Source organism: Microbulbifer mixtoriginis (SeqCode), from assembly GCF_052467235.1.
The window spans coordinates 288,356-346,026 of record NZ_CP174305.1 but is presented as its reverse complement, the minus strand read 5'-3'; the positions used below and the strand labels follow the sequence as shown (position 1 = coordinate 346,026).

General features: G+C 45.3%; 46 protein-coding genes (2 of these 46 running past the window's edge). 26 read left to right on the top strand and 20 right to left on the bottom strand.

What is annotated here, in order from left to right; translation table 11 throughout:
• On the bottom strand, positions 1-1,883 hold the 5' portion of the coding sequence (locus tag ACJJIO_RS01390; RefSeq protein ID WP_444909917.1) for a TonB-dependent hemoglobin/transferrin/lactoferrin family receptor. The gene continues 289 nt to the left of window position 1, outside the view; only the first 1,883 of its 2,172 coding nucleotides appear in the window; its start codon is at positions 1,881-1,883; its stop codon lies beyond the left edge, outside the window.
• 225 nt (positions 1,884-2,108) lie between these two features.
• Here ACJJIO_RS01390 and ACJJIO_RS01385 point away from each other — a divergent pair, with 225 nt between their 5' ends.
• The 7 genes from ACJJIO_RS01385 (at position 2,109) to ACJJIO_RS01355 (ending at position 11,155) form a co-directional block, all read left to right on the top strand.
• Positions 2,109-2,639 (top strand): MotA/TolQ/ExbB proton channel family protein, encoded by a 531-nt coding sequence (locus ACJJIO_RS01385; RefSeq protein ID WP_444885322.1) that lies wholly within the window; start codon positions 2,109-2,111, stop codon positions 2,637-2,639.
• Positions 2,639-2,986 carry a DUF2149 domain-containing protein gene (locus ACJJIO_RS01380; RefSeq protein WP_020414951.1) on the top strand — a complete coding sequence of 116 codons (348 nt, stop codon included), beginning with the start codon at positions 2,639-2,641 and terminating at the stop codon, positions 2,984-2,986. Before ACJJIO_RS01385 ends, ACJJIO_RS01380 begins: the two co-directional genes overlap by 1 nt.
• Positions 2,987-3,006: 20 nt before the next feature.
• Complete coding sequence (gene cobN, locus ACJJIO_RS01375) at positions 3,007-6,939, top strand: cobaltochelatase subunit CobN (RefSeq protein ID WP_444909916.1); 3,933 nt, start codon at positions 3,007-3,009, stop codon at positions 6,937-6,939.
• A gap of 388 nt (positions 6,940-7,327) precedes the next feature.
• Positions 7,328-7,942, top strand: coding sequence for a protease inhibitor BamI-like protein (locus tag ACJJIO_RS01370; protein WP_444909915.1), 615 nt, complete (start codon positions 7,328-7,330; stop codon positions 7,940-7,942).
• A gap of 246 nt (positions 7,943-8,188) precedes the next feature.
• Entirely contained in the window at positions 8,189-9,010 is an 822-nt protein-coding gene (locus ACJJIO_RS01365) for a reprolysin-like metallopeptidase (RefSeq protein ID WP_252085493.1), read from the top strand.
• A 493-nt stretch (positions 9,011-9,503) separates the two neighbouring features.
• Positions 9,504-10,181: a protease inhibitor BamI-like protein gene (locus ACJJIO_RS01360; protein ID WP_444909914.1), complete on the top strand. Its 678-nt coding sequence runs from the start codon at positions 9,504-9,506 to the stop codon at positions 10,179-10,181.
• A 224-nt stretch (positions 10,182-10,405) separates the two neighbouring features.
• Positions 10,406-11,155, top strand: coding sequence for a M12 family metallo-peptidase (locus tag ACJJIO_RS01355; RefSeq protein ID WP_252085495.1), 750 nt, complete (start codon positions 10,406-10,408; stop codon positions 11,153-11,155).
• 336 nt (positions 11,156-11,491) lie between these two features.
• On the opposite strand, the gene ACJJIO_RS01350 is transcribed toward ACJJIO_RS01355, so the two are convergent.
• Together ACJJIO_RS01350 and ACJJIO_RS01345 are read right to left on the bottom strand one after the other, a co-directional pair.
• Positions 11,492-12,124, bottom strand: a complete 633-nt coding sequence (locus ACJJIO_RS01350; RefSeq protein ID WP_444909913.1) for a LysE family translocator — start codon at positions 12,122-12,124, stop codon at positions 11,492-11,494.
• A gap of 333 nt (positions 12,125-12,457) precedes the next feature.
• Positions 12,458-12,814, bottom strand: coding sequence for a hypothetical protein (locus ACJJIO_RS01345; protein WP_444885317.1), 357 nt, complete (start codon positions 12,812-12,814; stop codon positions 12,458-12,460).
• A 387-nt stretch (positions 12,815-13,201) separates the two neighbouring features.
• Here ACJJIO_RS01345 and ACJJIO_RS01340 point away from each other — a divergent pair, with 387 nt between their 5' ends.
• The 6 genes from ACJJIO_RS01340 (at position 13,202) to ACJJIO_RS01315 (ending at position 20,929) form a co-directional block, all read left to right on the top strand.
• Complete coding sequence (locus ACJJIO_RS01340; RefSeq protein ID WP_444909912.1) at positions 13,202-15,484, top strand: TonB-dependent receptor; 2,283 nt, start codon at positions 13,202-13,204, stop codon at positions 15,482-15,484.
• A gap of 426 nt (positions 15,485-15,910) precedes the next feature.
• Positions 15,911-16,783, top strand: a complete 873-nt coding sequence (locus ACJJIO_RS01335) for an alpha/beta fold hydrolase (protein WP_444909911.1) — start codon at positions 15,911-15,913, stop codon at positions 16,781-16,783.
• A gap of 456 nt (positions 16,784-17,239) precedes the next feature.
• A complete protein-coding gene (ppnN, locus tag ACJJIO_RS01330) occupies positions 17,240-18,613 on the top strand; it encodes a nucleotide 5'-monophosphate nucleosidase PpnN (RefSeq protein ID WP_444885314.1) in 1,374 nt (457 codons plus the stop codon).
• 245 nt (positions 18,614-18,858) lie between these two features.
• Entirely contained in the window at positions 18,859-19,266 is a 408-nt protein-coding gene (locus ACJJIO_RS01325) for a PaaI family thioesterase (RefSeq protein WP_444885313.1), read from the top strand.
• A 143-nt stretch (positions 19,267-19,409) separates the two neighbouring features.
• The gene (locus ACJJIO_RS01320; protein WP_444909910.1) at positions 19,410-20,408 is read left to right on the top strand and encodes a hypothetical protein; all 999 of its coding nucleotides are present in this window, start codon (positions 19,410-19,412) and stop codon (positions 20,406-20,408) included.
• A gap of 68 nt (positions 20,409-20,476) precedes the next feature.
• On the top strand, positions 20,477-20,929 hold the full coding sequence (locus ACJJIO_RS01315; RefSeq protein ID WP_444909909.1) for a cupin domain-containing protein: 453 nt from the start codon (positions 20,477-20,479) through the stop codon (positions 20,927-20,929).
• A 337-nt stretch (positions 20,930-21,266) separates the two neighbouring features.
• Here ACJJIO_RS01315 and pgmB read toward each other — a convergent pair whose 3' ends face one another.
• The gene (gene pgmB, locus ACJJIO_RS01310; RefSeq protein WP_444909908.1) at positions 21,267-21,938 is read right to left on the bottom strand and encodes a beta-phosphoglucomutase; all 672 of its coding nucleotides are present in this window, start codon (positions 21,936-21,938) and stop codon (positions 21,267-21,269) included.
• Positions 21,935-24,286, bottom strand: a complete 2,352-nt coding sequence (locus tag ACJJIO_RS01305; protein ID WP_444909907.1) for a glycoside hydrolase family 65 protein — start codon at positions 24,284-24,286, stop codon at positions 21,935-21,937. The genes pgmB and ACJJIO_RS01305 overlap by 4 nt, the downstream gene beginning before the upstream one ends.
• A 429-nt stretch (positions 24,287-24,715) precedes the next feature.
• Here ACJJIO_RS01305 and ACJJIO_RS01300 point away from each other — a divergent pair, with 429 nt between their 5' ends.
• The 6 genes from ACJJIO_RS01300 to ACJJIO_RS01275 all read left to right on the top strand — a co-directional run bounded on the left by ACJJIO_RS01300 (position 24,716) and on the right by ACJJIO_RS01275 (position 32,251).
• A complete protein-coding gene (locus tag ACJJIO_RS01300; protein WP_444909906.1) occupies positions 24,716-25,969 on the top strand; it encodes an MFS transporter in 1,254 nt (417 codons plus the stop codon).
• Positions 25,970-26,045: 76 nt separating this feature from the next.
• Positions 26,046-27,107: a LacI family DNA-binding transcriptional regulator gene (locus tag ACJJIO_RS01295; protein ID WP_444909905.1), complete on the top strand. Its 1,062-nt coding sequence runs from the start codon at positions 26,046-26,048 to the stop codon at positions 27,105-27,107.
• Between the two features lie 166 nt (positions 27,108-27,273).
• Complete coding sequence (locus ACJJIO_RS01290) at positions 27,274-28,665, top strand: MFS transporter (RefSeq protein WP_444909904.1); 1,392 nt, start codon at positions 27,274-27,276, stop codon at positions 28,663-28,665.
• Positions 28,666-29,047: 382 nt separating this feature from the next.
• Positions 29,048-30,070: a class I SAM-dependent methyltransferase gene (locus tag ACJJIO_RS01285; protein ID WP_444909903.1), complete on the top strand. Its 1,023-nt coding sequence runs from the start codon at positions 29,048-29,050 to the stop codon at positions 30,068-30,070.
• 15 nt (positions 30,071-30,085) lie between these two features.
• Positions 30,086-31,060: an NAD(P)-dependent oxidoreductase gene (locus ACJJIO_RS01280; protein ID WP_444898482.1), complete on the top strand. Its 975-nt coding sequence runs from the start codon at positions 30,086-30,088 to the stop codon at positions 31,058-31,060.
• 9 nt (positions 31,061-31,069) lie between these two features.
• A complete protein-coding gene (locus tag ACJJIO_RS01275) occupies positions 31,070-32,251 on the top strand; it encodes an FAD-dependent oxidoreductase (protein ID WP_444909902.1) in 1,182 nt (393 codons plus the stop codon).
• 106 nt (positions 32,252-32,357) lie between these two features.
• Here the strand turns inward: ACJJIO_RS01275 and ACJJIO_RS01270 are convergent, their stop codons facing one another.
• On the bottom strand, positions 32,358-33,077 hold the full coding sequence (locus ACJJIO_RS01270; protein ID WP_444909901.1) for a glycerophosphodiester phosphodiesterase: 720 nt from the start codon (positions 33,075-33,077) through the stop codon (positions 32,358-32,360).
• A gap of 373 nt (positions 33,078-33,450) precedes the next feature.
• On the opposite strand from ACJJIO_RS01270, the gene ACJJIO_RS01265 reads away from it, so the two are divergent.
• Positions 33,451-34,416 (top strand): UDP-glucuronic acid decarboxylase family protein, encoded by a 966-nt coding sequence (locus tag ACJJIO_RS01265; protein WP_444909900.1) that lies wholly within the window; start codon positions 33,451-33,453, stop codon positions 34,414-34,416.
• 66 nt (positions 34,417-34,482) lie between these two features.
• Here the strand turns inward: ACJJIO_RS01265 and ACJJIO_RS01260 are convergent, their stop codons facing one another.
• The gene (locus ACJJIO_RS01260; protein ID WP_444909899.1) at positions 34,483-35,250 is read right to left on the bottom strand and encodes an amidohydrolase family protein; all 768 of its coding nucleotides are present in this window, start codon (positions 35,248-35,250) and stop codon (positions 34,483-34,485) included.
• Positions 35,251-35,398: 148 nt separating this feature from the next.
• Here ACJJIO_RS01260 and ACJJIO_RS01255 point away from each other — a divergent pair, with 148 nt between their 5' ends.
• Positions 35,399-36,802: an MFS transporter gene (locus ACJJIO_RS01255; RefSeq protein ID WP_444885300.1), complete on the top strand. Its 1,404-nt coding sequence runs from the start codon at positions 35,399-35,401 to the stop codon at positions 36,800-36,802.
• 277 nt (positions 36,803-37,079) lie between these two features.
• Positions 37,080-37,712: an MIP/aquaporin family protein gene (locus ACJJIO_RS01250; protein ID WP_444909898.1), complete on the top strand. Its 633-nt coding sequence runs from the start codon at positions 37,080-37,082 to the stop codon at positions 37,710-37,712.
• A 22-nt stretch (positions 37,713-37,734) separates the two neighbouring features.
• Here ACJJIO_RS01250 and ACJJIO_RS01245 read toward each other — a convergent pair whose 3' ends face one another.
• The 5 genes from ACJJIO_RS01245 to ACJJIO_RS01225 form a co-directional block, all read right to left on the bottom strand.
• On the bottom strand, positions 37,735-38,214 hold the full coding sequence (locus ACJJIO_RS01245; RefSeq protein ID WP_444910963.1) for an AAA family ATPase: 480 nt from the start codon (positions 38,212-38,214) through the stop codon (positions 37,735-37,737).
• A gap of 197 nt (positions 38,215-38,411) precedes the next feature.
• Positions 38,412-39,269: a hypothetical protein gene (locus ACJJIO_RS01240; protein ID WP_444909897.1), complete on the bottom strand. Its 858-nt coding sequence runs from the start codon at positions 39,267-39,269 to the stop codon at positions 38,412-38,414.
• 635 nt (positions 39,270-39,904) lie between these two features.
• Entirely contained in the window at positions 39,905-40,966 is a 1,062-nt protein-coding gene (locus ACJJIO_RS01235; protein ID WP_444909896.1) for a HupE/UreJ family protein, read from the bottom strand.
• Positions 40,956-41,870, bottom strand: a complete 915-nt coding sequence (locus tag ACJJIO_RS01230; RefSeq protein WP_444909895.1) for a peptidylprolyl isomerase — start codon at positions 41,868-41,870, stop codon at positions 40,956-40,958. The genes ACJJIO_RS01235 and ACJJIO_RS01230 overlap by 11 nt, the downstream gene beginning before the upstream one ends.
• Before the next feature lie 104 nt (positions 41,871-41,974).
• Positions 41,975-43,891 carry a DUF3604 domain-containing protein gene (locus ACJJIO_RS01225; protein WP_444909894.1) on the bottom strand — a complete coding sequence of 639 codons (1,917 nt, stop codon included), beginning with the start codon at positions 43,889-43,891 and terminating at the stop codon, positions 41,975-41,977.
• A gap of 174 nt (positions 43,892-44,065) precedes the next feature.
• On the opposite strand from ACJJIO_RS01225, the gene ACJJIO_RS01220 reads away from it, so the two are divergent.
• Positions 44,066-45,094 (top strand): AraC family transcriptional regulator, encoded by a 1,029-nt coding sequence (locus ACJJIO_RS01220; protein WP_444909893.1) that lies wholly within the window; start codon positions 44,066-44,068, stop codon positions 45,092-45,094.
• Positions 45,095-45,899: 805 nt separating this feature from the next.
• On the opposite strand, the gene ACJJIO_RS01215 is transcribed toward ACJJIO_RS01220, so the two are convergent.
• From ACJJIO_RS01215 to putA, 8 genes are all read right to left on the bottom strand, one after another.
• The gene (locus tag ACJJIO_RS01215; RefSeq protein WP_444909892.1) at positions 45,900-46,466 is read right to left on the bottom strand and encodes a hypothetical protein; all 567 of its coding nucleotides are present in this window, start codon (positions 46,464-46,466) and stop codon (positions 45,900-45,902) included.
• Between the two features lie 215 nt (positions 46,467-46,681).
• Complete coding sequence (locus ACJJIO_RS01210; protein WP_444898470.1) at positions 46,682-47,179, bottom strand: GNAT family N-acetyltransferase; 498 nt, start codon at positions 47,177-47,179, stop codon at positions 46,682-46,684.
• Between the two features lie 939 nt (positions 47,180-48,118).
• Positions 48,119-48,457, bottom strand: coding sequence for a transposase (locus tag ACJJIO_RS01205; protein ID WP_444909891.1), 339 nt, complete (start codon positions 48,455-48,457; stop codon positions 48,119-48,121).
• 525 nt (positions 48,458-48,982) lie between these two features.
• Positions 48,983-49,261, bottom strand: a complete 279-nt coding sequence (locus ACJJIO_RS01200; RefSeq protein WP_444909890.1) for a hypothetical protein — start codon at positions 49,259-49,261, stop codon at positions 48,983-48,985.
• Positions 49,262-49,749: 488 nt separating this feature from the next.
• The gene (locus ACJJIO_RS01195) at positions 49,750-50,175 is read right to left on the bottom strand and encodes a hypothetical protein (protein WP_444909889.1); all 426 of its coding nucleotides are present in this window, start codon (positions 50,173-50,175) and stop codon (positions 49,750-49,752) included.
• Positions 50,176-50,255: 80 nt separating this feature from the next.
• Positions 50,256-50,501, bottom strand: coding sequence for a hypothetical protein (locus tag ACJJIO_RS01190; protein ID WP_444909888.1), 246 nt, complete (start codon positions 50,499-50,501; stop codon positions 50,256-50,258).
• Positions 50,502-50,978: 477 nt separating this feature from the next.
• Complete coding sequence (locus ACJJIO_RS01185) at positions 50,979-51,470, bottom strand: hypothetical protein (protein ID WP_444909887.1); 492 nt, start codon at positions 51,468-51,470, stop codon at positions 50,979-50,981.
• Between the two features lie 404 nt (positions 51,471-51,874).
• Positions 51,875-55,021, bottom strand: a complete 3,147-nt coding sequence (gene putA, locus ACJJIO_RS01180) for a bifunctional proline dehydrogenase/L-glutamate gamma-semialdehyde dehydrogenase PutA (protein ID WP_444909886.1) — start codon at positions 55,019-55,021, stop codon at positions 51,875-51,877.
• A gap of 141 nt (positions 55,022-55,162) precedes the next feature.
• Between putA and ACJJIO_RS01175 the strand changes: the two genes are divergently transcribed.
• The 3 genes from ACJJIO_RS01175 to ACJJIO_RS01165 all read left to right on the top strand — a co-directional run.
• Positions 55,163-55,672 (top strand): Lrp/AsnC ligand binding domain-containing protein, encoded by a 510-nt coding sequence (locus ACJJIO_RS01175; protein WP_252085528.1) that lies wholly within the window; start codon positions 55,163-55,165, stop codon positions 55,670-55,672.
• A 304-nt stretch (positions 55,673-55,976) separates the two neighbouring features.
• Positions 55,977-57,131 (top strand): acyl-CoA dehydrogenase family protein, encoded by a 1,155-nt coding sequence (locus ACJJIO_RS01170; RefSeq protein ID WP_252085529.1) that lies wholly within the window; start codon positions 55,977-55,979, stop codon positions 57,129-57,131.
• Positions 57,132-57,412: 281 nt separating this feature from the next.
• Positions 57,413-57,671 carry the start of an alkyl/aryl-sulfatase gene (locus ACJJIO_RS01165; protein WP_444909885.1) on the top strand. It continues 1,754 nt past the right edge of the window, so 259 of the gene's 2,013 nt are visible here — the first part of the coding sequence; it begins with the start codon at positions 57,413-57,415; its stop codon lies off the right edge, out of view.

The window sequence follows — 57,671 nt, the reverse complement described above, 5'->3', positions numbered from 1 at the left end:
CCAACGACACCGGAAAGCGGGCTGATACTGGTTAGGTATTCGCCGGTGGTATCGTTTTCACCGCGTTGATAGCTGGCATTAGCAAATAGCTCGAACGCTGGAGATAGGTACCAATTTGCGCTCAGCTCCACTCCTTTGATCGTCACTGAGTCTATGTTTTGGTATTGGTATTGCTCAAACACGTGCGAGAAACTGCCATCGTTGTTGAAGAAAGTTTCGCTGTCTATGAGTTCAGTTTGGAGGAAGTCATCGTACTCGGTAGTGAAGGCGGCAGCGCTGAAGGCAATGGGGCCCAGGTGTCCACGCAGCCCGAGTTCGAAAGAGTCGCTGGTTTCTGGAGACAGATCATCAGCCGGTAATACCTCGTAAGCATAAGTAGAAGTTGGTTGTTTATAGTGCTCGATATATGCCAGATCGTAGGCTGGTACTTTGAAACCCTGGCCGTATTGGATGAAGGCAGACAAGCGAGAGTTGATTTTGTAGAGGGCTCCCAGATTGAAGGAGAGGTTGCTCTCCTCAATCGTGGCAAAAGGAGTACCGTCAGCTTTTTCTGCACCATCGGGGTCCATTTCGTACCAATCGTAGCGTACCCCTGGGGTTACAATCAGCTGTCCATTGGCAAAAGTCATTTCATCGTTCAGGAATAATCCCGCACGGGAGACTGCATTTTCTGGGAACTTTTCTGTTGGGATATTCATTGTGGATGTACCAGCCACTTCGCGGTACTGGAGTAGGGTACGGCGGCTTTCGGTTTTTTCCAGGTCTAGGCCGTATCCCAGCGTGTGGGTCTCGCTCAGAGTCTTGCTGGCATTGGAGAGGAAGCCAATAGTATCTTGGCTATAAAGGCCAGTTTCCCACATATCACGGATTTCAAAAACTCCAAACATTGGGGCATTGACGTCCAGCTGGCCATACTGTTCATCTTGCTGTTCGGATTCGTTTTTATACAGGCTAATATTCAGCTGGTCATAGACTGCACTGGGAGTCTCGCTGTGGTAACGCAGCTGGTAAGCGCGGACCTCTTTATCGGAGATTGATTTTTCCTTGACGACGCTGTAGCCGTAATCGGCCAGCCCGCGGAAGTAGTGAAGCAGGCCGTCGGCGCTGTCGCCGGTGCTTTCCTGATTCCAGTGATCAATGCTGAAACTGACAAAGTCCTCACCACCAAGGTTGTACTTGGCCTTGTAAAGCAGGCTCTTTGACTCAATTTCGAAGGGGGCCTGGCTTTCGTCGAAATTTTGTTGCTCCTCTCCATCGCGGAAGGTGGTATGCAGTAGTTGTTCAAAGTTGCCGGTGCGCAGAGCCAGGGTAGGGGAGATGTGTGATTGAGTGGTAATACCGGTGTATCCGGTTTTGATCGCACCGCCGAATTGCTCTCCGTCCTTTAAGTAGTCGCTGGCATCTTTGGTGGTGAATACCACGATGCCGGCAAGCGCGTCAGAACCGTATAAAGAAGACGCAGCGCCCTTGGCCACCTCTACCTGTTTCAGGGTATCTATTTCAATAAAGCCGCGGCCCACGATGTCATTTTTACCATTGGCTCCATAGCCTTCGTTAACCCGCATACCGTCTTTGATAATCAGTACCCGGTCGCCACCCATGCCGCGTACCAGGATATTTTGTGCACTGCCGGCGGCGCCGGTTACTTCAACTCCGGGCTCGTATTGGAACAGCTGATTCATATCGTTCAGCTGAAGCTGTTCGATGTCCTCATTGGTGACAACAGAAACACTTCCTGCGACATCTTTCAGCGGCTTTTCCGCGCGGCCGCTGACCACAATCAGTTCCAGGTCGCTGTTGGCTTCTGAACCTGAAGTTTCGGCATGCAGGTTAGCGACGGAAGCCAGGCCCAGTATGGCCGCTGCAATTGGGCGAAGTTTCATGGTGTTGTCCTTGAGGTAATTTCTGTACTTCTGCTCTTGTTGGTCGGCAGTGGTTGGTTGCTCACCACTGGCGCCGATTGAGGGGGGATTATAGGGATGATTTTCTTAATGTAAAGCTAAATGCGAATCACTATCAATTAGATTAAATTTGACGTTGATAGGGAGTTCCGTTAGTTTCCGCGGCCATTAATACAGAACGAAAGTGCTGGGCTGAGGAGACTTGCAATGAATATTTCGATAATTGAGAACCTGATGGCCGATGTGGCTGATTTGTTTATGGCCCCAGTATTACTGGCGATTCTGGTTCTTTTTATCTACGCACTTTACGCAACGGGACGCTTTATCTCTCTATGGCTGCTGCGACGCCGCAATGCTGGCACCTACAGCTTGGCCTTAAAGCAAGGTCGGAAAGAGGAGCTGCCAGGCTTTCAGGTGCACAACTATTACGTGCGACACCCTTTGGCATGTGATGACGAGTTGGAAGTTTTTGCACTGAAAAAGTTGGAGATGCTGCGTATGGCTACACGCATTGCCCCCATGTTGGGCTTGATCGCCACCATGATCCCGATGGGGCCGGCGTTGCGAGCCTTGGCCGATGGCAATATCCAGGGGATCAGTGAAAACCTGATTATCGCTTTTGCTGCTGTGATCTGGGGCCTCGCAATTTCTACCCTGACCTTCTGGCCGGCCTCGGTAAAGAAGCGTTGGTTTGCTGCTGAGCTAATTAACATTCGCAAATTGAAGGAGGCTGTTTAATGCGCTTCCTGGATGAAGATGAAGAGCTCAACCCGATTTTGAGTGCGGTTAACTTGATTGATGTTTTTCTGGTGATTATTGCCGCACTGCTTATCGCTATCGCACAAAACCCGCTAAACGTGTTTTCCAATGAAAAGGTCACAGTCATCAAAAATGCCGGTGAGCCCAATATGGAAGTCATCGTAAAAGATGGGGAAGAAATTAAGCAGTACAAATCCACTGGTGAAATTGGTTCCGGAGAGGGCACTCGCGCTGGTGTTGCTTACCAGATGGCAGACGGCAGCCTGGTCTATGTACCGGAAGGAAAAGAAGAGTCTGCAAAAGACAAGGCTGTAGGGGGTAAATAGTCATGTTGAAGAAGGTTTGTATGCAATTGGCATGCTTCGTCGTAATAGCCTTCACTACGATGATGGTGCAGGCTAACGATAAACCCAAAGTTTTGCTGATGATGTCCAGCCATACCGCGAAAGCCAAGGGGGAGCTGTTATCTGATTTGGCTGCGGACCAGCCGTTTACCCTGGAGATATTTAACAGCAAAGGGAAGAGTGAAGAGCAAATAGAGCAGGCCTGGGGTTCCTCTAGCCTGGTGATGCTTGACGGTATCAATCCGGCACTCTCCCAATTTATGTTTGGGAAATACCAGCCGCTACTAACCCAGTTCCCCAAAGTGCCTGTGCTTTCCCTGGGAGATGCCGATAACGCCTCCATGAATCAGGGGCTGACTGTTGAACAGCACCAATCCATCGCTGCGTATTTCAATAATGCTGGGCGTCAGAACTACCGGCACTTGATGCAGTTCCTCTCCTCCAAAGTCTTTGGCCTCTCTGAGCAGCCTGTAGTCGACCCAATTATTGTGCCTAAAGTGGGTTTTTATCATCCGCGTCTGCCAATCCTGGTGACTGACAGCGAAGGGGATTTCTTTAATTGGCTGCAGGTATCCGCAGAGCAGCCGGTTATAGGTCTGGCTATCCATCGCTCAGTCGTGGATTACGAGCAGCAGCAGGTTGTAGATGCCATCTTGGCTGGCCTGGAAGAAAAAGGTGCTATGGCTTTTGCCTTTTTCTTTGAAGGTGAGGATCTGCCGCTTTCCTATCCGGATTTACTGCAAGACGAAGCGGGGCAAACGCGTGTTGATCTGATGATCAATTACCGCTCCCTCCATTATGTGAGTAAACGTCGCGCGGAGTTCGAAAAGTTGGGTGTCCCGGTGATTCATGCCCTGAACTATACCGAGGGCAGTGAAGCGGATTATCTTGCCGATAATAGTGGGGTCTCTCCTTCGTTAACTCCATTCTTCCTGGTGATGCCCGAAGACACAGGTAGTATCGATCCGGTAATTGTTGCTGCAAGTGAAGATGGCAATAAGGTTGTAATGACAGACCAGCTCGATGCGTTGGTGGAACGCGCCTGGAGTCACGCCTCTCTTGGCTACAAAAAAAACAACCAGAAAAAAGTGGCTACCTTTATCTGGAACTACCCTCCCGGTGAGAAGAATATTGGTGCGGCCTTCCTCGATGTCCCTTCTTCTATTGAGTCTATCGCCAAAGCCATGGCGGAGCGTGGCTATCAAATAGAGCAGCAGGACTCCAAGACCCTGATTGCCTGGGCGGGCCAATTGCTGCGCCCTTATTATCGCCGTGAAGACAGCGTGGCACTGATTGATAAAGGTTTGGCGGACTGGATGCCACTTTCCACCTATGTCGATTGGTTTAATCGTTTGCCGGCCTCTGTGCGTGATCCCATTGTGGAGCGGTGGGGTAAGCCGGAAGATAATGCCATGTTGGCAGATTATGATGGTGAGCGGGCGTTTGTGATCCCACGCATGACATTGGGTAACCTGATTGTCCTGCCGCAGGGGGTGCGCGCGGATAATGCCAAAGATCACGCCTCCCTCTATCACGATATGAAAACGCCGGTAAACCATGCCTACCTGGCGGTTTATCTCTACGCGCGCAAAACTTTCGGGGCTGATGCCTATATTCACTTGGGAACACATGGTTCCCAGGAATGGCTAACCGGTAAGGAGCGTGGACTCTCTGTGTACGACGCCCCAAATTTGGCTCTGGGTAATATCCCGGTATTTTATCCCTACATTATTGATAATGTAGGCGAAGCTATGCAGGCCAAGCGTCGCGGACGTGCGACGATGATCAGCCATTTAACACCGGGCTTCGCTAAAGCGGGTCTTTATGCCGAAGTGGCCGAACTCTCTGAGTTGATTGGTAATTACCTGATACTGGAAGAAGGGCAAACCCGGCTGAATACCCAGGAGCGCATTATCGCCCTGGCGGACAAGCTGAATATGCTCAAGGATCTGGAAATCAACGCTGAAACCCTGCAAGCTGATTTCGATGGCCAGCTCAGTCGTCTTCAGGACCACTTGGCCCAACTGGCTGAAATGAGCCAGCCACTGGGTATCCATCGTTTTGGTCAGCTGCCCAAGTCAGAGCATCTCACCAGCACCATGCTGCAAATGCTGGGTGAAAACTTTATCTCCGCCGCCGGCCAATATGAGAGCGACCAGGGCCTGAGTTTGCCGCAGGATCAGGTGCTGGATGAACGCAATGTAGTCGCCTTGGAAGCACAGCCGGGTTATCAGCTGTTAAATGCCTACCTGGCTGGCCGCAAGTTGCCAGAACTTTCTGAAGAGCTGCAAAATTACCTGCAGCAGGGCCGGGAGTATGCCGATAACTTTGCCGGTATCGCTGAGCTGCAAAACCTGATGCTGGCGCTCGACGGTGAGTACATTCCGGTGAGCTATGGGGGTGACCCTATTCGCAACCCGCAGGCAGTGCCTACCGGTCGCAACCTGATTGGATTCAACCCTGCCAAGGTGCCGTCCAAGGAGGCTTATGAGGCCGGCGTGCAACTGATGGAACAAACCATTGCCGACTATCGGGAAAAACACGGCCGTTTCCCGGATAAGCTGGCATTTTCCCTTTGGTCCCTGGAGACGATGCGTCACCAGGGTGCGTTGGAAGCGCAAATACTGCATGCGCTGGGTCTCAAGCCCAAATGGAATCAGCAGGGCAATGTTACTGGAACTGAGGTGATTCCCTATTCAGAGCTAAAGCGCCCTCGTATCGATGTGGTGATCTCTGCTACGGGCCTTTACCGCGATGCATTCCCTAATGTGATGCTGTGGCTGGCGGAAGCCATCGATAAAGTGGCGCAGATGAAGGAGGAGAACAACTTTGTTTATCGCCACAGCCAGGCCTTATTGAAGCAACTAAAGGAAGAAGGCAGTTCCGAAGAAGATGCGCGCTATCTTTCCTCTGTACGTATTTTCTCCAATGAAAGTGGCAATTATGGTACCGGCCTGAATGGTGCCAGCCTGGCTTCCGGCAGCTGGGAGACAGACGATAAACTAGCCGATCTGTATATGCGCCGCATGGGCTTTGCCTACGGTAAGGATGAATCCCGTTGGAGCGAAGACCAGCGCAATGTTGCACTTTATGGCAAGGTGCTTTCCGGTACCGATGGAGTGATATTCTCGCGCTCCACCAATCTCTACGCAATGATGACTAATGACGACCCTTTCCAGTATTTTGGTGGTATGGGGCTTGCGGTGCGCAATCTCGATGGTAAGACACCCGAAATGTATGTCTCCAACTTGCGTCGCAAGGACAACATTAAAGCCCAGACCCTGGGAGAATTTGTCAATCAGGAAATGCGTAGCCGTTATTTCCATCCCCGTTGGATTGAGGCGATGCAGGAATCCGGCTATGCCGGCGCAACGGCGATCCTGGATCGGGTGAACAACATGTGGGGCTGGGAGGTGATGACTCCGGAAACCATCCGCGACGACCAATGGCAGGAGATGTTTGAGGTCTACGTGGAGGATAAATACCAAATGGATATGCGTGAGTTCTTTGAGGAGCACAATGCGGAAGCCCTGGCGCAAATGCTGGAGCGCATGCTGGAGGCTGTGCGCAAAGGCTACTGGCCTGCCGATGCAGAAACGCTAAGGAAAATGGTGGAGACTTACACCGAGCTCGCCAACCAGCACGACGTAGCAACAGACAATGAGAAATTTACTGACTTTGTGAATCAGCAGGCCCTTGGATTTGGTCTTGCCCCGCTTGTGAGTGGCCAGACAGTAGATAATGTCGCTGCCAGCGCTCCCGCGTCTCAGCAAGTTAGTGGGCAGAAACTAGAACAAGTAAAAGAGCCCACAGCTCAGGACAAGCCCCGGGACTTCTTGTGGTTATTACTGTTGGTAATTGTTATCACTGGATTTATTAGCGTATTTTTTGAGCGCTTTTTTGAGGGGGGAGGGCAGCGAGTGACCCATGTCTAGGCATTGGGGGTTACCGGTGGCGATAAAAGCCAATCCTAAAGTCACTTTTTGATCAGTTAAGGCCAGCAATTCTTACCAGCGTTGCTGGCTTTTTCTTTTTTGGCAGAAAAAATTTTGAGCTAATGTTGTTGTCATTTTTCAGGAACCTGTCGATATTTTTTCGTATCCAGCAGGTAAAGTCAGAGAACACTCACAGGCTACCCGTACAGGGATGACATTTTTGTGAAATAATTCTGAAAAATTAATTGCGTGGAAATTAGCATTAAGCGTCTCAGCATAGTGGTCCATGTTAGGAAAGGTTAAGTCTCGGTTCTGCTGTAGCTCATTAAGTAATCAGCACCATTGAGGTTTTTCTGAACTAGCATAAATATTTTGCAGTGAGAAGCTAATGAGAAAAATAATTCCACTGATTGCTCTCCTTTGTGCGGGAGGGTATTTTTTCTGGGCAAAGAGTCAAACAGATAGCCCACAACCGATTACTGAAAAACCAGTCTCACCTCCCTCCAAGAAAATTGTTCCAACTGAAACTAAATCTACAGAAGAAGTGGTAGAGGTGCCTTCCGCCCAAGAGCAAGAGGCGAATCCTGATAGTGCCTTGATGTGGGCAGAATCGGATGTCGCAAGGCAGGTTTTACATGAGTCAGGGCGCTTGCCGCTTGATTTAAATGGAGAGACATATCTTGAGATTGATGTAGAGGCTCTGAAGAATTTATCTATTGGAGACTATGTTGATATAGAAATGCCTGGGGTGAAGGGAAATTACGATGCTCAGGTGGATAAAGTCCAGGAGCATGCAAGTGGGAATAAAAGTGTACAAATGAACCTGCCTGGTTATGGTAGCGTGTATTTTGTAAATTTCACAATTGGCAAAAACTCGGTATATGGTAATTTAACATTGCCTTCAGGCTCATACTCCCTAGAGGCGCAGGGAAATTATGCTTGGGTGGCTTCGAAAAAAGATTTAACCAGGAGTCACTTGGAGGAAGAGGTAAAATTAAAGTAAGAATTTATCTAATGTTGGGGTAGGAGTTATCTTACCTGGCTAGCAGCAAAGGGAGTGCTGCTTGAAGTGCCTGTTACTGCCAGAAGCGATTGCTTTTACAGGTGGAAAAGAGAGTAGGGAGTAATCTATTTTCCAGTTAAGGCGAGTGCATTTTGTGATTTGATCAGTTTGACCAAAGATGTAACCGGTTTCATTGGTTGGATCACAAAGATTGGGGTAAATAATTTAATAATAAAAGGAACTGCTATGAAGCTAAGAAACAGTTTGGCTGCCGCAATAACGGCTCTTACCATCTCTGGAGCGGCAAGTGCGGAGACGATAAAAATTGCGGTTTGGTATACCGACCCTGCGGCTCAGTATACTGGTGATATTTCCGTAATGGTTGATAATCTGATCAGTACTTCTAACCGTATCTACGAGAATAATGGCCTGGATATTCAGCTGGAATTGGTAGACTCAAGAGAGTATTCCAAGGAGGACCTCCTCATTAATGGAGACAACCTCAATGAATTTTCTGGCTTAACTGAGTACTTTGCCGAGGATAGTACGCCGACCTACGCTGAAATTACGCAAGTGGCTCCCGGCCCAGTTGGGGTGCAGCGTCAACTTTTTGAAGCCGACATGGTTGCTCTGTTAGGCAAGGGCGAAGAAGTTTGGGAAGATGGACGCTTTCTTGGTACCCGCTGTGGAGTAGCCTGGGGCGGAATAGGTAGTAACGGTGTAATGGATCCTAGTGCCAAGCGCTTGGCCTATAGTTTGACTGCAGTTGATTGTGGGGGTACTGATCTTACATTTATTCATGAGCTGGGCCACAACATGGGGCTGACTCATTCTCGCCAACAAGGTGATACCAGTGGTTATGTTTACCGTTGGGGACTTGGTTACGGTGTAAATAACAGTTTCTCCACTATTATGGCGTATCCATCTGCATTTGGAAGCGCTGAAAGACTGGATACATTTTCTGATCCAGGCAAAATCTGCAACGGGTTACCGTGTGGCGAGAGAAATCGGGCTGATGCTCATAGAGCATTGGAGCCGATTATTGATGATGTAGCTGGCTATTATTAATCTACTTTTACTCTCTTGATCTATTGAGAAGTTATTGACCGTTAACTCCATTGTTTTGGGGAGGGCTTTGCCCTCCCTTTTTTTGTTCTTTAACTTTTGGGTTGACTTGTTCTGCAGGTGTCTTTTTTATCTTTTGGTGTAATTTATCGCACCCTTTTTTTTGGTTATAGCTTTATAACCATTTAAGTTCCTCAAGTGGATGAACTTCTCAATATTTTTAAGGACTTATATTTGTTGGTTGCGATGAGGTTTGCAGTTTTTTATGATTTTGTTGTCGGCTTCAGTTGCGATCATTTTTTTATTTTTCTTATCTGTGAAGTGTTTTCAAAAAAATATTTTGAGGTCCTGATACCATTCTTCGTCTGAGTCTGGGCGATAGCGAGAATGTCTGGAAGTAACCTTTTCTGGTTGATATTGCGAGAAAAAATTTTCTTCTGAAGCTTGGGGGTTTCGGGAGTGTTATTTTAATAAATGAATGTTGGGGTAGTGAGCTGTGAAGAAGTTGATATTTCCTGTTTTGGTGATCTTGCTAGGGGCTGGATATTATTTTTGGTCTAAAGGGCAGTCTAATGCTGAAAGACAGGTCGCAAAAATTCCAGAGCCTAAACTGGCTATTGATAGGTTTCCTGTAGAAGACTCTTTGGATGAGGTTGTTGAAGGTGAGGCATCCGCAATGGATGAGCCTCTGGAAGAGGTTGAAAATATTCTTTGGGAAGAGTCAGAGTTAGCCAAGCAGGTACTTCATGAAAATGGTCGCCTACCAAAAGATCTCAAGGGTGAAACTTACCTTGAGCTTAATGTGGATATGTTAAGGAATTTAGAGATAGGCGAATATGTTGATATGGATCTTCCTGGAGTGGAAGGTGACTACGATGCTCAGGTGGGAAGTATTCAACAGCACGCGAGTGGAAACAAAAGCTTGGAATTAAACTTTCCGGGGCATGCACGCCTCTTTGGGGCCACAATAACGCTAGGAAAGGATGTGGTTTATGCTCAGCTGAACCTGCCATCGGGCTCTTACACTATGGAGGCACAAGATGGTTTTGCATGGATTGCGCCTAATGGGGCTTTAATTCAGGGTCATGTAGAAAACGGTGATCTACGTAGAAAGCCATCGTCCCAAGGTAAGAAGTTAGAAGGCGGCGATCTTTTAGTTGAAGATGAGCTGTAAAGAATCTAAAGATGAGAGATGCATAGTTTCAAATCTTTAGGTCGACAAGGGATGTGTCTATATGTAGCCCGCAAATATTAAGAGTTTATTTTCTCGATAGGTTGGAAAAAAAGGATAGTTTCTTTGCGGGTTAGGGTGCAAAAGCATGTCATGTTGGCAGTTGATCAATTTTTGCAGCTGCCAAAAAAGTACATGCATTAATTATATAAAAAAGGAAGACTACAATGAGTCTCAAAAAAAGTTTAGCTGCTGCCGTTGCAGCTGCTGCAGTTTCCGGTTTTGCACAGGCTGAAACTGTTGATGTAGGCATCGTATATACAGATCAAGCGGCAGCTTATACTGGCGACATTTCTGCAAAAATTGATCAGTATATTGCTTATGCCAATAATTCTTTTAAAAATAACCTTGTTGATATTCAGCTAAACTTGGTAGGTACAGCGAGAACCTCTACAGATCGCCGCCCTACAGAAAGTGACATCGATACTATCACCGCGAGTAGCAGCTACCAGAACTGGCGTGCTTCAAAAAAAGCGGACATGATCATTTTGTTGGGCATGGCCGAAACTGATGGTCGTTATACCACTTGTGGTATCGCCTGGGTTGGTCAAGGTAGCAATGGCACAATGTATGCCTCTACCCGTGATCAAGCTTATAGCATCACTGCCGTAGACTGTGGCTACAACACTTTCGTTCATGAGCTTGGCCACAATATGGGCCTGAGTCACTCTACTGCTCAGCAAGGTACTCCTGGCGTGTACTCCTATGGTTATGGCCATGGTGTACAAAATAGGTTTACCACGATTATGGCTTATCCGCATGTATTCGGTACTACAACCCAGTTTGATATTTTCTCAGATCCGGATTGGGTAGCCTGTGATGGTTTACCTTGTGGTGAAAGAAGAAATGGTGTTGATATCTCAAACGCGTACCGCGCAATTGGCCCGATCGTAGATGATATTGCAGGTTATTACTAATAGCTCGCTGTATCTATATGATCAAAGCAAGCCGTCATTTTATATTTAGTGGCAGAAGCTTGCACTTCTAGTCTTCGACTAGAAAAAAGCCGGGGAAAACCCCGGCTTTTTTGTTTGACGACTGTTAGTTGCTAAAATTACGCGGATACAACTTAAGCTATGTATGTCCGAGCCAGGCGAGCTTATAACTTATTGAAAAAGCGAATACTGAGTGGGTAGCGCCAAAAAACGCCCTCATTGGCTCGGATGGCCCCAATACGAATAAAAACTACATTAATGCCTTCTCTTGCAATTTTACGTTTCATGTAAACTTTAATATGGCTGAATTTCACCCGGCTAGCGTTCAGTTGCTAAGCGAGCGGCAAGGCCGAGGAAAATAGCCCCCAGGATGCCCTCCGAATGTCGAGTAAATGCGGCGGGCTGTTTAAATACGTGTCCCAACCTGCTAAATGCAAGAGAAAATATTGTATTGACTATGAGGGCTGTGGTACTGAGCAGAATGCCAAGAAGTAATATTTGGGGCATAAGGGGCTCTGTACTTGTGGTGAACTGCGGTAAGAACAAGCTAAAAAATAAAAGCGCCTTCGGATTCATTAAATTATTAATCAGGCCTCTACTGAGGAGCTGCCAAGGAGTTAGCCTTTCTGTTACAGGTTGAGTGTTCTGAACCGAGAGGTTGGCGCGCCAGCTACGCAATAGATTAAATCCAAGCCAGGCAAGATAGAGGGCTCCGATAGTCTTTACTACTATGGCGACCAATGGCATGGCCTGCATTATTTGGCCGAGGCCAAATGCGACGAGTAGCGTTTGAATAAGTCCTGCAATGAAAATCCCCAAACCGATTAAAAATCCAGCCAAAAAACCTCTTGTGGCGGAGTAGGTCGATATCAACACTAAATCTGGACCTGGTGAGATGGCCAATAGGGCAGATGCCCCAAGGAAGGCGGTTAAAATATGAATTTCGGGCACAAAGAAAACTCCTAGGGGACTTGTAGTTGGGGATTATAACCCTGGGATCAGTACTTCCCCTGAAAAGTAATGTCATGTTATGAGGAAATGCAAATTGTACTTTTGCTTTAGATGATGCAGCGTAGTTATCTGGAGAGGAGGGTTATTGGGGAGATAATCGGAGTCTTGGGCTTAAGTCAGAAAATGGGCCTTTACTAAGAGTATTTATTTGTGGGTCTCTTGGTTGTAAAGGAATATTCACCTTTTTCGAATGCAGGCTAGGGTTGATAGTGTAACCTTAAGTTTGTTTGGCTCTTCGCACAATCAACCCCGCCTCTGCTTCTCAGTAGGCCCCTACTGCTCCTGTATCATTTCCACTGGGCCATGATCATCACAGTGATCACCGTGTACATGATGCAGGTGTCCATCTACCAGGTAATCGAAGTGATCTCCATGGGGAATACGTTCGTGTCCGCAGTTTTCCCCATGGACATGAGTGGCGTGTGTGCTGGTAGTGATAGGATTGCAGCTCGCGGGATTTTTGCTGCTGACTTCCAGCACGTGCTCATCATAGTGGCCATGGTGGGGATGGTGTAGATGGCCATTGTGCAAATAACAAACATGGTCTCCATGCCGTATAGCGGCATGCCCGCAATGGGGGCCGTGCTTATGGGAGTGGTTGTCCGCCTGATGACATGAAGAACTGGTCATTTTGAGCCCTCAATGGTGGCACTGAACTTCTAAATACATCCTTGCCAGCTACAACAAGGACTCCTTCCGTGCATTCGCATAATTCTACTTTAGAAACGCATTGACCCCTTTCAAAGCAATAAATACGTCTTAGGGTCTGTGGCAGCGTCTGCTCACTTCACCGGGAGGATATCTGGCGGAATCTTACTTCCTTAGCAAATATGACCAAATACAGGAAATGGCCACAAATTACCCCGTCACCCGCATTGCAATCGATTGCAATACTGCTTTATAGTTGTTCCAAAGTGTCGTCTCACAGGACAGGTACATAAATTGCAATCGTTTGCACTGGCGTGTACCAGACACATCTCAAAATCCAATAAGAATGACGATGAGAGGGAAGTTTTAATGAAGAAGAATCCTCTAGCGCTGGCTATACCTCTTGGGGCCATGCAGCTGGGCTTCTGGGGCTATGCCACAGCCCAGGAAGCCGCTTCACCATTGGCGTCTGAAGATAGGGTGATTGAGGAAGTGATCACCACGGGAACCCCAGGTGGTGCCGGTATAAAAAAGCTGGATGCGAGCTTTTCAATCACAACCCTGAGTGACGATGAAATCGGTAAAGCCTCCCCGTCTAGTACTGCAGATTTGCTGAAGTCTATCCCAGGTCTTTGGGTTGAAAGCTCTGGCGGGGTATCTGGCGCAAACATTGATGTACGGGGATTTCCGGGCGGCAGTGACGCTCCGTTTGTTACGGTCTCTATGAATGGCTTGCCACTTTACCCGGCACCGACTCTTTCTTTCATGGAAAACTCCTCTCTATTCCGAGTGGATGAGACTATCCAGCGCGTAGAAGGCCTGCGCGGTGGCCCTAGCCCGGTTTACTCTAACGGCCAGCCGGGTCTCACGACCAATTTCATTTTGAAAGAGGGGACCGAAGAGACCGAGGGTCGCTTTAAATACACCACTTCGGACTATGACCTTCAAAGGGCTGATGCCCTTCTGACCGGAAAGCTCAGCGAAGATGTGTACTACATGATGGGTGGGTATGTGAGTTCTTCTCCCGGTATTCGCGATGCCGGTTTTGATGCGGAAGAAGGTCACCAGTTCACCTTGCACCTGACTAAAGAGATGGACAACGGCAAAGCCGGTTTCTACGTACGAGATACTAAAGATACTGGCACCTGGTATCTGCCAAATGCTTCCTTCCTGGCAACTGACTACACCCAAGTGGGTCCCAGTAATCGCAAGGTTTCAGTACCCATTTCCCAGGCCGACGGAAATGGTGGCTCTGAAACGCGCTGGGAAACTTTTGATATGGGAGAAGGCCGTGGTTGGGACGGCAGCGTAGCTGGTGCCTACCTTGAGCTGGACCTGGGCAATGGTTGGAGTCTTACTGAGCGTTTTGGTTTGACCAGCGGTAATGCCGATACTTTAGGCTTTGTTCCCAATGGTCGCCCGGTATTACCCAGTGAGTTGCGATACGACGATGGTACAAGCGTGACTTCAGCTACTACCGTGTCTGGGGCTGAGGTCAGTAATGATACTTTGTTGCAGCAATTCGGTGCTTGGGTAGTACGAAAAGATATTGAGGCAACGACCAACGATATCAGCCTAGCCAAAGAGTGGGATGACTTTAAGGTAACCGCAGGTTATTACACTTCTAGTTGGGAAGTTGATGAGTGGTGGAGCCTTGGAAACCAAGCGTACTATGTGCTTGGTCATGATGGTGAGCAAGTTGCTGGCGATATTTCTTGTGATGATAAAGAACTCGACCCAGTTCTCTGTTGGAGCCATGATCTTGAAGCGGTAGGTGATGCCCGAGAAAACGCATTCTACATTGCAGGTGAGTTTTACCTGAGCGATTTCACTTTTGATTTGGGTGTGCGCTCTGCAAATCGTGAAACAAACTACTCAGTAGATGAAGGTGTTCGTGATGGTATTTTTAACACCTATAAGGCGGATGAAGAGGGTACTGCCTATACAGCTGCAGTAGATTGGGCCTTCGCTGAGAATATGGGGGCTTTCTTCCGTATAAATTCAGGCTTCAAATTTGCGGACTTTGATAATTATCGCGAGTTTGGCGAGAGCTTCCGCGCGGGTTCCGATCTGATTATCGATATCGACCAATATGAGCTGGGCTACAAGCTGCAGGATCAAGACTACTCGCTGTTTGCCACCCTTTTCTACAATGAAACCCAGGGAATGCCTGATTGCATTATTGGTAGCACCACATGCGCCCGCCTGGAAACAGAGGCGTTGGGTCTTGAGCTGGATGGCAAGGCCCACTGGGGTGACTTCACTTTGGGCCTGAATGCAACTTTGCAGAAGCCAGAAATCACCAGTGGTGACTTTAAAGGCAATCAAGTGATGCGCCAGCCCGAGTACCAAGTACGCCTAAGCCAGAACTACGATTTCACGATCAACAATATTGATATGGCAGTGTTTGGTGGAGTAAGCCGAGTAGGTGATCGTTTCAATGACAGTAAAAACTCGGTGACGCTGCCGGGTTATACCAAGGTTGATTTTGGAGCAGTGGCTTACTTAAACGATATTACCGTTCAGCTTGCACTGGATAACCTCACCGATGAGGAGGGCATTACCGAGGGAGATCCAAGGGATCCTCAGGCAACCAATGTTCGTTATATCCTGCCGCGCAATATCAAGTTAAGCATCGCTTACGACTTCTAATTTAACTCAAACCTCTCCCGCAGGTTTTCTGAGCTTTGCCGCACAATTTCTATTGTGCGGCTTTTTTATGCCTGCCTTCTTGCCACTTGTCTATAAAATACCTGGATTGGTCGAACTTTCAGCATTATTAAGATTGATTATTGTCCCTAGCAATTATTGAGACTCTTATAAAGTAAATATTATAGTGATTTCCCTGGCAAAGTTTTTCTGGGATAGTGCCTGTAGATGTTGCTGGATAAATTGGTACGTTGTACGAGTTGTTCTTTCGGCAGGCATATTGTTCAGTTAAATATGCAGCATTCTGTGTCGGGTAAATAGTGTTATTTGAATTAGGTGAATGAGGGATAGGAGTTACGGGTTTGTCAATGGTTTGGGTGCCGATACTCACCGTAGATATTATGTAAGCTATAAATTCCAAGGAAGATTATGAAAATTTATACCGCATTTCTTCTCAGTGTTCTTTGTTGCTTAGTTTGGGCGCAAGATGAGCATAAATATGAGTTTGTTACCATTGGAGGGAATGTAATATCCTATCTTTGTAAAGAGGAGGGTGAGGGGAAAAAAGTAGTATTGATGGTTTCAGGTATGGGGTTAGATGCCCATAGTACCTATAAAAATACCTTTCATAAATTCTCTTCTAATGATTTTATGCTTTGTATCTACGATCGGCCTGGAGCTGGAAAAAGTGCGCATGCTGTTCCAAAAGTTAGATCGATGGATGCGCTTTCTGCTGAGCTTGAGGCCTTCGTGGAGTTTAAAAAGTGGGATTCCGTAGTTCTTGTGGCCCACTCATTTGGTGGTTTAGTAGCAAAGGCATTTGCAAGTGAAAACCCCAGTAGGGTGTCTGCCCTTCTATTTGTGGATGCAGCCCATGAATCCTGGTACGGAAACCTGAAGTCTTCTTTATCCAAGGAGGGCTGGGCAACGATGCAGTGGATTATGGCGTGGGAAAAGGAAAAGCATTCCTTCGAAGATTTTGCAGAGTCTGCATCAAAACCAGAGCGTTATAAGTTAAAGAAAGAGATTCCAATCACGGTTATGAGTAGAGGGTTGCCACATACCGCAATTCGTCAGACTAAAATGAGTTATGCAGATGTAGATGCTTACAACAGGACTTGGGATCAGTCGCAAATTGAACTCACCAAGATTAGTGATAACGCCAAACATGTAATTATGAAATACTCCTCGCATCTGTACGATGAAACCGATCCGTGGATTGTACTTGAAGAGCTGAATCAACTTTTATCTAAAGTTAAGCCTTCCCCTGAAGAATATCAGGAACGTAGGACATCAAACTAAAGTTTGATGCTATTAAAGAATCCCGGGCTCAATTTTAGTGAGAATTTTTATTTTTATAAATGTGCTCAGGGTTGATCTGGTAATGTGTTGCCCCTAAATAGGGTAATTGTCAAATTAAGCCTGAACCAATAGGTGGGACGGTTTTCATGGTGCGGGCTTAATAAGTAGTACCCACTTGCAATGACCTGCCAAAGAGTACCTGTGATCAAGATGTAAACTGGGTCAAAATAATGTGAATCGCGACTCAGTCCCAAAGAGTTAAGCCTGTATTCCTCTGTTGGCACTTCCTGTCTCAGGTGAATGGTTTAGTTGTACGTCAACTTTTCTTGGCTATTAAATCCAATTGCCTCGGTTTAATTAAAAAAGAAGCCTAGTCATCAACTTAGATTACACTTCTATAGCACCAGAACACTATTTTCTGTAAAGATCCCAATTTCAGTTCAATAAGAGGGTTGCATGTCTATTGATCTTATCGATGCACAGGTTTCATCTACAGGGCAGTTTGAGATCCTATCCAAGTATGAAATTAATCGGCTTAGTAGCGAGAGCCGTGGTTCACAATACCAAACCTTTAGAAACTGCTCACTAGCGGTGCTAAATAGTGGCGGTTTTATGGATGATGGTAAGGAGCTTCTGGAAACCTTTGCTAATTTTGATATCTCTGTTGTCCCCACAGAGCGCAGTATAAAACTACAGCTTAGAAACGCCCCGGCCAGTGCTTTTGTTGATGGCAAAATTATCAGTGGTATTGCAGAGCATTTGTTTGCGGTATTGAGAGATATTATTTATGTAAATAGTGAAATTACCGGCAGTAAGTTACATGACTTAACATCTTCTCAGGGCATTACTGATGCGGTTTTTCATATTATGAGAAATGCCGGTACCTTCGATAGAGTCCGCACGCCTAGGCTAGTAGTATGCTGGGGAGGGCACTCAATCTTATCTGAAGAGTACGATTATACTAAGCAGGTCGGTTATGAATTGGCTCTGCGCCACCTTGATATTTGTACCGGTTGTGGGCCGGGAGCAATGAAGGGGCCAATGAAAGGTGCCACTATTGGACATGCCAAGCAGCGCGATCGCCATGGACAGTACCTTGGTGTTACCGAACCCGGTATTATCGCTGCAGAAGCACCAAATGCAATCGTCAATCAACTGGTTATTCTCCCAGATATTGAAAAACGCTTAGAAGCTTTTGTACGCACAGGTCATGGCATTGTAGTTTTCCCAGGGGGGGCGGGTACTGCTGAGGAGATCATCTATCTCCTGGGGATACTCCTACACGAAGAAAATAAGGATCAACCATTCCCTGTTATCTTCACCGGCCCACCTAGTGCAACGGAATATTTTGTTCGTATTGATGAATTTATCGCCTCTACTTTGGGTAAGGAAGCTCGTTCAAGATACCAAATTATTATTGATAACCCACAGGAAGTTGCTAGACAAATGTCGGTAGGCATACAAGAGGTCAAGTCCTTCCGCAAAGCAACGGATGACGCCTATTATTTTAACTGGAAGTTAAAAGTCGCTAACGAATTTCAGCAGCCGTTTATACCAACTCATGAAAGTATGCTGAACCTCGCCTTACATAAAAGCCAAGAACCTTATCTATTAGCTGCCAACCTGCGACGTGCATTCTCTGGCGTCGTATCTGGTAATGTGAAAAATGAAGGGATTCGGATGGTTGAGGAGTATGGACCTTATGAGCTGCGTGGTGATTCGAGCATTATGCGCAGCATTGATATTATGCTGGAGTCTTTTGTGAAACAACAGAGAATGAAGTTGCCGGGTAAAGAGTATGTTCCCTGCTATAAGGTAATTTCCAAGTAGTTTCAGAATTTTCTATCAGAAATAGTAATGTGCAAGGGATGCTAGGTGGGGTAGGGCTCTTTACAATGCTGCCCTCTATTTGAGAAGGCCTCTGGAAAAATAATTATTATGTACAGTAAAAATTACACTCCTTTGTGAGTTTGCTGTGTAACCTAGATATAAAAAGATGTTTAGTGGGACTAAAGAAAAATCTCTGCTTTAATTGGCTTGTTATTATGACCAGTTAGTTGTTAATAAGGATTTATATGAAAGACCATAACTATTACAACAAGATTTGCGAAGGTAAACTTCCAGGGCTTCTCGGGATTGAGCTTGTGAAAGTTGCTGAGGGCGAGATCCATGCAGAGATGAGAATTTTGGAGTCTCATCTGGCACCTAATGGCTACTTGCATGCTGGTAGCGTCGTTTCTTTGGCCGATACGGCCTGTGGCATTGGTTGCTTGGCGAACTTACCAGAAAAGGCTTCTGGCTTTACTACTGTTGAACTGAAGTCGAATCATCTGGGAACAGTTCGTGATGGGGTTGTTCTTTGTGCTGCAACACCTGTTCATAAGGGGCGGACCACTCAGGTATGGGATGCTTCCGTAGTCTGTAAGAGTACGGGTAAAAAGCTGGCTTTATTCCGCTGTACGCAATTGATTTTATACCCGTGACCGATGATTGCCCCTAGCTTGAACAGCAGTACTGATTTGCAGGGGCTCCTTCTGGAAGTTATATTCTTACCATATTGGGAGGATGATCGATCCGAGTCACTCTCCCCCTTGCCTTATAAGAATAATCCGCTGGTGCTTTTCAAATGCTTCGTCCATTTCTACTTGTTCTAATATTTTTCTCTTTAGTTTTTCCCGTTCTCGCTGAAGAAAAGCCATCTGGCCAGCTAGATAGTTGGCGATTGGTGAGCTTTAAAAATGAGCCGTTATTGAATTTACATCTATATTTGTATGAATTGGCAAGAGATAAAAATCTATATGCGGCTCTAAAGAAGGAGGAAGGCATTGTTACTGATCAGTTGTACCTCTTCGAGAGGGCGATCAATGATTATATTACACATGGGGCTGAAAAAAATATTAATATTATTCGGTCTAGCGGGGAAGTGGCAGATCTAACAGCCCTGCTTTTATCAGGCACTCCTGTCGATTCTGAATCAGTTAACAATAACTTATATGCTCATTTGCAGGAGCTTTCCACTCTTTATAATGAGCAAATGTGGGGTCTGCATAGAGAAAGTAACTTTAGGTGGTATCTAAGCTTACGGGAAAAGCTGGATGTGTATGGTGACCCAATTGCTAGCCGGCTCGAAGACCTCTTTGGTGAAAAACTGCTAGTAAATGCGCATACAGTGAATATTGTCTATAAGCCTGGTATGCGACAGGGAGCTACCACTTCAGGAAGAAGTTCTCAAACCATTATCAATAGTAACTATTCAGATTACTCAGGCTGGCTTGCATTAGAAATGTTTTTTCATGAGTTAACACATGCTAACAGTGTGAATCGCAAAAGCAAACTTCAAGGGATAATCAGCAGTGAGTTTGATAAATATGACTTAAAGGCTCATAAACATATTTGGCATCCAATTCAATTTTATACAGTTGGTGAAGTTGTTAGAAGAGTTATTTCAGAGGAAGAGCCAAATTTCACAGATTACGCAACACTGAACGGTTTATATGTTGGGCGCTGGAATTATAAATCCCTTCTTGATAAGTATTGGATGCCTTACTTGAATGGTTTGGTTTCAATGGAGGAGGCGGTAGCTGATCTTGCCAAAAATCTGTCAAACGAAAAGCGTGAGAATTAGGTGCCTCTTTGGTTGGGATCAATTTTAAGGTTATTGTTAATTTCATTATAGGTCTTAAAGGAATAGTCATGCAGCCTATCAAATTATCTGAACACCCTGAAGGGGGGAGATTTCTTGAGGTTTTCAGATCCAATGCAGTGGTGACCAATAACAAAGGGCAGAGGAGATCAGCGCTCACTCACATTTACTTTTCATTAGATAAAGGCGAGGTAAGCCGATTTCATAAAGTGCAATCGGATGAGGTGTGGAATTTATATCAAGGCGCAGGGCTCTATCTTTATACTTGGAATGACTTGGATAAGAATGTTCAGAGGATGGAAATTTCATCCAAAAATAATACGTTTTGTCAGGTTGTTCCAGCTGGAACTTGGCAGGCAGCTGAACCTATTGGAAAGACAGTACTGGTAGGCTGCTCCGTTGGGCCAGGATTTGAATTTGCTGATTTTAGTCTGATTGATCCACAATCGATTGAGGCTAAAAAGTTAATCTCCATAAATTCCGACATGTTGAAGTTTATTTAGTTTTAGATGGGTGATTGTTCTCCTGAAAATGAAGGGGTAAAAGGGTATCTATAGCATTGTAGGCCATATATTCCTTACTATATTTGGGGGTTGATTGTTGGTTTGGGGTTTATAAGTCTGGGGAAATGGGGCTGGTAATTTTGCTCAATCACACAGTGAATTCTTAGGAAAGGTCAGATACTTATTCTGGTTTTTATTTCTTCGAGTACACGTATTTTCCAAATATGCGATATAGGGTGATTTCTCCTTTACAACATTAGAAAGCAAGTATCACTGAATAGAAGGAGAGCAATCTTTCTATTCAGCTTGAATATTGATTTTGCAACAGCTCTTACATTTAACTGATTGAAGCTGCGTGGATAGCAGAAAGAAAAAAGTCTTTAGGGACGAACTCCGACAGGCTGCCGACAATAAAATCAGCTTCTCTCAGGGAATTTTCACTCCCCACCCCAACAGCAGTCATACCGTTGGCTGCTTTGATCGCAGCGACCCCGGCAGCAGCATCCTCAAAGGCAACACAGAGTTCAGGTTCAACTTGTAGGCCTTGCGCTGCTGCGAGGAAAATATCCGGGCTGGGTTTAGGTGCGGACTGTTCTGGATCGGCAATTGTTGAGAAGTAATGTGATATCTCCAATGCTTGCAAAACGGCCGGCGCATTCTTACTGGCTGATGCCAGGGCAATGGGGATTTGTTTCTCGTTTAACCAAGCGAGAAGCTCCCCAGCACCGGGCAGTAGATCTTTTGGAGATAAGCTGCGAATCAGTTTCTGATAATAACTATTCTTTCTGCTAGCTAGATCGATCTTTTCCTTTTCACTAAACTGATCGCTCTCTTCCCCAAGAATCACTTCCAGTGAGGCCATACGCTCCAGCCCCTTAAGCCTTTCACTGGTATCTTCAGCCCATGGGCGTTTGAGTTCTTGGGCCAGTTGGTGCCAGGCTTTCAGGTGTAGTCGTGCGGTATCAGCGAGTACACCATCCAGATCAAAAATTGCTGCACGATAGATCACTGTGTTACCTCCACTGGTGGTGCTATCTCAAATGTTTGGGTTTCGCCTGCTGCGAGAAATACGGGTTTATGGACGTGATGAAGGTTGATGGGCTCGCCAGTTATCAGGGTATAGCTGGCATTACTGTAATTGATGTCCACTTCCAGGGTGCGACCACGGAATTGCAGGCGGAAGCGATAACCTTCCATACCCTCGGGTACAAACGGGGCGAAGCTCAATTTGGTACCACGCAGGCGCATACCGGCAAAGCCCTGCACCATGCACATCCAGGTGCCGCCCATACAGGCAGTATGGATACCGTGCTGAGTATTATTGTGGTGATTGTCCAGGTCCATTCGTGCTACTTGCTGGAAGTAGTCGAGCGCTTTTTCCGGGTATCCCACCTCGCTGGCAATAATGCTGTGGATGCAGGCGGATAGGGTAGAATCGTGTGTAGTGAGCGGTTCGTAAAAGTCGAAGTCGCGGCGTTTTTGTTCAATGGAAAACTCGGAACTTTCGAGCAATAGTCCCAAGACTACATCTGCCTGCTTGCAAACCTGATGTCGATAAATTACCAGTGGATGGTAGTGCAGTAGCAGGGGGTAATGATTTGCCGGTGTTTGCTCAAAGTCCCACACTGGCTTGTCGAGGAAGCCATCATCCTGCGGGTGAATACCTTGGGATTGGTCGTAGGGGAGGTACATGGCCTTTGCGGCTTTTGCCCAAAGCATGGGTTCCTGTGGGCCCAGTTGTATACGTTGGGCCAAGGCCAGGCACGCTTCTGGATCAAAGGATTGCAGCCACTGGTATACCTCTGCAGCATACTCCAAATGCGCACGGGCCATCAGGTTGGTATAGAAGTTGTTATCTACTAACGCGGTATATTCATCCGGGCCAGTGACTTCATTAATACAAAATTGGTTGTTGCGGCGAGGATTGAAGTGGCCGATTTCCATCCATAGGCGGGCCCCCTCAATAACCAGCTCCGCCCCTTTTTCCCGCAGAAACTCCGTATCACCAGTGACTCGGCTGTAGTGGCGCACTGCATAGGCGATATCCGCATTGATATGAAACTGGGCAGTGCCGGCAGGGTAGTATGCAGAGCACTCCTCCCCGCCAATGGTGCGCCAGGGAAAGAGTGCGCCCTTGCTGATCGCCAGCTCTCGGGCACGGGCACGGGCCGCATCCAGGATCGAGTGGCGATACTCCAGCAGGTGGCGGGCCATATTGGGCTGGGTGTAGAGAAAAAACGGCAATACATAGATTTCTGTATCCCAGAAATAATGACCGTCGTAACCATCTCCCGAGAGCCCTTTTGCAGCGATATTCGTGCGTCCATCCCTGCCAAGGGATTGGAATAGGTGGAAAAGATTAAATCGAATACCTTGCTGTAGGCTGTCGTTGCCAAACACCTGGATATCGGATTCTTGCCAGAATTTATCCATCTCGATGCGTTGGGCCTTGGCATATTCGGCAAAATTTTTATTGGCGCTGAGTTCAAGGTATTTGCGCAATGGTCCAGCTTCAATCGGCTCAGCCCTTTGCTCTGCGAAGTAAGCTAGGTATTTTGTCAAGCACAGGGGCTTGCCCCGCTGGGCATTGCAGCGATATTCGGTGGCTACTCGGTTTTCATGGCGTAGATTGGTCACGGTGTGGCCCGCACTAGCCTGCAAGCGGTGTATGGCTGCGCAGCGAATCTCATAGCCGCTACTTCTGACTGAGAGCGGTAGTGCCAAGTAGTCACCATCAGCGACGTTATCCAGCCATTGGATATCCTCCTGATTGATGGGAGAAGCCAGGCGTGGATCGTCGCTGTGCTCGGCTTGATCGAGATTGCCATCCAGCCCCGTCAACAGGCGTATTTCCCCATCAAAATCCAGTGGAGTGACTTCAACATGGATGAGCACTAGGTGTTTTTCAGTTAGGCAGATTTGGCGCTGGGTTTTGAGCCTGAGAGTTTTCCCAAAAGGCGAACGCCAGGTGAGGCTGCGCGCAAGGGTTGCGCTGGCCATATCCAAGTGGCGCTCGTACTCAAGTAGTGCACCCTCCGCGAGGCTGAAACGCTCCCCATCAATCCAGATTTGAATACCCTTGCCGTCCGGTACCGTTAGCATGCGCTGATTATTGCGGGCGTAGCCGTAAGCGGCCTCGCCGTAGCGAATAGGTTCACTGGCATAGACCCCATTGAGGTAACAGCCATCAGAAAAGGGCTCGGGATCAAAGCCTTCCTCAAAGGTGCCTCTCAGGCCAATAAAACCATTGCCCAGGGAGAATAGGGTGGCGTTAAGAGGGTAGTCATCCGCTTGAAACTCTCTTTCCAGCAGGCCCCAGGGGTGAATTTCAAGCTTATGTTGTTGTTCTTTCTTCATACCACTTACACAGAAACTGATGGTTAGGTGCTTTGCCAAAGTAATTAGTGCTTTGGGCAACTGCCTGCAGTCTATCGCTTGTACACATTGAAATGCAATCGATTGCATTTCGGAGGTAAAAAATCTCCTTGTACGGTAACTATGTGCTATTTGTGAGTATAAATATCCATTAACTTATTGATAATAAAGAATTTATTGGCATTTTTGTTATCTAGTAACCTGCTTGTCTGACCGGCGATCGCGGAATGGTCTCTGTTTGGCAGCTTGAAATATTGCAAACGATTGCAATTCTTTTGTGGTAAGTCATACTGCTGAGTTCTGGGGGCGTGAAAATTTACAGTCATCAACCCACACTAAGAGATCAAAAAATGTACAATAACAGGCTGGTACGGCTGTACGCCTGAGCCATAGACCGATAAAGATTTCCTTATGAACAATCAGCGCATACTGCTTTCCCTATTCGCCATCTACTTTGTATTCGCCATTCTCTTGAACAGTGTCGGCACTGTGATACTGCAGGTGATTAATACTTACGACGTGAGTAAATCTGCAGCCAGTGTATTGGAGGGCTTTAAGGATATCCCCATCGGCATCGTATCTTTTCTGGTTGCTTCGCAACTGCCTCGTTTCGGATTTAAGCGCGCCATGCTGATGGGGCTCGCTATTGTTACCGGGGCTTGTATTGCCATGCCCCTATTGCCAGGTTTCTGGACAGCAAAGCTACTGTTCCTTTCCGTGGGAGTCGCATTTGCCTTGGTGAAGGTCGCGGTTTATTCAACTGTGGGCCTGTTAACCCGTGGTCCAAATGAACATGCGAGTATGGTGAATACCCTGGAGGGGGTATTTATGGTGGGGGTTCTTGGTGGGTATTGGCTGTTTAGTGCCTTTATCGACTCTGCAAATCCAGGTTCCACAGCTTGGTTGAGTGTGTATTGGGTGCTGGCCGCGATTTGTCTGTTTGCCTTTATTTTATTGTCGCTGACAAAAATGGATGAGTCGGGTACCCGGGTTGAGGGCACCAGTCCACGGCAGGATTTCTGGGCAATGATAAAGCTGATGGCCAAGCCCCTGGTTTATATTTATGTAATTTCCGTTTTTATCTATGTGTTGATCGAACAGGGTATCGGCAGCTGGTTGCCCACGTTTAACAATGAAATTTTGAAGCTACCAGCGGCGATGAGCGTCCAGGCTGCCAGTATTTTTGCCGCAGGGCTCGCCTTGGGCCGCTTAGGGGCAGGGGCCATTATGCGGCGTTTACACTGGTATCCAGTGCTGAATGTCTGCCTGCTGGCAATGGCATTACTGGTGGTACTGACTCTTCCGCTATCCAGTGATGTGCAGGCCAACCCGGATATCAACTGGTTCAACGCGCCGATTGCGGCCTTTATTCTGCCTCTGATTGGCCTGTTTATGGCTCCCATTTATCCGGCAATCAACTCGGTGATGCTGAGTTCACTACCGACCCATCAGCATTCGGCGATGACCGGGCTACTAGTGATTTTTTCTGCACTGGGGGGCACTACCGGTTCCCTGATTACGGGTTCGGTTTTTGAAGCCTTTGATGGCCAAGTGGCCTTTTACTTATCACTGGTGCCGATCTCGGTAATTCTAGTCAGCTTGTTCTTTTTCCGTAGGGCAGTGGAAGGGCGAGAAATTGGGGCCTCAGCCAGGCTGACGGTTTGAGCTATCAGGGTTCATTTTACAAACTCTTGTAGCACGCCTAAGATGGCGTATTTCCCGCGAACAAGGTGAAGTACGCATGCCTAAGGATTCCTCCTCTCCCGTCTCCATGTCCGATATTGCACGGCTGGCGGGAGTTTCTGAATCCACTGTTTCCCGCGCGCTGAATAACAACCCGCTAATCAATGAAAAGACTCGGGAGCGTATTCAGCAAATCGCGCGGAGTATGAATTACAAAATCAACGAGAGTGCACGCAATCTGCGTTTAAAACGCAGCCATACCATTTCTGTCGTCATCAATACCGGCAGCGCCGGAGGCCAGACTTTTTCCGACCCCTTTATGTTGGACATGATTGGCGCGATTGCCGATCGCTTGGCCGAGCACCGATATGATCTACTGTTTTCAAATCGTATCGTTACAAGTGACGATTGGCATGCCTACTTAATGGGGTCTCGCCGCGCCGATGGGGTAATCGTGATTGGCCAAGGGGTGGACGACAGCCCCCTGCATGAACTACAACGCCAGGGCGATCCGTTGGTAGTATGGGGAGGTACTACCAAACCAGATCTCGATTACTGCATTGTAAGTAGTGACAATCAGATGGGAGGGCGCCAGGCCACCGAGCACCTACTCAAGCTGGGCCGTTGTAACATCCTCTTTCTTGGTGATACTGCGCACCCCGAGATTTACGGTCGCTACGAGGGTTATAGGGCCGCGCTTAGCGCAGAGGGGCTGGGTAATCGCGAGCGTCAAATTCAGGTTTCTTTCTCCAGTGAAAGCGGTTATCAATCCATTGCAGACTTGCTAAAAACCGAGGGGTTGAGCTTCGATGCGATTTTCGCCGCAAGTGACAGCATTGCAATGGGAGCCATCAAGGCTTTGCAGAGCCAGGGTTACAAGGTTCCCGACGATATTGCAGTAGTTGGATTTGATGATATCCCCATCGCGCCTTTCTATACGCCCCCACTAACGACTGTGCGACAGAATATCCAGCGCGGCGGTGAGCTGATGGTGGAGAAGATGATGCAGTTGATCGGTGATAAGACAGCAGAGCCAGCAGTGCTGCCAACCGAACTGGTGGTACGCTCTTCCTGTGGCGCTAACCCTGATTTCCAGCCGATCCAGGAATATAGTCAGTAATCAATCTTGGCAGCTCCCCCTGGAGCTGTCTTAAGCACTCTTGAATTTCTTCTGGTTCTCCAGGCACGCCAATCTTCCGCCGAGTCCGTTGCTCTACAACCTAATAAGCCAAACTGTCAAAGCAACGATCTTTGCTCTGATAAAAGAGCGCGCTCGGTAGAAATCAATGGCAGATTCCAATACTTCCAAAAGTAAAGAGAGGTTGTTGGCGCTGATTGGCCTCAGCTTCGCTGTATTTTTGGTGGCAAATGATCTAACCATATTCCCCGCCGCCATCCCCACCATTGAGCAAGAGTTTAATTCTGACATTACAAGAGCCCAGTGGATTATCAACGGCTACATCCTCGTATTTGGTGTTCTGATTGTCACGGGTGGACGCTTGGCTGATATTTATGGGCGGCGACGCATTTTTTTTATAGGTGCAGGTTTTTTTGCCTTCTTTTCGCTGTTTGCCGCTTTATCCATGGATATTTGGATGCTGCTAGTGTCCAGAGCCTTGATGGGAATTGGTGGGGCACTGATGTGGCCGGCAATATTGGGGATGGTCTATGAACTCATACCAAAAGAGCGCGCGGGCCTAGCCGGCGGCCTGATCATGGGAGTGTGTGGAATCTCTGACTCCTTTGCCCCAATGTTAGGAGGCTTTTTAACCGAGTTTGCGAGTTGGCGATGGATATTTCTTCTCGATGTTATAGTCGCTGCATTAGTGTGTTTAGGGTGCTGGAAAACAGTCGCTGATGATAAACCAGAGAAGATTGAAGAGCATATTGACTACTTGGGAGTGACGACACTCTCTATTTCTTTGTTTAGCTTGTTAATGGCCTTGGATCTTGTAGTAGAGCTGGGCTTTAAAAGTCCGATAGTTGTCCTCTTATTTATCATTAGCGTGTTTTTTCTAGGGGGCTTTACTGCTGTTGAGCGTAATGCCGGTAGTGATGCACTAATTCCCAAAGATGTTATGAGTAACAGGCGTTTCTTTGCGGCATGTGTGGTGACCTTATTGCTTTCTGTAGTCTTCTTTTCTGCGCTTGTATATATTCCACAGTTTCTCACCAAAGTGCGGGGTTATTCCCCAACATTGGCTGGTATTGGGCTGATGCCGATGATGATGGCTTACGGCTTGGTTTCCTATATATCCGGTAGGCTTTACGAAAAAATAGGAGCCAAGGTGATCATAGCGATAGGCTCGGTATTTATCAGTGCAGCAATGTTTATGCTCTCACATATACAAGTAAATACCAGCTTCCGAGAGTTGATACCAGGCCTATTGGTGCTTGGTGCCGGGGTTGGTTTTTTCTTTTCGACAGCGACTACTGTTGCAGTGACTATTGTTGCCCGCAACCGATCGAGTCTGGCTGGCGGGATTATCTATATGTTCCAGATTGCCGGCGGTGCATTGGGCTTGGGTATGAATACCACCATAATTGCCTTAGCCCCAGATCTCTCAACCGGTATAGACCGAGCTTTCACAATTAATGCCTACTTAGCACTCATTGGGTTGGTGGTATCAGTTTTGTTTATTGAGGGGGAGCCTCGTAGGGTAGGGAGTACAAAATAAAATTTCTAAAGGGGTAGTAGCTCCATTTATTATCAGAAAACCTAAAAACTCCTTTTTTTCTAACAATCAATATTGTCTGGATATTTATACCAGCAATTATTTTTTTTGGGGAAAATATGCCTCTAGGGGCAATCACTCTTAGGTAAGCAGTCATTATAGAGTTGGTTGTGTAGGATGAGAGCGTACGAAGGGTTGATATGGAGGAGAATTGCTAAATTTTAGAGCTTGTTTCTAAGGATATTTTAAATCTTAGTCCGTATTATTTGCTTGGTAACTACCAAGAGTTTGGCCCACCATACGGCAATCCGTCAACATTATAATTCCTCTAAATGTTTCCTGTTTAGTCGGGAAGTGGCAAGAAATACGAAGGGCGGATTAGTCTATGAGTATAGGGATGTTACAGAATTACTCCCAGGAAACCTTGGGAGCTAAGATCTGTATCGATAATAGCTGGCCTTTTTTTCTGCGCGCCTTAGATTCTATACCAAATAAAAAATTTTTTAACACTATCGATTATGGCGCCGCAGATGGTGGTACTTCTATGGAGTTATGGGGGCGAGTATTTAAAAAACTCGGTGATAAAACAATATACCATATCGCTAATGATTTACCATCCAGTGACCTGTTAACACTTGCTGATAATCTAAATGAATTAAGAGCTAAGTTTGAAAATCTAGTGGTCTTTATACAACCAAGTAGCTTTTATAATCATGTGGCACCCCAGGCTTCACTCAATATTGCTCTGGCTGCTACCACAATGCACTGGCTATCTAAAATGCCTGACACTTTTTTAGAGCACATACACGCAAACAAGGTGAGTGGCTTTCGGCGCGAACCCTTCAGAGCGCAGTCCGTGAATGATTTTGATTCACTGCTTGAGGCGAGAGCCTGGGAGTTTGAGGTGGGTGGTCAATTTGTTCTTGTGGATTTGGCTCAGGATGAAAGCGGCCATTTGCTGGGTAATAACGCAAAAGATAAAGATATGTTCGACACGCTGTATGATATTTGGTTGCAGCTGTATGAAGCTGGGGAAATATCGAAAAGTGCCTTTGAAGGTGCAGTATTTCAAAATTATTATCGCACAGATGAAGATATTTGGCAGGTTCTAAATATGCCTCATCATAAGAAAAACTGGATCGTACATGAAGTGTCAATACAAATGACACCATGCCCATATCGCAGTCAGTTTGATTTGGATGGAAATGCTTCAGCCTTTTCCGAGGGGCTGATGAAAACTATACGGAGTTGGAGTGAGCGAACATTCCATACATCAATTGTTGAGTATGGAGGGAGTTCTACTGCGATTGCAAAGTTATATGATGAGTTGCAGGAACGTATTTTCAATAGTCCCAATCAATATAGTATGGATTATGTTCATCACTATATTCGCTTGGAGCGTCGCTGATATGGTGGATCTATCATGAGTGTAGATTTACTTTCGATTGAAATGTCATGTGGAACACTCCATTTCGCTTGCGCTAAAAGAAGTTCGCTGCCAGCGAATGGCGGCCTGAGAGTATTAGAGTATCAGAAGGATGAATATGCTGCTGATGAAGCCTGTCAGTTAGCAGAGCGAATGCAGGTTAAGCACCAAACCTATCATACAGGATTTAGGGGTGGAAAAATTGTTGCAAATGTCAATAGCATATCGCAAGCATCCTTTGATGAAATTATTAACATAGCAGCATCAGAGCTCAATAAAAGAAAAGGAGATATGTTCACTGGTGCAGACCTTAACTTTGGAGATACACAAGTGATGCGTCTAGCTGCGAAAACCCAATATGTGTTAGCCGCATTAGGTTCAAAGGTGCATTATGCAGAAGCTACGGCGTCAGGTGCTTTAGGTGCGATTGCAGCGGGAAAGTCCGCACTCAATATCCCCAGGGCAAGAGTTCTAGTGCATGGTGCAGGTGCTGTTGGGAGCAGAATCGTTAAAAGGTTGGTAAAAATGGGAGAGCTGGTATCTGTCTATGACCATATCTTGGAGCGAGGGAGTATTTCAGGTGCCGTCAATTCTGAAAATATAGAAAATTGGATTTCACAGGACTGGGATATTGTTGTTCTCGCATCAGCCTCTCGGATAATTGATGTTGCTTTGGCTAGGAATCTAAAGGCTAGAGTATTGGTTTGTGTGGCTAACTTACCTTTTGTATCTGGAGCTCAACAAATATTGGAAGAAAAAGGCACGATAGTATTTGATGAAGGACTTTCTAGTGCCGGTGCAGTGATGGCTGATTCTATTGAGTTTTACAACCCAGAGGTTTGGCGGTCTGTGAATCCACGGCAAGTCTATCATTTTATATTTAGTAAAATTTCTGAAGCCTGCTTTAAAAAATTGGAATCCGGTTACCCCCATCTTAATTATTTAGGAAGACAGTTTGTTGGCTACGGTTAGAGCGTTAAGATGACAAGCTACTATGATGTGATAATCATTGGTGCGGGTATGGCAGGGCTGAGTTCGGCTTATGCGCTACGTAAATCTGTGGATTCCATTCTAGTTTGTGACCAATTCCAGATTGGAAATACTTTTGGTAGTAGCTCCGGTAGTACGAGAATGTTCAGAGCGATGTACTCCAATCCATATTACTGCCAAGCTGCAAAATATTCTAATGTACTTTGGGAGTCTCAGGAAAAACATTATGGTAAAAAACTTAGAGTATCCCATGGCTTGTTATTTTACGGTGAAGACTGGGGAGAGGAAACCATTGAAGGGAGTATCTGTGCAGCTAAACATGTCATGCAGAGGCAATCAATACCTTTTGAAGAGTTGACTGCAAAGGAAATTAGTGAGCGCTGGCCACTGCGCACCAAGCCCGGCTGGCAAGGGCTATTTGAGCCAGCAGCAGGCGCTGTGTTATCCGGCGAGTCCTTAAATTTTTGGAAAAATGAAGTGATTCGTTGCGGCCATAAAATTAGATTAGGAACCAAAGTGGTTTCGGTCTCTGATGGTACTGATGTAAATGTCCTACTTGAGGATGGTACTAAAGCTTCATCCAAGCGTTGTATTATAGCAGCAGGCCCTTGGTCTAGGAATTTTCTTGAACTGTTGGGGTATCAGGTACAGCTTCAGATTTGGCCAATGTTATGGGCGTACTATACGATTGAAAAAGATCGTATGGATACCTATCCACAGTGGTTCTGTTTTCAGGAAAAAGCAAAGAATGATCCTGATCAAGGGCTTTACTATGGGTTTCCTTATATGGGGAATACGAAGAACGGCATAGGCTTGATCAAAATAGGTATTGATTGGACACCAGATAAGTTAAAAAGGTCAGATTACATTCCCACTCCGAATATGACGATTCCTACAGAGCTACTGCAAATTCTAGATGATTTTGTATTTTCTTATATAGAAGGTGTTAGGTCCCGCTCAGAAGTACACTTATGTCCTTATACAATGAGTGCAGACGCAGGGTTTGTATTAGACCGCTTGAGCAAAAATATTTTTATCTTTAGCCATGGTTCAGGTCAAGCCTTTAAGTTTGCCCCAGTGATTGGGGAGAATTTAAAGCGTCTAGTATTGGATGAGAAACCTTTGTTTGATTTGTCACCCTGGTCTGTAAAAAGAGCCGCTTTGCAAGTTTGAAGTGTTAAGGGCTATGAGAATCAATTTAGATAGGTACTAAATGTTCGCGTAAATGTTTTTATTTTTAAGTCAAAAATAATTGCCGATTAAGTTTTTGATTGGTTGGTTATGTGCCCATAATTTTTTTATTGAAATCCAAGACCATTTGTGGTCTGTCAGTAAATACTCCATCCACACCCTGTGAGGCAAGTAGTGCTAAGTCGTCAGGGTTATTTACAGTGAAAATATAGTTTTTTAACCCTCGATATTTGGCATCGTTAAGTAAATCTTTGTGGAGGAAGTCCAAGGCAGTATGTAGTGAATAAGCTTTCAAAGGGGCTGTACATGCGGCTAGATCGAGGGGAACCCCAACTATTATGACACCGCGGCGAACTTCTGGTATTAGGCGTAGGCATTCATATAATTGTAATTGATCAAATGAAGATACTATATATTGATCAAAAGTAGCTCCCCTATCTGTAACAAATATACGAATCTCTTGTGCCAATAGTGCCGCACAATTAGGGCCTTTGAGTTCTATATTTAATTGAGCCTTGTCACCTATTAAGTCTAAGACTTCTTGTAGCGTTGGAATCTTACTGCCACAGGGTAAAGGCATAGCTCTAAGAGTTTCTGGTTGCATGTCTGTAATAATTGTATTCCCAGGTTGCAAACGACCTAGGCGCCTATCATGAGTAACAAGAAGTTGACCGCCAATATTCCATATATCAATTTCTACTCCTCCAACCTTCAAATCCAGTGCTTCGCCAATTGCCTGTAGCGTGTTTTCACTAAACAAGCCTTGGTAACCTCGGTGAGCAAAGCAGAAGAGGGTGCCTAATGCCATTTTCAGAAAGTCCAAGTAGTTGATATAAATAAATGATTTATAAGGTGTATTCTAGAAGATTGTGTTGTTATTAATACTAATCGATAGTGGTTTGTAAGTGTTAATGGGTGGTTCTCTCAAGTAGTGATGTGTTTCCTTAGCTAATTTGGCTGAGTCTTAAAAGGTCACTGTAATGGGTTGAATTATGAATCCTTGTGGGCTTACCATTTAACAGTGGCGTGAAATGTTGTGATACAACTATCTTTATGGCATAAATAATAAGTGGCTATATTTAACTCTATCTTAAAGATGGTGTGTTTGATAAGTTTTATGGCTTGTGTGTGTTATTCGATTCTATGATTTATAGGTTTGGTATTTTAAATGTGGAATTATAATGTCACGAATATTGGTTGCAGGTGGCGCCGGCTTCTTGGGGGCTCATCTATGTGAAAAATTATTGGGAGAGGGGCATGATGTCTACTGCGCTGATAATTTACACACGGGGGTAAAGCACAATATAAAACATCTGTTATCGAATTCATGTTTCAATTTTATTCAGCATGATGTAACAAACGCATTATATGTTGATGTTGATGAAATTTATAATCTGGCTTGCCCAGCTTCGCCAATTCATTACCAGGTTGATCCAGTACAGACGCTAAAGGTTAATATTAATGGCGCAATTAACATGCTTGACCTTTCAAAGCGGGTTAACGCCAAAATACTCCAGGCTTCATCAAGCGAAGTCTATGGAGACCCTGAAGTGCATCCTCAGTCTGAGCAGTACTGGGGAAAAGTAGATCCGGTGTGTATGCGTTCATGTTATATTGAAGGGAAACGGTGTGTTGAAACCCTGTTTTTCAGTTACTTCCGTCAATATGGATTACAAATTAAAGTAGGTAGGATCTTCAATACATACGGACCAAGAATGCACCCAAATGATGGGCGTGTAATAAGTAACTTCATCGTTCAGGCGCTTAAGGGTGATGATATAACCATATATGGTACTGGCCAACAAACACGAAGCTTTTGCTACGTTGATGACTTAGTTGAGGGATTGATTCGCTTGATGGGGGCTCCAGCAAACATAACGGGCCCCATCAATCTGGGAAATCCATCTGAGATTACTATTAGTCAGCTGGCTCAGCGTATACTTTCATTAACGGGGTCATCTTCAAAATTGATCTACCTACCATTACCTAGAGATGATCCTCGTCAGCGTAAACCAGTTATTGATCAGGCAAAATCTTTACTTAATTGGGAGCCCAAAGTAAAGCTAAACGATGGACTTAAACAAACCATTATTTACTTTGAGAAGCTGCTTTGTGCAAGAGGGAGCTCTGGGTTATTGAAAAATTAATTTCAAAGCCTTAAACATTGAAGTTGGCAATATTGATTGATAGATTAATACACATTAACTTCCTATCTATTCATTCTGGTGAAAATAAAATGCTTTAGCATTTTGCCAAAGAACTTGGTTGGCTCCCGTTTCATCCAGGGTATTTTTAATTAATGTGACATCCTCATCTCGAAAAGGACGCGGTGCTCTAGTAGACGGTAAATCTGAACCGAACATAAGGCAGCTAGGGTTAGCCTGATAAAGATCCTTAATGGCGTTAGATGGATTGAAGTCCAGGCGCCCAAATCCTGTTGCTTTCACTCGTACACCTTTTTCGGCAAGAGATAGCAGCAACTTGAGCCCAGATTGACTCAACCCCAGGTGATCAATAGACACGCTGGGTAGGGTTAGTAAGGTGCTTTCTAGAGGGGCCAAATTGGCTGAATCTATATAGAGTTCTACATGCCAATTGACCAGATCATAGACTCTTTGTGCGAAATCTTTGATAGTTGCTGCAGAGATTGAACCCCCACGCTTAAGATTGAATCTTACAGCACGGACGCCATGTTCATTGAGCGCCAATATCTTTTCATCTCTGGTATCTGGCGGAAGCTGGATCACTCCTACAAAATTCTTCCCTAGGTTTTTTAGGGCATCCATTAGGTAGGTGTGATCATTACGCTGAAAAGACCCGGAAATAACTGCACCACCGAGAAGGTCGTAATTTTTTACCCTGTCCAAATAGTCGCTGGTGGTAAAGAAATCAGGCGTAAATCCTTGATTTGAAAAAAGAGGAAAACCAGGGGTAATAATGTGAAAATGACTGTCGAAAATAGCAGTTCTATCTGTGGGCATAATAAATAACATCTAAAGACTTTGGGTTGAGTGACTTTCTAAAAGTAATGCGCTCACAAAAAATTAATACTAAAAGGGTCAGATAGGCCAAACTTTCTAGAATGATTTTTTAGTTCGTGCTGTAAAAATAAGTGCCGGGAAGGATACCATGACAGAAACTAGGACTCCCCTGACAAAAACCCAATTTTGGGGTTTGGTAGCACTCAGTCTAGCGGTATTTCTTATTGCAAATGACTTCACAGCTTTCTCTGTAGCGATTCCTGCAATGGAGAAGGAGTTTAACTCTGATATCACTACGGCTCAGTGGGTAATAAACGGATATACCCTGGTTTTTGGCGTTCTAATCATCTCTGGAGGGCGCTTGGCCGATATGTTTGGGCGCCGACGTATCTTCTTTATCGGCACTGCAATTTTTGTCTTTTTTTCTCTTCTTGGTGGACTGGCTGTAGACATGTGGATGCTCCTAATATCTCGGGCGCTAATGGGTATTGGAGGCGCAATGATGTGGCCGGCCATTCTGGGGATGATCTATGGATTAATGCCGGAGGATCGTTCAGGCTTGGCGGGTGGCCTAATTATGACAGTCTGCGGAGCATCCAATGCCATTGGGCCAATGTTGGGAGGAATACTAACTGATTTAGCTAGTTGGCGCTGGATCTTTTTTATTAACATCCCCATTGCGATTTTGGCTTGCCTAGTTTGTTGGAAGGTGATCGCCGATGACAGTCCGGATAAAGTTGATGAAAAAATAGATTATGCAGGAGTAACGACTCTTTCTATCTCATTGTTTGGTTTGCTCGTTGCGCTGGATTTGGCGGTAGACTTTGGCTTTAAAAGCCCCTGGATAGTCTCTTTATTTGCAGTTTTCTTGATATTTTTGGGGCTTTTTATCATCGTAGAACGCAATGCTGGCAAGAATGCCTTAATCCCTGAAGATGTAGCCACAAATAATAAGTTCTTTGCGGCGGGCATGGCAACATTACTACTCTCTGTGGTCTTTTTTGCAGCATTGCTCTATATCCCTCAGTTTCTGACCAAGGTTAGGGGTTACTCAGCAGCATTTTCTGGAATAGGGTTGTTACCAATGATGGCGGTATTTGGGATAGTTTCCTATATATCTGGCAGTTTGTATGAAAAGCTTGGAGCTAAAGTGATTGTTTCTGCCGGTACCATTTGTATGTGTATCGGAATGTTTATGCTTTCGCACATGACTGCCAATACCACCTATCCGGTGCTTATTCCCGGCTTGATGATTCTGGGTGCGGGGGTTGGGCTCTTCTATTCCACAATAACGACTGCGGCGATAACGGTAGTCGATCCATCCCGATCAAGTCTAGCTGGAGCAATACTTTATATGTATCAAATAGCCGGTGGGGCATTAGGATTAGGAATGAATACCACCATCGTTGCTATGGCTCCAGATCTTCCCACAGGTATTGATAGAGCTTTTACAGTCAATGCCTACCTTGCCTTGGCAGGCTTTGTAGTGTGTGTTTTGTTTGTAACAGGTAAAGATGTGAAGGTAGATTATGAAGAAGAGGGGATTTTGTGAAGCTCTTTAGAGAATTTATAAGGTGCTCTAGCTTAAGTTATTAGGGGGTCATAGATTCTCAGTAATCACTCTTCAATGATTGAAAGCTATTTAATCAATAGAAACATCTTTGGTAAATAAAAAGCACGTAAAACCAGATCTAAATTAAGCCATTCTATGATGTTTAATAGTCTACAATCATCTAGGCACTTTTTAAGTGCCCAATAGAAAAACAATTTTTCAGTCAAATCGATTGTATTAATGCTGAGAATAATTTGCTGATGTTGAGAGGATGCCTATGAATTATACTTTTATACAAAAGTTATCTGCAGAATTGATTGGTACCTTCATTCTCGCTGCAGCGGTATTAACCTCTCTAACCCCAAGCAACCCTTTTCCCATAGCGACACCTATTGCTGCGGGGCTTGCATTGGGCTTATGCGTATATCTCCTTGGGGGTATTTCTGGCTGTCATATCAACCCAGCAATTTCTTTTTCCATGTTAATTTCCAAGAAGATTAGCTTTAGAGACTTTCTGGGTTATATTATTGTTCAAGTTTGTGGAGGAGTTTTGGCGTTACTGATGGTAACCATGTATGTGCCATTGGGGCAGGAAGGTTGGCTGGTTTCTCATAAAGCCTCTGTTTTTAGCGGTATTGGTGAAGCATTGGGAACTGCTTTCTTTAGTTTTGGGGTTATGTCTACGACATATAATAAAGATATAAGTAAGGCCACCTCAGGGATTGTTGTGGGTGGCTCACTACTGCTAGGGTTGATTGTATCCCACAATGCTTCATACGGAATTTTAAACCCGGCTGTGGCTTTGGCAACAAAGGCCTGGAGCTGGGATTATTTATTCATGCCCTTTGTTGGTGGAGCTGTAGGAGCATTGATTAGTTACTTACTATTTAGGCCCAGTAAACATACTTAGTAGCATTGTAGAATCATCCTTTTTAAGTATAAGTTTGATTTTTACTGTAAATAGATTTCTTCCCTTGGAAGGATTCATAAAATTTCAAATGTGAGTCATAAGAAAAGGTATCTAGCCTTGTTTTATAATCCTTTATCCAATTAACCAGCATATTTAGATTTGAATCTTGAGCTTCTTTAGAGTCATACTTATGCGGTTCCCATGGCCTAGACTTGGCATTGTGTATACATTGCTCAATGCTAAGATCCATAAATATGATTTCAGTGGCTTGGTCAGCCAGAATTTCTAATAAATCTGTATAACACCCCTCTACCACCCAGTTTTCATATTTCTCTAGAAAGTCAATGACCTTCAATTGAGATTCATCTAGAGGCATTCTTTGCGGGGGAGAGGTTGGCAGCCATGCTAAAGTGTCTAAATCTAAATGTGCAAGTCCTAACTTCTGGGAAAGATACTTTGCTAGAGTAGATTTCCCTGAGGCTGAATTACCAAATATTAACACCTTGCTCAATGATGTATCCTATAAAATAGTTAAAGAGAATTAGTTAATAACTCTTCCTGTTGATTTTAAGAGCAGAAATAGTAGCAAAGAACGATCTATGTTCCTGGCTTGTCTCGATACTAAGGTTGACCAATATTACTATTTCTGCGCTTTGAATAGATATTTTCTTGTGATGTAAAATAGCCGATAGTTATATTCTACCCCATAATAACTTTCGCCATATTCAGATGCGGGTGCTGTGGATTATACTTAATTCCGTTGTTCGGTGAAAAACCGTAATGCTCTGCCAGCGCTGTTACAAGCACGTAAGTATAGAAGTCGCCTATGGATGTATCGCCACTGAATTTGCCAGCAGCATCTAAGAGTTTTTGCTTGTTTTCTGATAATTCTAGACCGGTTTTATTAAAATTTTTAAGGTCACGTATATCGCTATACATCCACGCGACAATAATTGTATTTCCTACTGCTGTTGGTGCAAAAAGACCAATGATATTTGAAGCAATAGCCAGAAAATCACGACGGACAGCTCTATAGTGTTCGCTCCAACTGGTATCCACCGCCCCAAGATTTTGTTTTAGACTTTTAAGTGCAAGTATAGTGGCCACAATTCCATTGATCTTTGAGGGTATATCATGGATGGATGAGGCTAAAGAAGAAGTTGAAATGCCAAGGTTAATTTTTCTGTCTTTTTTGAGAGCATTATTTTTCTCAATTTTCTTGTCAATATTGTTTGTAAGGTGTGCTGTGGAGCAAAGTCTTTGATAATCTACAACCGTTAACAAAAAGCTGTTTTTCATCGAGTCAAGCTGTGAGATTTCACTAGCTGGCACTTTAGAGGTTAAGTATTCCCTGAGAAAGGAGTGAATAGCCAAAATACAACTAACTTCACTGTTAAGGTGATTCCAATATATCTGACCTTCTATAGAACGATCGCGGCCAGCAACGTAGTTGTTGCTGACATCTCTCTTGATAATTTTACCCCATACATCATAGCCAGTAGAGCAAAATTTAATCATTTGCTGGATTTTTAAGTCGGTGAAAATATCTGGAGTCATATGCAATCCCTTGATAAAATTAAATGTTCAGTATTTTCTCATTATTATTAGTTCTTCAAGTGTAAGAAAATTACTTAACCAAAAGGTATAGGAATAGCTAGACAGGTTGTGAGTAAAATTTGATATTAACCATATTTTGAAGAGGCTATATACCAAATGCCTTTACCTATAGCTACCCGTTACAAACCGAGCGAATACTAGCATACTCACTTCTCAAGCAAATTACCTCTTGGCACACTGACTTTAAGGGCTGGATTACTGGCTTGAGATGGAGGAATCTGAAAAGAGCCAGCTATGAAGACTTACACCTAATTGGCACCAATGTACACACTGCAGCGGGACTTCAATATCTGTACTGACGTTTTAGTTAGCCTCTTTATGAGGCAATGATGAAGTGGAATGTACCAGATATGGAAAGCTTGGCACCTTATGAATCTTATCATATGTCGGTCTGATACCCCTGCAGGGTATGATTTGAACGATGTTTCATTGAGTTGCAGCACTGCAAGCGCAGCATTCTTTTCATAGCGGTATTACAAATAATACGATATAGCTGATCCTTTTGGATCTTTCAGGGTTCGAAATGCTTTATTGGATTAATATCGGTTTAGCCTAAAGTTAACAGTTTACTTAACTTAGTAAATCAAACCCAGAGCTCTGTCGATTGACCAATATGCACTAACTACTCCAACTGGATAAATAATATACCCTGACTGTGCGAAGATATGTTTATAAAAAAATGAAACGCTCCACCTTGAAAAGGTCCACTTGGTCAGGAAAATTGAAGCAATCGTGACTAAAACAAAGAGTATCTGCCCAAGCTCTACACCTATATTAAAGCTAAACAAAGCGATGATTTTCTGACTTTGTGGAAGACCTAATTCTGTTAATGCACTGGCAAACCCGAACCCATGTAACAACCCAAATCCACCAGCTACAATAGCAGGATAACGCCAGGTCAAAGTGTTTTTATTACCCCGCTCAATGGCGTATACAATTTCTGCGGCTAGAAACATAATGCTTAATGGAATCAAAACTTCCACAACATCAATTCTAATGGAGAATAGATTTAAACTTGCGAGCCCCAATGTGAGGGAGTGTCCTAATGTAAATCCACTAATAGCGACTAAAATACTCTTAAGACCTTGGGCAATAAATACTAAACAAAATACAAAAAGCAAGTGATCATAGCCCTCTAGTATATGTAGAAATCCAGCTTCGATATACTGTTTAACGCACTCCCAAATGGTTAATTTGTAAGGCAAGTCTATTACTAAGATCTTTGGGCCATTAAAGATGTTGATTGTATCACCCTTAAGTTTTTTATATTGAATTAAGCTTGATAAGGCAGGGTTAGCAATTGGATATGAGATTTTTAATTTAAGGGTGTTCTCTGCTTTTTTAAAATCATGCCGGTGGGAGGCTTGACATAGATAGCTCTTAACATGACGCCCAGAAAAATCTAATGTAGTTGAGTGCCTTTGGCAAAAATTTCCTGTCAAACTTACTTCAGGCTCAGTACCTGGTTGCATAACTGGCGGTGTTTTCCAGCGAAGGATGTATCTGCTTTCCGAGATCTCTTTTAATTCAATGTAAAGCGGTCTTCCATCATGAGCAAAGCTTAGATTATTAAAGATTGTACCTAGTAACGAAATTATAATGGTTGTAATGGTCTTGTAGAGACTTCTATTTAGCATAGATTGTGTCCATAGGCACATAAGGTAAGGAGTTGTCCCACTCAACTCTATACTCAGCCAGCAATTCTTTAAATTTCATTTTTTTATTCACTTCCAATTTTTCTCGTCGATAATCCTCTAGAATTAAGGGGTAGGCCTCGCTAAGGCTGGGTAGGCGACTTTTTTTGTGATCGCTAACCAATATCAGGTGTAGACCATAAGGGGACTCAAGCGGGCCAGACCAGGTGTTTAGGGGCAGGCGAAAAACATTCTGCGCCAAAGTTTTTCCGAGATGGCTAGCTACTAGTTGAGAAGTTCGTTCTACATAGTTTCGATGGAAAAGAAACCTATCCCCATAGAGGGAAGATTTTTCAAAAGGGATTGATTGTTTTAAAAGTTGATCCAAAGTCTGCTTGGCGGTCTCCTCTAAATTTTCTTTAGAGTAATGCCTCGCATCAAAGAAAACATGGGTGAAAGTAATTGATGCTTCGATACGATATTTTTCTTGATTAAGTTTAAAGTAATTTTTCAAATCTTCATCTGTAATACTTATTTTGCTAGAAAAGCCTCCAGTTACGTAGTCCAATTTTTGAATAAGTCGTCTTCGTATAATTTGATCATGTTCCTGTAAACCTAGATTGATCGCTTCTCGATAAAGTATTTCTTCCCTAATGTAATCATCAATCAAGTTGAATTTTTCAGTTTGAGTTAGGCTTTGCCAATAACGCCTAGCAAATGTTTGGTTGAATGTTTTTTTCTGAAATTGGAGGTACTCAATGATCTTGTCTTCGTTTATAAGTAGGGTGTATTGTTGATTGAATCTATTATCTTTGTTTAGAAATTCTGCAGCGATGAATAGTATTAATGCGATAATGAAAAAGTGTAGCAGGGGTTCTTTTCTTAGTTCTTCAAACTTCCACTGCATTTAATGTCCTCCATTGATATTTATTGAGAGTTTCTATTCTTCATCAGAATGGATTAACGAAATTAACCATCAGGACTCTTTAGTTATCGGTTTTATTAAAGATATTAGGGGGTATACCAGATAGGAGAGGTGTATGCACGCTCCTGGAGAACCGCGGGCCCTTCAGGTGGTATCTGAATACTTCCATCATTAATTTCTTTTGAGGCTACGGCATCGTAGAGTGAATGGCGTGGAGTAGGGATCTGCAATACTCGAACATAGTAAAAAGCGCGTACATTTACATCAAAATCTGGGTCTTGCCATAAAGTGGATAATTCAATAGAACCAATCTTATTAGTATATTGTCCTGTTTCTCGATTTACTGTATCACCCACAGAATCTAATTTCCCTTGGTTGTTAAGAGTACGTTCCCCAGACCAAGCAACATTGAATATTTTTTCATGGCTTTTTCCTGTCGTATCTAACCAGGATTTAACAACTTGGATTCTATCCAGATTTGCTCCTTTGGGATCTTTAACCGCACGTATGAGTAGCTGAATTGGTTTGTTAGCTTCTTGTGGTTTGGTCAAATCTCCTCCCATAGGTACGCCATGGATGTATCCCAATTCGGCGATATTTTCAGCATCTATGGCGTGCTTAGGGAAGTTCCAACCGGCATAGACACGTACCTGTATTCTAGGTCCGGTAGTGGCATACACTTCACGGCGTTTAAACGCAGCGAAAAGGCTTTCTCTTGTATTTTCTTTTGCCCAAGCGGCAGCGAGTCCAGAAGCAGACATATTCCAGCCAGTAGCCTTGGTCCCGCCAATGACAGTGTTGGTACGCTTACTAGTTGGTATGGAATCATGGGCAAATTTACCCCAGAAATTGTTCTCCTCTGCAGTAGACATACCAGTATGTGAATCCGTGGACCCTATAAAACCCAACTTATAAGGGTTTGCACCAATTTTATCCTGTATCTCCAGGCCAGTACGCAAGGCGGATCTAATGAAGTCACCTTTAGCAATACGGTAAGCCTCTGGATCAGCTTGTAAGTAAAATGGATAATTTTCGAAGTCGGCGAAGGGATCTCGCGGTGAAAGTTTTGAATGGGTTTCTGAATCCCCCTTAATTTGTGTTATTTCGACTAAGGGCTCCCAGCGCATACGTGTACGCGCATACTGTGCATCAATTGGCTCACCGCGCAGTGTGGTTTCTGCGAACATGTAGCCTTTGGAAACATTGGAGTTATGAGGGATGGCAATAAATTCACTGCCAGTTCGTTGAGAAGTCTCATCTAACCAGTACCATAAATCCTCTGGATATTGGCTCTGGTCAGACCCAAAAGGAAGATACTGCTTAGCCTTTTCTGCACCATCTGGGGACACCACGACCCGGTGTAAATTAGCCCCGGTTGGTGTTGAACTCCATTCCCAGCCTATAAAGCTGGTGAAGGTACCTGGGTTATTGTGACGCTCTGCGGCGTCGATTATATCGTTCCAGGCGCTTGTCCGGGTTTTATTCAAATCTCCAAGCACTGGTTCCGGGGGCTGGTTAGCTGGATCCTGGACAGGATCAAGGTAGGTTTCCGAGTCTAGTGCTTTAGCTGGCAGCAGCTCATTGAAAATATCCATACCCTCATTGATCGATACCTTATAGCGAATATGCTGCTTGGCAAACCAGCGCATCATCGACTGATAAAAGGACATCTCGCTATCGAGCTCATCTGTTTCATTAACCACTGCTCTCATAACACCCAATCCTTCAGCGTGATCCGATACCACTAGAAAATCCAGAGGTGTATCGATACGTACTTTTGCATGGGTATAAGGGTGAATGACCGGTTGCCCCTTTGCCCAGCGGTAAGCGGTATCCGGGGTTGCCGAATAATTTTGGCTTAAGAAGGCATCAAATGAGTATGAGGTATGAAGGTGCATATCTCCCCAAAAAAGCTGAGTCGGCTCATTGGCAATAGCAACATGATGCACAGTGACTACTGCCAGCCCGGTAAGATACACAACTTTTTTTATAAGACTTTTCATGTTTTTAATCGTTATAGTCGTTAGCTTTTTTAAAGCATAGACTCACTTAACATGCCAAGATTGTTAGGATAATCTTGACAGGCAAGGGAATGAGTCAGTGGATGCTAATCGATTGGCTTATAGGTTTCTTTGCCGATAAGGCCAATTTCTTGACTAATTAGGACATATGTGTAAATGGCTGAGTATGGACATACGACCATTGCAACGTGGGTATTACCCATTATTGAGACCTTAAAACCATATTGTTCTGCCCAAGAAATCCTACGGTGTGCAGAAATTGACCCAAAATGTATTGAGGATGCAAATCAAAGAATACCTCTAGGCAATATGAAAAAACTATGGGAATTCGCCGAAGCTATCTCAGGTGATGATTGTATTGGATTGGAAGTTACTAAGTACGTCAAACATACAAATCTTCACGCTCTAAGTTATGCTCACTTGTCGAGTAGCTCCATTAGAGAGAGTTTATTGAGGTCAGCACGATTTTCAGAGGTGGTCACCACCGCTATGAGAATCAATATACATGATGAAAAGAAGCAAGTTATAGTCTCTTGGAAAAAAGTCGATGACTTTATTTATGAGCCAAGTATTCATGCTATAGATGCCTTTATGGCCTTGCTAATAAAGTCCATTGGGAAGATATGCCCAGATGTCCATCAACACTTAATATCTATTAATCTACAAAGACCGAGACCTTCCGTTCTTAAATACCATCAACGGATGTATGGATGTCCAATCAAGTTTTCGGCTGATTCTTGTGAGATTAGATTTAAGCAAGAGTTTGTTGACCGGAAGCTCTCTTCAGGAAACAATGAGTTAGTTAGCATTAATGAACAAGCCTTGATAAATTATTTAGAGCGATTGCGGAAGAGTGACATAGTCAGTATGACTAATAGAGTTCTTATTGACCTGATGCCCTCAGGAGATTTTTCACAAGAGGCAGTGGCCAGGGAGCTTGCTATTAGTTGTCGTAGCCTACATAGAAAACTCAAAGAAAAAAATTCCAGTTATCAGATCATTCTGGATAAAATACGTAAGTATCAAGCAGTTCAATACCTTAAACAACATGAGCTCCCTATCACTTTAATTGCCTATAAACTAGGTTTCTGTGATACTAGTAGTTTCTCTCGAAGCTTCAAAAAATGGACCGGACAATCACCGCGCGAATTCCGGAATAATTTTAGTGAAAGTGTCTCTATTTAAATTGGTATAGGCTGAGTGCGAGTATGATCTTCCAAAGAGACAGCGGCTATATTTGAGTTTTGTATATGTGAGATTAATTGAGTCCAGATATTCCCTTGTTTGGTGTCGGTGACCCTGATCTTCTTGAGGCTCCTATAGATAGGCCTTTGCATATTGAGCTATTCAGGCCAATCCATTTTCGGCGATCTTTGTTGTGCGAATATAGTGTGAGGATCTATTACTATATGGGCAGCTAGTCGGTTATCTAGAATATTAAGCTCGTATTTCTTGTCGCCTATTACCGTATCTTTGGTAGTTCGATGGTCTTCTTAGTTTTAGTGTTTACGTCCTGGGCGATCCAATATGTAGGATGGTGTAGCACTGACAGACTCTGTGGAGGATAGATGGAATCATATCATCTACTATTTACTAGGGTAGGGTGGATAAATTTATGGCCATAAAGTTTTAGCTTATATATGATTTACTACTGTACTATGAAAAGTCACAAAAATATAGGATACTTTCTAATCGTAAGTGAATGTCAAACACAAACCTGCGCTAACAATCAGTAGTATAAGGCAACCGTTATGAAGCTGCCCCATACTGTCATTTCAGCCGTTAGAAGCTAATTGTCAGAGGTTGGTCTTAGTAATGTGCTATATTTGGATACTTAAATGCTTAAGCTTTGATATTTCTTTGTTTGATACCATTTTAGTTGTTTCGTAATTTTCCCAAATTCGATTTTTTATAAAAATCTACGAATAGCTATGGTTAATGTGGCAGAATAGTGAGGTCTGTCAATTCAATTCATAATTTTTATATCGTGTTATGCGTCCCCGCAAACTTCCGTACTTACCCAATCGTCTGCTTCGCTTAATGGGTATCCCTGATATCTGTATATCCCACCTTCACCTAGGCCTTTATTCTCAATAAGATATTTTACAACAATATGGTAATCCCGGTATCTTTGTTGCTCTTTACTTTCAGTGAGTGCAGAAGCGCAAAGAGGGATAGTAGATTCTCCGCGAGCATATTCAGCCACACCTTCCAACTTCCATGTATCTACCTGAAAGTGTTGTATGCCCAACTCCCAATATTGCTCGATATGCTTAGCTTCATGCTTAATTACTCCGTCTATAGATGTCTTTGCATTTTTTACCGCCGTTTCGTTGATGTAAGCAACACCGATGAAAGGAAGTGTAAACCCTAGAGAATCACCAGAGATAGGGTTAAGTAGTTTAAAAAACCAAGGGTTTTTAATTACATATACTTTATCTTCTGTGTCTTGAGAAAAAGTAAAAGCATGAGCTGAAAAAGCTCCGTGTACTAGAAGCCATATCCAAGTGAGTATATTAACGATTGATTTCAAAGTTTTTCTAATTTTTATTTTCATGAATTCTATTTTAATAGGTTACGCTTTATGAAGCGATTTTTAAAAATTTGTAAGGCTTTTGGTGCTAAAGCATACTGGAGTTATATGTTGCCTGAGCAGCGCCACAATAAGTTTTGATCAGCACTATTACTAAACTCAAACCACTATGCTTTAGACAGGAAGCCCGTGATTGAATGAAAAAAATCAAGTGTTGGAAGTCATTATTGAATATTATTTTATGTGTATAATCTGTAGTTAGGGTTAATTCTTGACATTAATATCATATCCATGTATCGACCATTTTTAAACGTGCTCAAACGCTTTACACCCTCTGTTTCAAATCCAATTTTTTCATATAGAGATTTTGCTGATATATTATCAGCATGTACTTCTAATTCCACGCGTACTAAATTCAGCCAGTTATCAGCCTGATTAATTGCCTCTTGCATTAGAGATTTCCCTACACCTTTACCTTGACTAGCAGGGTGAACAGCAATAGCTACTGAAGCAGTGTGTTTTCCACGTGCTTTATTTGTTAGGAATAAAGTGGCGTGTCCAATTACTTTCCCATCTATTTCTGCAATCAGAGTGTATTGATCCGGTGACGAGAACAGGTTTGAAACTTGTGAGGAACTCAAAAATGGAGGCTGTGAAGTATTCGCTAATACCTCACTAAAGCTGTAAATTTCATGAAGATCTTTATGGTCTATTTCTTCTAAATGTCTTATTTTCAAGCTACACCCTTATTGTAAATTGGATTGAACGCATTGCGTTCGGTTTAGGGGTGGCTGAAGCATAGCGCAGGAGCCCCCCCTGAAAGTAGACGCCACCTTATATTCACCTTATGCGGCTATTCTTTCATATTCATCTGGGGTTTTGAACCCAATTGAACTATGTCTTCTCTTCAAGTTATAGCATTTATCAAGGCACCAAGATAAGTTCGCCCTAAGGTCCTTAACCGACTCAAAGTAAAACCCTTTGATACTCTCAGTTTCAGTGTCTGGAAAAATGATTCTACATACACATTATTATTCATAAACCCTGGTCGATTCATGCTTGGGTCAATACCTGGTTCTTTGAGTCGGTTTTGGTATGCATAGGCACCGAACTCAGACTCACGGTCGTTGTGAAATATTAGATCTGATTTTATCGCTTCTGCGACAGAAAGCTTTATTTAGCGCTGATAGTGTCGATTCAACAGTTCGAGTATCCAACAATTCCCAACCCACTACTTTTCGGGAGTAAAGGTCAATAATCACGGCTAAATATTGTCATTTCCTATTGATCTTCAGATAGGTCACATCACTTGCCCATGGGAGTCTGGTTTCGTCGACATACCATGCTCTCGTTGTATATTTTCAATCTTAATACAAGGGTTTTCAGGTGACGGGCGTTGACGATAGATCTTTCCTGCTTTTCCCACGACTTCAATCTCTCGCGTAAGGTGCTCAACGCGTTTGTGATTTGCTCACTCACCATTAGCTTTCAGATCTGTGCTAATTCTTGGGCTTCAATAATTACTATTATGCTGCGTGTAGATAGCCTCTATACACCCTAGAATCCGTTTACTTTCTATGTCTGGAGTACTCTCATCACTGTTAAGCCGCTTATAAAAAACTTGAGGTTTAATATTTAAATTTCTACATAAGTACCTGACACCAAGGTCTGATCGATTAAGAGCTATGAACGTTCAGGTACATTTCCCACTTTTTTAGGAGATCATTCTCCTTTTGCAATTTCTCAACCTGCTTTTTAAGCCGTTTTATCTCTTTATCATCAGTTTGAGACTGAGTTTTCGTTATCTTTGTCATACTTATTCTACGACTGGGCTTCTCGACCAGCTTGCCTTCTCTACTTTCCTGTCGCCATCTATACACCATTATTGGATGCAAACCAATAATGTTAGCGATAGTAGTCGTATCTACTTTCAGTTGATTAGTGAGAGCTACCACTCTAACTTTGAGCTCTGTTGAGTATTCAACAATCCGCTCTTCACTCAGTATTTTCGGCATTTTTTCCTATCCTATTCAAAAGGTAGGCGTCTATTCCATGGGGGGAGGTTTCAAAGCCGTTCCAGTCATGCAAAGCATGGCGACTACAGCCGCTTGTTAGGATCTTGATTCGCAAAACTCTCTCTCATGAACTCTATTACACCAGTAAAGAGAATTCTTATACCACAATTTACTGATGCGGCTCTCAGGGCCTGCATAAGAAATTAATGGCTGATAAAAAGTACTATGTAGAAAAATAGCGGTACGTGCGATTGTATAACCTGGTTCTACACCAACTGTATATCTGGCCATCAGAGGATATAAACAGAAGAACCCAGCTATATAGAATGAAGCAATCCACACAGTTAAGTAGGCGAATATTCTGTGCTTTCTCTGCATTTGTGGGCCTCCTAACGCCCACGGCATGGGCGGCTTGCCTTATGCGCGTTTTGTGCGAAAATGGGAGCGAAGCGACCGCGCAAAACGTGCATAAGGTAAGCCGTCCCGCAGAGGCCCGAAGGGCCGGAGCTTCACTGCCCATGATTGTTATGTTTGATCTCGCCGCGTAGCCTCTAAATATACAGTTCTTTGACGATAACTCTCTTCAAATGCCACCAGCGACGCTAGCAACCCGGCCAAAATAATCCCAAAAGCTGCGTAGACAGCAAACGAAAGCATATATGGCACGGAGACACCAAAATACATTCCAGGAACAATACAGATCGGGACTAAAGCAAGTACAGCAGTTGAAATGAAATGCAAAATTTTGAGGACTGCAAGTAGCGGCTTCAGATTTTCGCTTCTAAGATTTTTATAGCTGAACATTTTGCTTTCCTTGGCTTTCTGCTACCGAAACATAACGTTGCCAGCAAGTGCAGCCGAAGCGGAGCGTAGGCTGTCCAGCCCAGCCTCCGGCTGGGCATTCTTGCCTGGCCTGGTTATAGTTGGCGCGCACTGAACGACCTACTAGCTCTCTGCCAGCCAACTTTGGCTGGCCACTGCCCGATAAATTTACAGGGAAAAATACCATACTTTCTCAACCAGTTAACTATCTGATTCGCACTCTATGATGGCGTAGCTGGCTTGCAGGGCTTGCTGACTTAAAACGATGGCACTGGAGCGAAACTGCGGTACCAGATTACAGGAAAACTCTCAGGAAAAGAGTGCTCAGATAGAGATTGATGCTTGCAGCAGCTACAAAACATCTAAAAATTAGACCGCCACAATAACGCCCACAACAGGGGCGGCCGAAGCGTAACGTAGGCCGTCCCGCAGAGGCCCTGTCAGGGGCCGGCGCAAACTGCCTGTGAATGTTAGGGCTGATTTTGCACGGCACTATCAGCCACCTTAATTAATACCACCGGGGGTAACCTTCTTGCTTGATCAAATGCGAACTTCTCTGATTCAGTTAGAAGAAATTCTTGGTTGCGATACTTTACGTAAAAGTATGATTTTTCATCCATGAACTCACTTTGGAAGGTGATTTGGTTTCCATGTAAGGAGTATGAACCTCTATAGGGCCTGTATGGCGGGTTATTAAGATGACAATTTGGGTCACTTCTATCGCATAGGATGTCGGTGGTCATTTGGTGAATAAAACCACCTTTGTTTACTTCTAAGATGTGCCCGCCAAATAGGCCTAGGCCTATCGTTGATTCGCTTTCATACTTGCCATAAATTTCACTTCCTAGAACTGAGCTAGAAATTAGCAAACACATGGCAGCAACAATTCTTAGCATGATGCTGCCCTAACGTCGCAAACACGCGCTTGACGCGTGCTTTGCCTTGTTAACCCCACTCAACAAAACTCTCCCCTTGCTCATAGCCTTCTAGCAAATTCAACATCAGAGTTCCATTTTTCTGCACCCTTGATAAAAACTGATATATAACCATCTTTAATGCCAGTATTAATCAGAACCGCAGTCTTATTACACGTGAATAAAGTATATCTCTCATTGATTTCGCAATCGCAAGACAACGCACCAATCTCTTCATTGAGGAATGAAACCACTTGCGTTGTTTCATTTCCTTTCACGTAAACTTCTATATCTTCCATTTTAGTCATATGGGTTAACGTTGCCAGCAAGGGCAGCCGAAGCGGAGCGTAGGCTGTCTCGCGGAGGGCCGCAGGCTCGGAGCAAACTGCCCGGCATTGTTATGAGTTTCCGCGACTTCAGTGGGCACCGTATTCTCCCAGGCTTGGAAAAGCGAACGTAGTTGTAACGAGAGAAAACATTACTAAGGATTTTATTAAAAGCTCTACTCTTGATCTACGCCAAACTTCGGGTGAACCTTCCATGTTGCTCCACTCTCCCGGCATATCATCATCTAGCGTGACCAAGTGACCGATCACAGCCCACACCGATAGACCGCAAAGTGTATAGATGTACGCAACACCCGCAAAAATTGACAATCCAACTACAACGACAAGGATAAACAAGCTTGATAGAAATATATTTATTTTCTCATTCACAATGAAACCCAGTCATTCGGACTCATAACGTCCTGCTAAACGGCAGCCGGAACAAATTTCAGCAATTTGTTAGGTGTTTCTGGCACGATCTACCCTCTCGATTAACTCAGTTACAATGGGATTTTTTGAAAATGGGTTTAGCCTCATTGGGGGATTAAACGCCAGCTCTTTGCCTATGGCACCATCTGAACGGACATGTAAGATAATCCTTTCTGGTGAGCTCATTTGGTTGTAGCTAATGTTAACAATATCTTTGAGAAGAACTTTTTGCTCCTTCCCTCCTTTTCGGAAGAGTAATGAATCACCATCATCATAGACTTCGTCAGCTAGATCCCAGAGTAGATTTTTGAAGAAGAAAAAGCCAAAGGCAGCCATGAACACTGGCATGACCAAAAACATCAATGACTCTTTGGTTGCCCCAGCTATTAAAGAGGTGACCAAAAATAATGTAAGAAACCCAAACCATATACTTGGGAAAAGCTTCTTAAAATAGAATGTTGTTCCAGATATTTTCTTCATGCAATCTCTGATACCTAACAGCGTATTCAAAAGCAGCTGCATTATATCTCCATTCATATATCCCATCATCATAGACCGCAGGCATAGCGAAAAAAACCAGAAAAACTCAGTCTTTTAGACATAATTAGTACAAACGTCAGAATGTGGATATAAGAAGTTGCATAGTTATCTTGTTATTTCGTGGCTTTTGATATTATTGACAATGCCTTAAAAGTCAGTGAGTTGGCTGGTTGCTCCGGTGGATATGTGCCGCTGCTTTTGATCTTGGATACATCTAGAGAACAGCGCCGTAGCTACATTGTTTTAAGCATTATTGCCATTTAACAGTGACATTTTGGGTTTGGCTAAATAGGGTGGGGCTGTGAGCGCTGGGGAGGGGGTGGTAGGTGATTGTGATTTTGAAGTAAAAAAGAGCGGGCTTTGCCCGCTCTTTCAGCTCTTAAGGCCTACTGCCCCAAGCTAAACAGTTGCGTATTACCGCCAGTGGCAACGGTATTTATAGTTTTGGTTTTTTCGGTGGCAAAGCGGAACAGGTAGTGGGGGCCGCCGGCTTTGAAGCCGGTGCCGGAGAGGCCTTGGCCGCCGAAGGGGTTTACACCTACCACTGCGCCTACCATATCGCGGTTTACGTAGCAGTTGCCTACGTTCACACGCTTGAATACCGCGTCGGCGCGGCCTTCGATGCGGGAGTGCAGGCCGAAAGTGAGGCCGTAGCCGGTGGCGTTGATACGGCGGATCACGTCCTCCAGTTCTTCGGCTTTAAAGCGCACCACGTGTAGGAAGGGGCCAAAGACTTCGCGCTTGAGCAGGGAGAAATCTTCAATTTCTACCACTTGCGGGCCGAAGAAGGTGCCTTGGATGGGTTTTTTGTTTTCGTCGAAGGCAAATAGCGGTTTTGCTTCTTTGGCCATACGTTCCCGGTGGGTTTCCAGCAAGCCCAGGGCTTTTTCGTCGATCACTGGGCCGATATCGGTTTCCAGTTTACTGGGGTCGCCAAGGGTCAATTCTTCACAAGCGCCTTTGAGCATATTGAGCAGGTTATCTGCAATTACGTCCTGCACACACAAAATACGTAGGGCGGAGCAGCGTTGGCCTGCACTCAGGAAGGCGGATTGAATTACATCGTCCACTACTTGCTCGGGCAGGGCAGTGGAATCTACGACCATGACATTCTGGCCGCCGGTTTCGGCGATCAGCGGTACGATCGGGCCCTCTTTAGCGGCCAACTGTTGGTTGATCAGGCGCGCAGTTTCGGTAGAGCCGGTAAAGGCTACGCCGCCCAGGCGCGGATCTTCGATCAGCAGTTTACCCACGGCGGCGCCGGTACCGGTAATCAGGTGCAGTACCTTGGGGGGAACGCCGGCGTCGAGCATGATACGCACGGCGTGGGCGGCGATGATTGGGGTTTGCTCGGCGGGCTTGGCCAGTACGGCATTACCGGCGGCGAGGGCGGCAACCACTTGGCCAGTAAAGATGGCCAGGGGGAAGTTCCAGGGGCTAATGGCCACAAATACGCCGCGACCGCCAAGGAACAGTTGGTTCTTTTCACCGGTAGGGCCGGGCAGCTCGGTGGGCTCAGCAAAGTGTTGGCGCGCGGCATTGGCGTAATAGCGGCAGAAGTCTACCGCTTCGCGCACTTCACTAATGCCGTCGTTGAGAGTTCGACCCGCTTCCAGGCAGATAATGGCTGCCAGTTCGTTGGTTTTCTTCTCATAGAAGTCGGCGATACGATCGAGAATCTCAGCGCGGCTGTTGCCACCCTGTCGGTCCCAGTCGATCTGCGCTTCGGTGGCGGAGGCGTAGGCCCGCTCAATTAAATGTTTGTCGGTATTGGCGGTATGGCCGATTACTTCGCCGCTGGCTGGGTTATAGACCGGCTCTTCAGACTTGCCCATTACGCCATCAACAATAGGGCCACCGAGGAAGTGCTTGCCCTGTTGTTTTTGTACTTCTTCCAGCAGGGGTTCTACTGCGAGTGGGTCGGTCAGTTCGATGCCGTGTGAATTTTTCCGTGGCAGGGCCTCTGCGCCCATATAAATATTCTCCGGTACAGGAATTTGCGGGTGGCGGAGTGGGTTGCAGGCTTCGCTTAAATCGAGGGTATCCTGCACCAGTGTTTCAATGGGTGTGTCTTCATCCATAAAGCGGTTCACAAAGGAGCTGTTGGCGCCGTTCTCCAGTAGGCGACGCACCAGGTAGGGCAGCAGGTCGCGGTGGGCGCCCACGGGGGCGTAAACCCGCACGGGTACACGCTTGCCGTGTACGGCTTCGATCTGTGCGTAGAGCAGGTGACCCATGCCGTGCAGGCGTTGGAATTCGAAATTGGTGCGCTCGCCGGCCATCTCCAAAATCAGGCCCACGGTATAGGCGTTGTGGGTGGCGAACTGCGGGTAAATCGCTTCTTCCGCGTCCAGCAGTTTTTTTGCACACACTTGGTAGGACAAGTCGGTGTGGCATTTGCGCGTGTACACCGGGTAATCGCTCAAGCCCATTTGTTGGGCGTGCTTGATTTCGCTATCCCAGTAAGCGCCTTTAACCAGGCGCACCATCAGCTTGCGGCCGGTGTCGCGGCCCAGGGCGATCAACCAGTCGGCCACATGGGGGGCACGCTTCTGGTAGGCCTGCAAAACAAAGCCGAGGCCCTGCCAATCTTTCAGTTCCGGGTCGCGGGCCAGGGCTTCAAAAATATCCAGGGAAATATCCAGGCGCTCGGCCTCTTCCGCATCGATATTCAGGCCCATATCGTATTTGGCGGCGGCCACACACAGGCGTTTTACCTGCGGCAGCAGTTCGCTCATTACGCGCTCGCGCTGCAATACGCTGTAGCGGGGGTGCAGGGCGGAGAGTTTGATAGAGATGCCGTTAGCTTCGACGACATCGCGTTTACTGTTGTCTTTGCCGATGGCTTCGATGGCCATCATATAGGCGTCGTAATAGCGCTGGGCGTCGGCCATGGTGCGCGCACCTTCGCCGAGCATGTCGAAGGAGAAGCGGGTGCCGGGCAGGTTTTCCTTGGGGCCGCGCTTCAGGGCTTCTTCGATGGTGCGGCCCAATACATATTGGCCGCCCATAATTTTCATGGCCTGCATCATAGAGGTGCGCACCATGGGTTCGCCGATGCGGCTGATCAGGCGCTTCATCCAGTGAGAGGGGCGCTCGGTAATATCCGGGTCCAGCTCGACCACGCTGCCGGTGAGCATCAGCCCCCAGGTAGATGCGTTCACGAACAGAGAATCTGACTGGCCACGATGGCTGGACCAGTTGCCGGAATGCACTTTCTCGGCAATCAGTTTGTCGGCAGTATCAGCATCGGGAACCCTGAGGAGGGATTCCGCTAAGCACATCAGTGCCACGCCTTCTTTATTGGAAAGGCCGAACTGCTGCAGGAAGGCATCGAGAGTACCGCGCTTGCTGCGCTGCTGGCGCGAGTGGCGCACCAGCTCGCGCGAGGTGTTCAGAATTTTCTTGCGTAGGGCGTCACTGGGGCGGGGGGCGGCCAGGAGCTCGCTAACACATTGGTTTTCGTCGGCGTGCAAATACTCGTGTGCCCGCTCTCGGGCATTCTGGAGATCTCCGGCGAAGTTTGTCGACATATCGTCTCCCAAGCTCTATATCTAGGGTCAGAATAAAAGACCGGATTATGTGCGAAAGTGCTTAGAATTAATCGCCATTTTGGCGACGGTTGTGGTTAAATATCACGCCTAAATGCGTGATTGCCAGTAGGGTATTTTGTAATGTCTCGACAGTTGGAAGATCTGGATCGTATCGATCGCCAAATACTGCGGATTCTTCAACGGCATGGCCGCCTGCCAAACGTAGAGTTGGCGCGCCGTGTGAACCTCAGTCCCACCCCCTGCCTGGAGCGGGTCAAGCGCCTCGAGCGAGAGGGCTTTATCCGTGATTATGTGGCGTTGCTGGACCCTCTCAAGGTTCATGCCGGCTTGGTGGTATACATCCAGGTGACGTTGAATAACACCGCTACCGAGGCCCTGGAGGCCTTTAACCAGCATGTGGCAGGCCTTGAGGAAGTGCAGGAATGTCATATGGTGGCCGGCGGCTTTGATTATCTTGTGAAGATTCGCATTAAGGATATGCTGGGTTACCGCCGTTTTCTCGGTGAGAAGCTGGCCTCGGTACCGGGTGTACGGGAAACCCACACCTATGTGGTGATGGAGGAAGTAAAAACAGATACTGCCGTGGCGGTACCTGATCCAGAGCCTAAAGGTAAAACTACCAGGCGCTAGGCCTGCGTTTGAACGGTCAAGGATGGCCGAAACGCTCACCACTTGGCAGATAATAAACAAACAAGGTTGCCGAGACGGTGGGGGAGAGAGCACTCGTTAGGTATCTTTCCGGGATAAGCTCGAACAGGGCTACACACCTAAACACTTCCCAGCACCGCAAACCTTTCTATTGATTGCAGATTTCCCAGGGGAAAATGGCGAATTGGCAACCAATGTCTGCCAGGATTTTATTATCCTCAACATTATGAGTGAGCGGTGCCCTGTGCCGCCCATCCAACCGCGATAACGATAAAGTAGGTACTGTATGGATTTTTCACTGAGCGAAGAGCAGCAGATGATTCAGGATGCGGCGCGTCAGTTTGCCGAGAGCGAACTGAAGCCCATCGCCGCAGAGCTCGATAAAACCGGTAACCGCGAGTTGATGCTGGCCAAGCTGAAAGCCTTGGCTGAACTGGGTTTTATGGGGATCAATATCGATCCCAACTACGGTGGCACTGGTGCCGGCACCATAGCTTTCAGCCTGGCGATTACCGAGCTCGCCCGCGGCTGCAGTTCCACGGCTACGACCACTTCTGTTACCAATATGGTGGCCGAGGTCATCCAGGCCGTCGGCAATGAAGAGCAGCGACAAAAGTATTTACCCAAGATTTGCAGCGGTGAATATGCCGCGGGTTCTTTTTGCCTGACAGAACCGGGGTCAGGTTCCGATGCCGCAGCCATGCGCACCCGCGCCGTGAAAGACGGTGACGAATATGTGCTCAGTGGCAGCAAACTGTTTATCAGCAGTGCTGAGTTCGCTGGCATTTTTGTAGTTTGGGCAGTAACCGATCCCGAGGCGGCCAAAGGCAAAGGCATTAGTTGCTTCCTGGTGGAGGCTGGCACACCGGGCTTGATTATCGGTAAGGCCGAGGAGAAGATGGGACAGAAGGCGTCTGTTACCAATGAAGTATCCTTCGACAATTGCAGAATCCCCGCCGCCAATCTGTTGGGTGCAGAGAACCGCGGTTTCCGCATTGCCGCCGGCGAGTTGGCCGGTGGGCGCATAGGTATCGGCTCACTGGCGCTGGGCATCGGTCTTGAGGCATTGGACTGCGCTCGCAGTTACATGCACGAGCGCGAGCAATTCGGCAAGAAGTTGGCGCAATTCCAGGGTTTGCAGTGGCAGCTGGCTGATAAATATACCGAGTTGGAAGGTGCTCGTTTGCTGTTGTTACAAGCCGCATGGCAAAAAGATGCCGGTCAGGCATTCGGCCCTGCGGCCTCTATGGGCAAGCTGTTTGCCAGTGAAAAAGCCAATGAGGCCTGCTACCTGGCACTACAAATTCACGGTGGGGTGGGTTATACCCGCGAGTATCCGCTGGAGCGTATGAGCCGCGATGTACGCATTACCACTATTTACGAGGGAACCAGCGAAATACAACGCCTGATTATCGCCCGGCATCTACTCGATGTGCGTTGATGGATTTATGTAGCCAGTGACTTGTGGCCCTGGGGAGGTGGACTATTTCCGACTTGCCCAGTGCCCCTGGAGCCGCACCTTATAGTGTCCAAGCCAGGACACCCTGGCTGGCCCCGCCCTTCATAGCGGGGCTAGTGACTAACGACCTTCCTCTGCCAGCCTATAATCCTTCCTATTCTCTACAGAAGAGCCTCTTCTTCCACTTTGCTCTCAACCATTATTTTTTACTAATCGGCAGATCCACTACAGGGTTTGGCGCAATTTAATATCGGGTGAGAAAAATGAAAAAAAACCGAGGTGCTATTGCTAGAAATGGCGCTCTGATCTTATTTTTTTTGTTATTCATTCCCAGTTTACTGTTGGCGTACGAGCCAAAGCCTGCCAGCGTAATTACAAAAAAAGCAAATCAGGCGGTACTGAAAGAGTTGCCCTTTGTCAATCGGGAGGATTTTGCCAATGTAAAAAGGGGATTTATTGCCCCACTTTTGAATGACGGTATTATCAAAAATGAAAAAGGTGATCAGGTATGGAACCTGCAGG

What these genes read in the sequence shown, in the direction of transcription:
- ACJJIO_RS01385 (WP_444885322.1), top strand. Translation starts at nt 2,109, where the DNA reads ATGAATATTTCGATAATTGAGAACCTGATGGCCGATGTGGCTGATTTG.
- ACJJIO_RS01380 (WP_020414951.1), top strand. Translation starts at nt 2,639, where the DNA reads ATGCGCTTCCTGGATGAAGATGAAGAGCTCAACCCGATTTTGAGTGCG.
- cobN (WP_444909916.1), top strand. Translation starts at nt 3,007, where the DNA reads ATGCAATTGGCATGCTTCGTCGTAATAGCCTTCACTACGATGATGGTG.
- ACJJIO_RS01370 (WP_444909915.1), top strand. Translation starts at nt 7,328, where the DNA reads ATGAGAAAAATAATTCCACTGATTGCTCTCCTTTGTGCGGGAGGGTAT.
- ACJJIO_RS01365 (WP_252085493.1), top strand. Translation starts at nt 8,189, where the DNA reads ATGAAGCTAAGAAACAGTTTGGCTGCCGCAATAACGGCTCTTACCATC.
- ACJJIO_RS01355 (WP_252085495.1), top strand. Translation starts at nt 10,406, where the DNA reads ATGAGTCTCAAAAAAAGTTTAGCTGCTGCCGTTGCAGCTGCTGCAGTT.
- ACJJIO_RS01345 (WP_444885317.1), bottom strand. Translation starts at nt 12,814, where the DNA reads ATGACCAGTTCTTCATGTCATCAGGCGGACAACCACTCCCATAAGCAC.
- ACJJIO_RS01340 (WP_444909912.1), top strand. Translation starts at nt 13,202, where the DNA reads ATGAAGAAGAATCCTCTAGCGCTGGCTATACCTCTTGGGGCCATGCAG.
- ACJJIO_RS01335 (WP_444909911.1), top strand. Translation starts at nt 15,911, where the DNA reads ATGAAAATTTATACCGCATTTCTTCTCAGTGTTCTTTGTTGCTTAGTT.
- ppnN (WP_444885314.1), top strand. Translation starts at nt 17,240, where the DNA reads ATGTCTATTGATCTTATCGATGCACAGGTTTCATCTACAGGGCAGTTT.
- ACJJIO_RS01325 (WP_444885313.1), top strand. Translation starts at nt 18,859, where the DNA reads ATGAAAGACCATAACTATTACAACAAGATTTGCGAAGGTAAACTTCCA.
- ACJJIO_RS01320 (WP_444909910.1), top strand. Translation starts at nt 19,410, where the DNA reads ATGCTTCGTCCATTTCTACTTGTTCTAATATTTTTCTCTTTAGTTTTT.
- ACJJIO_RS01315 (WP_444909909.1), top strand. Translation starts at nt 20,477, where the DNA reads ATGCAGCCTATCAAATTATCTGAACACCCTGAAGGGGGGAGATTTCTT.
- ACJJIO_RS01305 (WP_444909907.1), bottom strand. Translation starts at nt 24,286, where the DNA reads ATGAAGAAAGAACAACAACATAAGCTTGAAATTCACCCCTGGGGCCTG.
- ACJJIO_RS01300 (WP_444909906.1), top strand. Translation starts at nt 24,716, where the DNA reads ATGAACAATCAGCGCATACTGCTTTCCCTATTCGCCATCTACTTTGTA.
- ACJJIO_RS01295 (WP_444909905.1), top strand. Translation starts at nt 26,046, where the DNA reads ATGCCTAAGGATTCCTCCTCTCCCGTCTCCATGTCCGATATTGCACGG.
- ACJJIO_RS01290 (WP_444909904.1), top strand. Translation starts at nt 27,274, where the DNA reads ATGGCAGATTCCAATACTTCCAAAAGTAAAGAGAGGTTGTTGGCGCTG.
- ACJJIO_RS01285 (WP_444909903.1), top strand. Translation starts at nt 29,048, where the DNA reads ATGAGTATAGGGATGTTACAGAATTACTCCCAGGAAACCTTGGGAGCT.
- ACJJIO_RS01280 (WP_444898482.1), top strand. Translation starts at nt 30,086, where the DNA reads ATGAGTGTAGATTTACTTTCGATTGAAATGTCATGTGGAACACTCCAT.
- ACJJIO_RS01275 (WP_444909902.1), top strand. Translation starts at nt 31,070, where the DNA reads ATGACAAGCTACTATGATGTGATAATCATTGGTGCGGGTATGGCAGGG.
- ACJJIO_RS01270 (WP_444909901.1), bottom strand. Translation starts at nt 33,077, where the DNA reads ATGGCATTAGGCACCCTCTTCTGCTTTGCTCACCGAGGTTACCAAGGC.
- ACJJIO_RS01265 (WP_444909900.1), top strand. Translation starts at nt 33,451, where the DNA reads ATGTCACGAATATTGGTTGCAGGTGGCGCCGGCTTCTTGGGGGCTCAT.
- ACJJIO_RS01260 (WP_444909899.1), bottom strand. Translation starts at nt 35,250, where the DNA reads ATGCCCACAGATAGAACTGCTATTTTCGACAGTCATTTTCACATTATT.
- ACJJIO_RS01255 (WP_444885300.1), top strand. Translation starts at nt 35,399, where the DNA reads ATGACAGAAACTAGGACTCCCCTGACAAAAACCCAATTTTGGGGTTTG.
- ACJJIO_RS01250 (WP_444909898.1), top strand. Translation starts at nt 37,080, where the DNA reads ATGAATTATACTTTTATACAAAAGTTATCTGCAGAATTGATTGGTACC.
- ACJJIO_RS01240 (WP_444909897.1), bottom strand. Translation starts at nt 39,269, where the DNA reads ATGACTCCAGATATTTTCACCGACTTAAAAATCCAGCAAATGATTAAA.
- ACJJIO_RS01235 (WP_444909896.1), bottom strand. Translation starts at nt 40,966, where the DNA reads ATGCTAAATAGAAGTCTCTACAAGACCATTACAACCATTATAATTTCG.
- ACJJIO_RS01230 (WP_444909895.1), bottom strand. Translation starts at nt 41,870, where the DNA reads ATGCAGTGGAAGTTTGAAGAACTAAGAAAAGAACCCCTGCTACACTTT.
- ACJJIO_RS01225 (WP_444909894.1), bottom strand. Translation starts at nt 43,891, where the DNA reads ATGAAAAGTCTTATAAAAAAAGTTGTGTATCTTACCGGGCTGGCAGTA.
- ACJJIO_RS01220 (WP_444909893.1), top strand. Translation starts at nt 44,066, where the DNA reads ATGGCTGAGTATGGACATACGACCATTGCAACGTGGGTATTACCCATT.
- ACJJIO_RS01215 (WP_444909892.1), bottom strand. Translation starts at nt 46,466, where the DNA reads ATGAAAATAAAAATTAGAAAAACTTTGAAATCAATCGTTAATATACTC.
- ACJJIO_RS01205 (WP_444909891.1), bottom strand. Translation starts at nt 48,457, where the DNA reads ATGCCGAAAATACTGAGTGAAGAGCGGATTGTTGAATACTCAACAGAG.
- ACJJIO_RS01200 (WP_444909890.1), bottom strand. Translation starts at nt 49,261, where the DNA reads ATGTTCAGCTATAAAAATCTTAGAAGCGAAAATCTGAAGCCGCTACTT.
- ACJJIO_RS01195 (WP_444909889.1), bottom strand. Translation starts at nt 50,175, where the DNA reads ATGCTAAGAATTGTTGCTGCCATGTGTTTGCTAATTTCTAGCTCAGTT.
- ACJJIO_RS01190 (WP_444909888.1), bottom strand. Translation starts at nt 50,501, where the DNA reads ATGACTAAAATGGAAGATATAGAAGTTTACGTGAAAGGAAATGAAACA.
- ACJJIO_RS01185 (WP_444909887.1), bottom strand. Translation starts at nt 51,470, where the DNA reads ATGCAGCTGCTTTTGAATACGCTGTTAGGTATCAGAGATTGCATGAAG.
- putA (WP_444909886.1), bottom strand. Translation starts at nt 55,021, where the DNA reads ATGTCGACAAACTTCGCCGGAGATCTCCAGAATGCCCGAGAGCGGGCA.
- ACJJIO_RS01175 (WP_252085528.1), top strand. Translation starts at nt 55,163, where the DNA reads ATGTCTCGACAGTTGGAAGATCTGGATCGTATCGATCGCCAAATACTG.
- ACJJIO_RS01170 (WP_252085529.1), top strand. Translation starts at nt 55,977, where the DNA reads ATGGATTTTTCACTGAGCGAAGAGCAGCAGATGATTCAGGATGCGGCG.